This is a genomic window from Flavobacterium kochi (genome assembly GCF_048286715.1).
Classification (GTDB): Bacteria; Bacteroidota; Bacteroidia; order Flavobacteriales; family Flavobacteriaceae; genus Flavobacterium.
Genome location: NZ_JBLVPW010000008.1, coordinates 1 through 57,671, shown reverse-complemented (window position 1 = coordinate 57,671; position 57,671 = coordinate 1). Strand labels below are relative to the sequence as shown.

At 35.7% G+C, this 57,671-nt stretch carries 48 protein-coding genes (1 of these 48 running past the window's edge); 12 read left to right on the top strand and 36 right to left on the bottom strand.

Features of this window, described 5'->3' with window-relative positions; genetic code table 11:
* Positions 1-728 carry the 3' portion of a hypothetical protein gene (locus tag ACNQGH_RS08920; RefSeq protein WP_417955647.1) on the top strand. The gene continues 7 nt to the left of window position 1, outside the view, so 728 of the gene's 735 nt are visible here — the last part of the coding sequence; its start codon lies off the left edge, out of view; its stop codon occupies positions 726-728.
* Positions 725-1,483, top strand: a complete 759-nt coding sequence (locus ACNQGH_RS08915) for a glycosyltransferase (protein ID WP_417955646.1) — start codon at positions 725-727, stop codon at positions 1,481-1,483. Before ACNQGH_RS08920 ends, ACNQGH_RS08915 begins: the two co-directional genes overlap by 4 nt.
* A gap of 65 nt (positions 1,484-1,548) precedes the next feature.
* Here ACNQGH_RS08915 and ACNQGH_RS08910 read toward each other — a convergent pair whose 3' ends face one another.
* The 26 genes from ACNQGH_RS08910 to ACNQGH_RS08785 all read right to left on the bottom strand — a co-directional run bounded on the left by ACNQGH_RS08910 (position 1,549) and on the right by ACNQGH_RS08785 (position 30,701).
* The gene (locus ACNQGH_RS08910) at positions 1,549-2,895 is read right to left on the bottom strand and encodes a hypothetical protein (protein WP_417955645.1); all 1,347 of its coding nucleotides are present in this window, start codon (positions 2,893-2,895) and stop codon (positions 1,549-1,551) included.
* 138 nt (positions 2,896-3,033) lie between these two features.
* Positions 3,034-4,035, bottom strand: coding sequence for a glycosyltransferase family 2 protein (locus tag ACNQGH_RS08905; protein WP_417955644.1), 1,002 nt, complete (start codon positions 4,033-4,035; stop codon positions 3,034-3,036).
* A complete protein-coding gene (locus tag ACNQGH_RS08900) occupies positions 4,032-5,567 on the bottom strand; it encodes a glycosyltransferase family 2 protein (protein ID WP_417955643.1) in 1,536 nt (511 codons plus the stop codon). The genes ACNQGH_RS08905 and ACNQGH_RS08900 overlap by 4 nt, the downstream gene beginning before the upstream one ends.
* 4 nt (positions 5,568-5,571) lie before the next feature.
* Positions 5,572-6,381: an FkbM family methyltransferase gene (locus ACNQGH_RS08895; protein WP_417955642.1), complete on the bottom strand. Its 810-nt coding sequence runs from the start codon at positions 6,379-6,381 to the stop codon at positions 5,572-5,574.
* A complete protein-coding gene (locus tag ACNQGH_RS08890; RefSeq protein ID WP_417955641.1) occupies positions 6,378-7,556 on the bottom strand; it encodes a glycosyltransferase family 4 protein in 1,179 nt (392 codons plus the stop codon). The genes ACNQGH_RS08895 and ACNQGH_RS08890 overlap by 4 nt, the downstream gene beginning before the upstream one ends.
* Before the next feature lie 3 nt (positions 7,557-7,559).
* Complete coding sequence (locus tag ACNQGH_RS08885) at positions 7,560-8,435, bottom strand: hypothetical protein (RefSeq protein WP_417955640.1); 876 nt, start codon at positions 8,433-8,435, stop codon at positions 7,560-7,562.
* A 171-nt stretch (positions 8,436-8,606) separates the two neighbouring features.
* A complete protein-coding gene (locus ACNQGH_RS08880; protein WP_417955639.1) occupies positions 8,607-10,040 on the bottom strand; it encodes an MBOAT family O-acyltransferase in 1,434 nt (477 codons plus the stop codon).
* A 31-nt stretch (positions 10,041-10,071) separates the two neighbouring features.
* Complete coding sequence (locus ACNQGH_RS08875) at positions 10,072-11,160, bottom strand: glycosyltransferase family 4 protein (RefSeq protein ID WP_417955638.1); 1,089 nt, start codon at positions 11,158-11,160, stop codon at positions 10,072-10,074.
* The gene (locus tag ACNQGH_RS08870; protein ID WP_417955637.1) at positions 11,153-12,550 is read right to left on the bottom strand and encodes a hypothetical protein; all 1,398 of its coding nucleotides are present in this window, start codon (positions 12,548-12,550) and stop codon (positions 11,153-11,155) included. The genes ACNQGH_RS08875 and ACNQGH_RS08870 overlap by 8 nt, the downstream gene beginning before the upstream one ends.
* A 77-nt stretch (positions 12,551-12,627) precedes the next feature.
* Positions 12,628-14,373 carry an asparagine synthase (glutamine-hydrolyzing) gene (gene asnB / locus ACNQGH_RS08865; RefSeq protein WP_417955636.1) on the bottom strand — a complete coding sequence of 582 codons (1,746 nt, stop codon included), beginning with the start codon at positions 14,371-14,373 and terminating at the stop codon, positions 12,628-12,630.
* Positions 14,373-15,071 (bottom strand): acylneuraminate cytidylyltransferase family protein, encoded by a 699-nt coding sequence (locus ACNQGH_RS08860; protein ID WP_417955635.1) that lies wholly within the window; start codon positions 15,069-15,071, stop codon positions 14,373-14,375. Before ACNQGH_RS08860 ends, asnB begins: the two co-directional genes overlap by 1 nt.
* On the bottom strand, positions 15,071-16,231 hold the full coding sequence (gene neuC, locus ACNQGH_RS08855) for a UDP-N-acetylglucosamine 2-epimerase (protein WP_417955634.1): 1,161 nt from the start codon (positions 16,229-16,231) through the stop codon (positions 15,071-15,073). The genes ACNQGH_RS08860 and neuC overlap by 1 nt, the downstream gene beginning before the upstream one ends.
* Positions 16,228-17,244 (bottom strand): N-acetylneuraminate synthase family protein, encoded by a 1,017-nt coding sequence (locus ACNQGH_RS08850; protein WP_417955633.1) that lies wholly within the window; start codon positions 17,242-17,244, stop codon positions 16,228-16,230. The genes neuC and ACNQGH_RS08850 overlap by 4 nt, the downstream gene beginning before the upstream one ends.
* Positions 17,245-17,372: 128 nt before the next feature.
* On the bottom strand, positions 17,373-18,680 hold the full coding sequence (locus ACNQGH_RS08845) for a glycosyltransferase family protein (protein ID WP_417955631.1): 1,308 nt from the start codon (positions 18,678-18,680) through the stop codon (positions 17,373-17,375).
* Positions 18,681-18,735: 55 nt separating this feature from the next.
* Entirely contained in the window at positions 18,736-19,998 is a 1,263-nt protein-coding gene (locus ACNQGH_RS08840; protein ID WP_417955629.1) for a glycosyltransferase family protein, read from the bottom strand.
* 4 nt (positions 19,999-20,002) lie between these two features.
* Positions 20,003-21,109, bottom strand: a complete 1,107-nt coding sequence (gene wecB, locus ACNQGH_RS08835; RefSeq protein WP_417955627.1) for a non-hydrolyzing UDP-N-acetylglucosamine 2-epimerase — start codon at positions 21,107-21,109, stop codon at positions 20,003-20,005.
* Positions 21,109-22,041 (bottom strand): glycosyltransferase family 2 protein, encoded by a 933-nt coding sequence (locus ACNQGH_RS08830; protein WP_417955625.1) that lies wholly within the window; start codon positions 22,039-22,041, stop codon positions 21,109-21,111. Before ACNQGH_RS08830 ends, wecB begins: the two co-directional genes overlap by 1 nt.
* Positions 22,038-22,913, bottom strand: a complete 876-nt coding sequence (locus ACNQGH_RS08825) for a beta-1,6-N-acetylglucosaminyltransferase (protein ID WP_417955623.1) — start codon at positions 22,911-22,913, stop codon at positions 22,038-22,040. The genes ACNQGH_RS08830 and ACNQGH_RS08825 overlap by 4 nt, the downstream gene beginning before the upstream one ends.
* A 149-nt stretch (positions 22,914-23,062) precedes the next feature.
* Entirely contained in the window at positions 23,063-24,097 is a 1,035-nt protein-coding gene (locus tag ACNQGH_RS08820) for a glycosyltransferase family 2 protein (protein ID WP_417955621.1), read from the bottom strand.
* Positions 24,082-24,963, bottom strand: a complete 882-nt coding sequence (locus tag ACNQGH_RS08815; protein WP_417955619.1) for an alpha-1,2-fucosyltransferase — start codon at positions 24,961-24,963, stop codon at positions 24,082-24,084. Before ACNQGH_RS08815 ends, ACNQGH_RS08820 begins: the two co-directional genes overlap by 16 nt.
* Positions 24,964-25,166: 203 nt before the next feature.
* Positions 25,167-25,850, bottom strand: coding sequence for an FkbM family methyltransferase (locus ACNQGH_RS08810; protein ID WP_417955617.1), 684 nt, complete (start codon positions 25,848-25,850; stop codon positions 25,167-25,169).
* A gap of 70 nt (positions 25,851-25,920) precedes the next feature.
* On the bottom strand, positions 25,921-26,775 hold the full coding sequence (locus tag ACNQGH_RS08805; RefSeq protein WP_417955616.1) for a glycosyltransferase family 2 protein: 855 nt from the start codon (positions 26,773-26,775) through the stop codon (positions 25,921-25,923).
* Positions 26,765-27,676 (bottom strand): glycosyltransferase, encoded by a 912-nt coding sequence (locus ACNQGH_RS08800; protein ID WP_417955615.1) that lies wholly within the window; start codon positions 27,674-27,676, stop codon positions 26,765-26,767. The genes ACNQGH_RS08805 and ACNQGH_RS08800 overlap by 11 nt, the downstream gene beginning before the upstream one ends.
* A 1-nt stretch (position 27,677) precedes the next feature.
* The gene (locus ACNQGH_RS08795) at positions 27,678-28,505 is read right to left on the bottom strand and encodes a class I SAM-dependent methyltransferase (protein ID WP_417955614.1); all 828 of its coding nucleotides are present in this window, start codon (positions 28,503-28,505) and stop codon (positions 27,678-27,680) included.
* 5 nt (positions 28,506-28,510) lie between these two features.
* On the bottom strand, positions 28,511-29,794 hold the full coding sequence (locus ACNQGH_RS08790; RefSeq protein ID WP_417955613.1) for an ABC transporter ATP-binding protein: 1,284 nt from the start codon (positions 29,792-29,794) through the stop codon (positions 28,511-28,513).
* Positions 29,795-29,831: 37 nt separating this feature from the next.
* Positions 29,832-30,701: an ABC transporter permease gene (locus tag ACNQGH_RS08785; RefSeq protein WP_417955612.1), complete on the bottom strand. Its 870-nt coding sequence runs from the start codon at positions 30,699-30,701 to the stop codon at positions 29,832-29,834.
* A 573-nt stretch (positions 30,702-31,274) separates the two neighbouring features.
* Between ACNQGH_RS08785 and ACNQGH_RS08780 the strand changes: the two genes are divergently transcribed.
* From ACNQGH_RS08780 to ACNQGH_RS08760, 5 genes are all read left to right on the top strand, one after another.
* Complete coding sequence (locus tag ACNQGH_RS08780) at positions 31,275-31,820, top strand: CHC2 zinc finger domain-containing protein (protein WP_417955611.1); 546 nt, start codon at positions 31,275-31,277, stop codon at positions 31,818-31,820.
* 130 nt (positions 31,821-31,950) lie between these two features.
* Positions 31,951-32,343, top strand: a complete 393-nt coding sequence (locus ACNQGH_RS08775; RefSeq protein ID WP_417955610.1) for a plasmid mobilization protein — start codon at positions 31,951-31,953, stop codon at positions 32,341-32,343.
* Positions 32,328-33,617, top strand: a complete 1,290-nt coding sequence (locus ACNQGH_RS08770; protein WP_417955609.1) for a relaxase/mobilization nuclease domain-containing protein — start codon at positions 32,328-32,330, stop codon at positions 33,615-33,617. The genes ACNQGH_RS08775 and ACNQGH_RS08770 overlap by 16 nt, the downstream gene beginning before the upstream one ends.
* A gap of 447 nt (positions 33,618-34,064) precedes the next feature.
* A complete protein-coding gene (locus tag ACNQGH_RS08765) occupies positions 34,065-34,262 on the top strand; it encodes a DUF1016 N-terminal domain-containing protein (protein ID WP_417955608.1) in 198 nt (65 codons plus the stop codon).
* A gap of 50 nt (positions 34,263-34,312) precedes the next feature.
* Positions 34,313-35,209 carry a PDDEXK nuclease domain-containing protein gene (locus tag ACNQGH_RS08760; RefSeq protein ID WP_417955607.1) on the top strand — a complete coding sequence of 299 codons (897 nt, stop codon included), beginning with the start codon at positions 34,313-34,315 and terminating at the stop codon, positions 35,207-35,209.
* A gap of 125 nt (positions 35,210-35,334) precedes the next feature.
* Here ACNQGH_RS08760 and ACNQGH_RS08755 read toward each other — a convergent pair whose 3' ends face one another.
* On the bottom strand, positions 35,335-36,456 hold the full coding sequence (locus tag ACNQGH_RS08755; protein ID WP_417955606.1) for an ATP-binding protein: 1,122 nt from the start codon (positions 36,454-36,456) through the stop codon (positions 35,335-35,337).
* A 374-nt stretch (positions 36,457-36,830) separates the two neighbouring features.
* On the opposite strand from ACNQGH_RS08755, the gene ACNQGH_RS08750 reads away from it, so the two are divergent.
* Entirely contained in the window at positions 36,831-38,792 is a 1,962-nt protein-coding gene (locus ACNQGH_RS08750) for an aconitate hydratase (RefSeq protein WP_417955604.1), read from the top strand.
* Between the two features lie 54 nt (positions 38,793-38,846).
* Here ACNQGH_RS08750 and ACNQGH_RS08745 read toward each other — a convergent pair whose 3' ends face one another.
* On the bottom strand, positions 38,847-39,146 hold the full coding sequence (locus ACNQGH_RS08745; protein WP_417955602.1) for a YciI family protein: 300 nt from the start codon (positions 39,144-39,146) through the stop codon (positions 38,847-38,849).
* Between the two features lie 268 nt (positions 39,147-39,414).
* The gene (locus ACNQGH_RS08740; protein WP_417955600.1) at positions 39,415-39,879 is read right to left on the bottom strand and encodes a VOC family protein; all 465 of its coding nucleotides are present in this window, start codon (positions 39,877-39,879) and stop codon (positions 39,415-39,417) included.
* Positions 39,880-40,614: 735 nt separating this feature from the next.
* Between ACNQGH_RS08740 and ACNQGH_RS08735 the strand changes: the two genes are divergently transcribed.
* Complete coding sequence (locus ACNQGH_RS08735; RefSeq protein WP_417955599.1) at positions 40,615-42,213, top strand: PAS domain S-box protein; 1,599 nt, start codon at positions 40,615-40,617, stop codon at positions 42,211-42,213.
* Between the two features lie 168 nt (positions 42,214-42,381).
* Positions 42,382-42,558 (top strand): histone H1, encoded by a 177-nt coding sequence (locus ACNQGH_RS08730; RefSeq protein ID WP_417955597.1) that lies wholly within the window; start codon positions 42,382-42,384, stop codon positions 42,556-42,558.
* Positions 42,559-42,697: 139 nt separating this feature from the next.
* Here ACNQGH_RS08730 and ACNQGH_RS08725 read toward each other — a convergent pair whose 3' ends face one another.
* Together ACNQGH_RS08725 and ACNQGH_RS08720 are read right to left on the bottom strand one after the other, a co-directional pair.
* On the bottom strand, positions 42,698-44,221 hold the full coding sequence (locus tag ACNQGH_RS08725; protein ID WP_417955596.1) for an ArnT family glycosyltransferase: 1,524 nt from the start codon (positions 44,219-44,221) through the stop codon (positions 42,698-42,700).
* Positions 44,222-44,502: 281 nt separating this feature from the next.
* A complete protein-coding gene (locus ACNQGH_RS08720) occupies positions 44,503-45,018 on the bottom strand; it encodes an NADPH-dependent FMN reductase (protein WP_417955776.1) in 516 nt (171 codons plus the stop codon).
* A gap of 441 nt (positions 45,019-45,459) precedes the next feature.
* Between ACNQGH_RS08720 and ACNQGH_RS08715 the strand changes: the two genes are divergently transcribed.
* The gene (locus tag ACNQGH_RS08715; protein ID WP_417955595.1) at positions 45,460-46,200 is read left to right on the top strand and encodes a tyrosine-protein phosphatase; all 741 of its coding nucleotides are present in this window, start codon (positions 45,460-45,462) and stop codon (positions 46,198-46,200) included.
* A gap of 191 nt (positions 46,201-46,391) precedes the next feature.
* Here ACNQGH_RS08715 and ACNQGH_RS08710 read toward each other — a convergent pair whose 3' ends face one another.
* From ACNQGH_RS08710 to ACNQGH_RS08695, 4 genes are read right to left on the bottom strand one after another with little or no spacing between them, the layout of a single operon-like run.
* The gene (locus ACNQGH_RS08710) at positions 46,392-49,103 is read right to left on the bottom strand and encodes a S9 family peptidase (RefSeq protein WP_417955594.1); all 2,712 of its coding nucleotides are present in this window, start codon (positions 49,101-49,103) and stop codon (positions 46,392-46,394) included.
* 10 nt (positions 49,104-49,113) lie between these two features.
* Positions 49,114-51,822: a prolyl oligopeptidase family serine peptidase gene (locus ACNQGH_RS08705; RefSeq protein ID WP_417955593.1), complete on the bottom strand. Its 2,709-nt coding sequence runs from the start codon at positions 51,820-51,822 to the stop codon at positions 49,114-49,116.
* A gap of 11 nt (positions 51,823-51,833) precedes the next feature.
* Entirely contained in the window at positions 51,834-53,318 is a 1,485-nt protein-coding gene (locus ACNQGH_RS08700) for a RagB/SusD family nutrient uptake outer membrane protein (RefSeq protein WP_417955592.1), read from the bottom strand.
* Between the two features lie 11 nt (positions 53,319-53,329).
* Entirely contained in the window at positions 53,330-56,353 is a 3,024-nt protein-coding gene (locus ACNQGH_RS08695; RefSeq protein ID WP_417955591.1) for a SusC/RagA family TonB-linked outer membrane protein, read from the bottom strand.
* An 820-nt stretch (positions 56,354-57,173) separates the two neighbouring features.
* Here ACNQGH_RS08695 and ACNQGH_RS08690 point away from each other — a divergent pair.
* Positions 57,174-57,452 (top strand): helix-turn-helix domain-containing protein, encoded by a 279-nt coding sequence (locus ACNQGH_RS08690; RefSeq protein ID WP_417955590.1) that lies wholly within the window; start codon positions 57,174-57,176, stop codon positions 57,450-57,452.
* A 35-nt stretch (positions 57,453-57,487) separates the two neighbouring features.
* On the opposite strand, the gene ACNQGH_RS08685 is transcribed toward ACNQGH_RS08690, so the two are convergent.
* Positions 57,488-57,671: hypothetical protein (locus tag ACNQGH_RS08685; protein ID WP_417955589.1), on the bottom strand; the 184-nt coding region annotated here is incomplete at its 5' end.

Genomic DNA, 57,671 nt, shown 5'->3' with positions numbered 1-57,671 from the left:
TAAAGGAAATGTCATCTGGTGTTGACCAAAATACACATTGGTACTATCAAAGTAAAAAACTTCCCCTGTTCAATTATTTTAAAAAATTACCAGATGGAATTAAATATGATATAATTGATATTGGTTCTGGCTCAGGATTTTTTGCTAAAGAACTATTGCATACTTTTCCAGATAAAATTAATAACTGTTATTTAATAGATACCGAATATACTGATAAAGAAATTAATGAGTCATTAGATACAACCCTGGTGAAACAAAATAAAATACCCAATGTGGTTTCAAATTCATTAGTCATTTTAATGGATGTTTTAGAGCATTTGGAGGATGATTTTCAAATGTTAACTGATATAAAAAACAATTCAATGGGCAACACTAACTATTATTTCATAACTGTTCCAGCATTTCAATCGTTATGGTCTGCTCATGATGACTACTTGTGCCATTATCGACGATATACAATAAGCACACTAAAAGAATTATTATTAAAAAGTAAATTCCCGTTCGATTCAATATATTATTTGTACGGAACATTATTTCCATTAGTATGGATTACTAGAAAAATATCTACTTTGTTCCCTTCTAAAGAATTCACTTCAGAAATGAAGCCTATTCATCCGATTTTAAACAAAATATTACTTTCCATTGGCAGCTTTGATGCAAATTATATGGACAAAAACAAATTAGCAGGAGTTTCATGTGTTGCATTTGGAAAATTCACAAATAAATGATAGAAATTAAAAACAGAATATTTCAGATCGGAATTGTTGTTCCCTGTTATAATGAAGCAAATCGAATTCCATTAATTGAATTTGAAAGACATATTAATGAAAATCAAAATTATTTTTTTTGTTTTGTAAACGACGGAAGTACTGATATAACTTTAAAAACAGTACAGACTTTGTCTTGGAAATATCCCGACCGAATAGCTATTGTTGATAACAAAATTAATTTAGGTAAGGCAGAAGCCGTCAGAAGCGGCATTAATTATCTCTTATCTGAAGAAAAATTTGACATACTTGGCTTTTTAGATGCTGATTTATCAACACCATTAGATGAAATAGAAAAGCTTGTTACCCTATTTAATAATGACAAAAAACTTATTGTCTTTGGCTCCAGAATTAAACACGTTGGTGGTTATGTAGAAAGAGAATTTATCAGGTATATTTTAGGGAGAATTTTCGCTACAGTTGTTAGTAGTTGGCTACTAAAAATAGCAGTATACGATACCCAATGCGGGTTCAAATTTTTCAGACCTATTATTGTCAAACCGCTATTTGACGAGACATTCCAATCTAAATGGTTTTTTGATATTGAATTGTTCTGCAGAATTAAAAAAAACTTCCCTAATACTGACATCAATGAAATTGCACAAGAATTTTTTATTACTACATGGAAAAATGAAAAAGGATCAAAAATAAAATTATCAGATTATTTTAACGCCCCTTTAGAATTAATCAAATTAAAATATCATTACAAAGTATAACAACAAAACTGGATCAAGTTATTAATACAATTCAAAAAATTATATTTATCAATTATCAGCCTTTATTATTTTGGGAAGAATGGAAATGAAATTTTATTGATTATTTTTTGAATCCAAGGAATGCTATATAAACCAGCAGCGCTCATTAGATACAAAGCAACTCGCGAAGGAAAAATATATCTCGGTTCCATATACGTTAATCCGTGAAAGATAAGCAAAGAAATAATGATCCCCCAAAAAATCCAATAACGAATTAATTTTTTTTCTCGAAATAAAAATAACAAAGCACCAGTAACAATAATTAAATTAACAGAATTGATCAGCAAAATAAAAATCCAATAGCCAACAGGTCCTTTGAATGGTCCTAAATCAAACTTATTTGGCTGAACACTATTGATGAAATAAACTTGACCGTAAAAACATTTTACAAAAAACTGCCTAATAAATAACCCTGGATGTTCCAACACATCATCAATTAGAAATTTCTTGTAAACTTCAGCATAGGATTGATGGGTATGATCCATAACTGCAGAAAGTGCGGTACCGCTTTTATTCCAGTTCTGATAATCTTTACTGTCCGGTCGGACATCACTTTCCCAGAAACGAAAATCGGTTGGCTCTTCCCTAAATTGAAATCTTCCTTGGTGCGCTACGTAATAAAACAAGGCTTCTTGATTTGCTCCAGATTTAGTTCGCGTTATGATTTTTGCTAGCTGCAAAATGCCTAACCCTAATAATCCAACACAAACAAAGGATACCATCATTTTTTTTCCATAAGATAAAAAGAAAGGTTTATTCTTAAAAAAGGCATAGAAAACAACTAAAAAACCTAGACCTAAAAGCAATACTGTATTAGGCCTATTCAAAATCAGAAACCACATACCCAGTATTAGAAAAACCCAGCCGATTTTTTTTTTAGGTTTATGAAAAGCAATTGACCATCCATAAATAGCTAAAGTTAAAGAAAAAAAGGCGGGAGCTTCTGCCATTATTCCCAAAGAATAATAACAATGTATCGGAAAAAGGAAAAAAAGCACCACACTTAAAAACCCTACCTCTTTAGAAAAAAAAGAAGTTCCAATTCTAAATATCAAAAGTAAACTAATAGTAATACTAATAGACGTAAAAACAACTCCGTAAACCCAAAGCTGGTTATCTGTAGCATCTGCAGGTGCTAATAAATAAGCAGGAGTATAAAACAGTATAGGCCCAGGCGCTTTCGTAATTACAACCTGATCATATGGGATTTTACCTTTAATAAATAAGGCTAAATTCTTAGATTCTTCATGAAAGGTAATATCTCCAAAAGGCTTAGCCTTAAAAGGAAGATTTAAAACGATAAACATCATCAAAGATGAAATCAATACAATGGTCAGATCAACCCTTTTAACAAAAAAATCAATTCTTTTCATTTGTCGTTTTTTATTATCCATTTAGATAGTTTCGTTCTTAAAATTTAGTGCCGAGGGATTAAATTTAGTTTAAATTCATTGTAGGTCATTTATATATTCCACATCTGAGAGTTGTTAATTACCCTTGTTGAATTGTATTTAATTCTTTATTTCAGGTTTACTCACACATAAACTCCACCACCCTATGGTTCTCCCTAAAGTTTCGGTTAAAGCTTCTTTTCTTTTAATTGTCGTAAATACATTACTAAATCTAATCAATATCAGAAGTATCGTTATTGAATTCCATTTTAGTTTTGCTTTTAATGAAGGTTTTGGGTTCTTGGTTCTCCATACGTACCAGCCGTTTCTCACTACCATTTTACCATATTGGTATTGGTTAGGCCGTCCTGATGGGTTATGAAAATGGTTTAATTTAGCTGCCGTATTCAGATATAATTCACCTATTTTGGCAACTCTCAAGGCAAAATCGGTATCCTCATACAAACCATATCCTTCAAAATAGGACGAGAATTGTAACTTTCTAAAAACTTTCGTTCTAAAAGAAGAAACGCCTCCCATCAATTGCTCTACTTTGTAGATTTTACCACTAGGAGGTAAAAAACTAACACTTCTTCCATGAGAGAATAACGGTAAAAATCCTGGGGGACAATCGCTGTCCAACCCTAATCTTTTTCTGAGCAGGAATCGGCTACCATCTTTACGTTTCCAGCCATCAAAAAAATATTCGTCTATTTTTGCTTGATAATTATCTCCCACCCATTCACATTCTGTCTCATTAATAATATAACCACCTACTCCCAAGGCTTTTGGGTAAATTTCATAGGTACTTAGTAATTGTTCCATATAATCACTTTCCAAAACCGTATCATCATCCAAGAAACAAATAACTTCTATATCATTTCCAACTCGCTCAATCCCATAATTTCTTTGTTTGGTCAAACCGCGATGAGCTGATGGAACCAGAAAATAGGACAGATTTTCGAAATTATTTTCTTGCAAAGCAATTTCAGTCTCATGATTCGTTGAACCGTCAATAATCAGGATTTCATCAGGATACACCGTTTGTTTCTGAACCGACTGCAATAATTGCAACAAGGGTTGAGAACGCATGTAAGTACAAATAATTAGCGTAAATTTCATTCTCTTTTTATCAATTCATTAGCCAAAAAAACACTTCTTTCCCATTGTTTTCTATAAGTCATGAAATAACTTATTGGATTTTTTATTGTCTGATATTTATAATATTTAAAAAACAAAGTTGTTTTATAGCCTCGAACTTGTTCTTGCGTATTATTTAAAATTTGATACAACATTATTGTTGGTGAAGGTTTCGGCTGGATAGCATCTTTTTGCCATTGCAACTCAGGTTGTGATCTGAAACCTCCAACAGGAGCCTTCAAATGTAGTATTTCAGGTTCCGGTAAATACAATACATCATGTCCACAATTCCGTAATTGCATCCCAAAATCACCATCTTCACCAAAGCCAAATTCATATCCCTTCTTAAATTTACAATTCTTCAAACTATCAGCAAATACAAAACTGCAGCCGGCACCAAATGTCATCCATTGAAAAATGACATTCTCTTTTTGATGTTTCTCTTTTTGAAAACATTTAACTGAAACCGCTTTAATTCCAAATTTGTTTATATGTTCTAATGCTTTTAAGATAAAATTATTCTCCAACCGGATATCATCATCTGCAAAGAAAACCCACTCGCTTTTTATTTCTTCTAAAGCTATATTCCTGGCATTACAGGCACCTGCCTGATGGGTAAAAATATGTTTTATGGCAAATGGCCAAATTTCATTAGTCAAATAGTCTAAATCCGATTTACTTCCGTCGTTTGGATTTTGCTCCACTATAATAACATTGGTTGGTAAATGGATTTGTGATTTTAAATCCATTAAAACATCGTGCAAATATTTTTTTCTTCCAATGGTTGGAATAATAACATCAATAGTTCTTTTATCAATCACTTTTTTTGAAGATTGCGCTATAATACTGTCCAAGTTAATAGTTATCTTACTCCTATTCTTATAAAAAAGAGAATACATAAAAGGCCCTATTGGAAATCTTCTTTCGTACAACAGTAGATTCAATAACAATAAAAATGTCCATTGCGTTTTATAATGCTGTTTTACAAAACGAAAAAGAATATAGGTATTGGTCCTTGTTGATAGACCACTTGTATTCTGCTTTAAAAGTTTAGGCTCTGAGTAACATAGTAATCCCTTTCGCATTCCCAGTTTAGCCAACGAAGATAAAAAATAATCAAAATCTTTATCATAAGTAACCTCCGATTTTAAAGCCAATAGAACTGAAGAATGAATCCCTCCAACCATGCTACTCATTTGCCAAGTTGGAAAAGTCACTGATTTATTAATCTTTATAAATGGAGATTCTTCGACATAGCCAATACTTTTGTCTAAAAAAAGAGTATCAGACGGATTGTAAGAAAGTAATAATTTATGATGATGAAATAATTTTTCAATTTCTGAAATATTTAACTGCTCCTTTAAACTGATGTGACACCATGCCAAAATACCATCCGGATATTCTTTGGCTAATAACAGTAAAAAGCCAATTATAGATAACTTATTAGCTTTATCTAAATTAAAAGAATTACTTACTGCTACAACTTCACTTCCATTATGATAAATAATTATCATTGAATTAGTTTTTTATTGATGCTCCGGCGAAGGTTATAATTTCATTTTTTCTAAATCGTACTGTTTTAAACGGATAGTTCATTTTTTTGAAAAAAGCTTCCACTTTAATGTAGGTCGGCTCACCGTTTACAATATGATACGATGCAATAGCAAAATTTGGAGAAAGATTTTCTATCGTTTTTATGCATCCCTCTAAGGCTTCAATTTCGGCACCTTCGATATCCATTTTAACAAAATCCAATTTTTTAATGTTGTTATTCAGCACCCAGTCATCAATCCGTATTGCTTGTTTCTTGACACATTTGTCATTGTCAGGAATCCAAACAGCAGAAGATCCCACTGTTCCTGCCTCATAAAAATCAACCAGCTTATTTTCATTCCATAACAACAAATTCTCGATTTTGATGTTTTCTGCCAGTTCCTTATTTAATTGCACATTCTCATTGATTCTCGCAATATTAAACTTATCGGGTTCAAAGGCATAAACAAGTCCATTTTTTCCAGTCAATTTCGAAAACAAAATAGATAAATGTCCACAATTTGCTCCGGCATCCATAATTACATCTTTACTTTTTACTTGATAAAAATGTTGATAATAACTAAAATCGGGAGCTACAAAATATAAGGCTTCGTTAGTTATCAATGACAAATCCTGAAAAATCGTTTTATAAACTGTTTTTTTTTCTTTTTCACGGATTAGCTCATAAGAAGTTTGGCGTGGAGTATTGATGCTATAATAAAATAATTTAACCTTCTCCTTAAAATTGCCTTTTGGAAAAAGAGTACTAATAATTTTTTTTAATTGTTTTTTCATTTCAATTCGGTTAAACTATTATAAAAAGCCAAACTTTGTTGCGACACTATTTCCATGCTAAATTTTTGGACAACCTTTTCTCTTGCTTTTAGTCCAAATTCTTTTTGAATTTCTTTATTTTCAATTAAGGTAATGATTTTATTTGCATAAACAGCATGATCTGTTGGATGTACTAAAAATCCATTTATTCCATCATCAATAATTTCTTTTGCCCAACCTATGTTGGAAGCAACAATTGCTTTTTGCATCGCCATAGCTTCTATCCAGGAGACTGGAAGAGCTTCAGCAAATGTAGGAAAAACACATACTGCTGCTGCATTAATCTGCTTTTTTATATCCGCATAGGGTACACTTCCTAAATAAGTTACATTCGCTCTCGCCTGTTCAGTAAACAGTCCCTTTATCATATCCCAAGTTGAATCATTTCCCGACAGTATATCAGAAACATCCCTACCCACCAAAATTAATTTTGCATCTGATTTTATTTTGATTACCTCATTAAAAATAAAGGGCAATTCCAACAATCCTTTTTTCCGGATTAAACTGCCAAAATAAAGAATAGTATTGTCCTCAGGAGGAAGAGCATTATCAAAACTTAAATTATCGCTATAAACAGGGGCGTCAAATAAATTAGTATTAATGCAATTGGGAATTATCGTGAATTTCTTTTCCAGACCAAAAATGGCATTCGTTTCATCAGCTGTAAATTGACTTACCGAGAGTAAGTAATCTGCTTTTTGCAATGCTCTTTTTTCATGGAATTTGTTTATCCATTTTACCGGACGATGATCCAAATGGCAGAAATAAGTATCCGAACCATTCAGTCGAATAACAACTGGACATTTTTTTGGATCTATAAAAGATGTAATTCCAGTCCAATCAGGAGCTTCGACTAAATCTATTTCTTTTTCCTGATATAAGGTATCGATTATTTTCTGAAGTTTTTTTCGGGTGAGGTACCAAGACAATCCCTTTAGTTTTACATTTTTTATCTGTTGAATGCAAATGCCGTTATCATAAAAAACACTTTCTTCTTTTTGCCCATAGACTAAAACCCGAACGGTGCATCCTTGTTCTAAAAGTCCTAAAGCCAGGTTTTTGATACTGGTACCAATACCACCAGACGAACCGATTTTAGGATGTGGGTATTCGGGAGTTAAAAAAGCAATTTTCATGTTTTATTTTTTAAAGAAATCTTTTAAAATCACCTTTGTAAACAATATAGCTCCTGCATCATTTAGATGCCCACAAGAAGAAAAATACTGATCTCCCTGAACCACATCTTCATAATTGTGTATTTCAGGGTAGATTTTATTTACTTTCTGAAAATAATCCAATCCTTTAGTATTAGAACACATAGGTGTCATAACGGCAATCAATTTGATATTATTGGCTTTGCAAATTTGCTTTATTTCTTCGTAATATTTATTGTGTATCGGCTGTAGATTGGTTAGGTTATTTTTCATATTCCCCTTTTTAGTGCGTAAAGGATAATACCCTAAATGATCCAAAACATTTGATGGTTTATTTCTCGCTGTGCTATACATCTCTCTAAATCCAATTCGAGGCTCAAAAGTAACATACCTATAAAAAGGGATATAATACAATGCCCAAAAATTTTTCTGTTCTGAAAAATGCTTCGCAATTGTTTTAGAATTGTGAATATAAGGTAAAAATTTAGATGCTACGCTCTCTGATTGTTTTTCGTTAGACAAATTCAAATCAGCTTCCAGAATCACATTTTTTATATGATATCCCCGCTCAATCATTAATTTCAATAATAAAGATGCTTCAAATAAATGACCACCACTCATCCCATAATTAAACGTTTTTAATCCTTTCTCTTCAAATAGGGACGATACGAAATGATTATTCGCTCTAGACGAACCTAAAATTACCACATCATAATCTCTCGCTTTTGAATTGTAAACATAGGAGATTTTATTTCGACTGGAAGATTGTTTATACACTTGTGTATAGATCACATCCAACACCCCCAAAATCAAAAAGGTAACTAGTAATAATTTTGCGGTAAAAAGTAAAAAATACTTCATTTTTAAATTTCTATTATTATCGTTTGCTCTGAAAGCAGTCTATTTTACAAAAACAGTATAACCAATAATCTAACTCGCCGGAAACAAAGCCGAAGGACTCGATTTGAAAAGCGTATTGCATTACCATTCTCTATTAAGCCAAGATTCTCTTTTATGAATCTAAACTTCTCATTAAAATTGAAAATAGATAAATTCTTTATAATCAGAATAAGTACCCAAAGCGATAATAGCCATGATACATAACGCCATTTTTAACCAACTGCATCTTCCTGAAATAGGTTCTATTTGATTCCTGCTATTCCATTCAACGAGAATGAAAGCAAGAATCAACACTATGATTTCGTAACTGTATCGTTCATTTTCCAAGTATTGTACTTGAAAATTTCGGTCAGTAAAAATACGCTCTATATAGTCAAACGCATCACCTATCGATTTTGCCCTAAAAAAAACCCACGCCAAGCAGCATAAAGCAAAAGTAACAAACATATTTCCTAATACTTTAAGGGAACTAAAATTCCATTCCAGCTGAACGGTTTCGATATTAGACCGATTTTTATCTCGTAGTAATAAAGGTAAAAAATAAAGTGCATTGATAAATCCCCAGGCTATAAAGGTCCAGTTAGCACCATGCCAAAAACCACTCAATAAAAAAATAACAAATACATTACGAACTTGTTTTAATTTACTCCCTTTACTGCCTCCCAACGGAATATAAACATAATCCCGAAACCAAGAAGACAAGGAAATGTGCCAGCGACGCCAAAACTCAGCTATATCTCTGGAAAAATAAGGATAATTAAAATTTCGTAACAAATCCAATCCGAATAATTTGGACATTCCTAACGCCATATCGGAATAACCCGAAAAGTCGCCATAAATCTGGAAAGCAAAATAAAAAACGCCCAACAACAGCGACAAGGAATTCATCGAAGTGTAATGATCAAAAATGGCATTGGCATACGTAGCACAGGTATCGGCAATCACCACTTTCTTTACTAATCCCCAGGTGATTTGATAAACCCCTTCTTTGGCTTTTTCAAAATCAAAGGTTCTTTTTACCTTTACTTGTGGCAGTAAATGCGTAGCTCGTTCAATAGGCCCTGCCACTAAAAGAGGAAAATAGCTAACAAACAGAGAATAGTCTACAAAATTGTATTCGGCTTCAATTCTCTTTAAATAAATATCAATCACATAAGACAGCCCGTGAAATGTATAAAAAGAGATACCGACAGGAAGAATAACATTTAATAATAACGGGCTCGTTTGTAATCCAAAACCGTTAACTAATTCCGAAAAAGACGAAGCAAAGAAATTATAGTATTTAAAAATGCCTAAAAACCCCAGATTCATAGAAATACTCAACCAAAACCAAAATTTTCGGGCAGTTTCAGTCTTAGCCTTTTCGATTCGAATACCGGTATAATAATCCAAAAAAGTGGAGAAAACCAACAGAAACAAAAACCGCCAATCCCAGCAGGAATAAAAATAATAGCTCGCGATAATGAGGATTGCATTTTGAGTGCTCTTCGTTTTATTAAACACAAACCAATACAACAAGAATACGATAGGCAGAAAAACAGCAAAGGATAATGAATTAAAAAACATAGACTATTTTAGCTAATTTAAGAATGTAAAATTAAGGTTTATTATCCAATACCAATGCCAAATGATTGGCTACCATTTTTGTCAATGAAAAACAATTCTCGACGGCTACTCTTGTATTTGATTCAATTTTTTTATGACCTAAATAAACCTCCTCAAGAATATCTTTCAACCCATAAATATCTTTGGCTTTGAAAATATAGCCATTTTCCTCATCCTTAATTACTTCTTCATTACCTCCAACATTTGTTGTTATTACAGGAACATTTGCTGCGAGGCTCTCGAGGATCGACAAACTGAAACACTCCATGTGGGTAGGCTGTAACATATAATCATAATTCGAAAACAATTGTTTCAAGTTGGGTCTACTACCCATAAAAGTGAAACAGTTTTGCAAATTAAATTGTTTTATGCTTTCAATCAAATCGTTTTTATAAGGCCCATCGCCGTAAAGATCTATTTTTATTTCATTTTTTATTTCAAAAGGAAGAAGCGAAACAGCAACAATCAAATCTTGAATTCCTTTGGATTCCCTTAAATGCGATGCCACCAAAAAAAGAGGACTTACAATGTTGCGATGGTTTCTTTCAATAATACCTTCGATTACAACGCCATTATAAATAGTTCTAGTTTTCTTGTGTAAATGATTTCCAAAATCTTTTAAAATTTCATCTACGGTATAATGGGAAACCCCGACAAAAACATCAATATATCTTGAAAACAAAATCCCTTTGATTCTTTTCTCTATTTTCTTTTTCAAAGGATAACCATTTAACGGTCGTGGATTGTGGTCTATTGCAATAATTTCAGCCTTAGAAAACTGCTTTATTTTATAAAAAGAAGGTGTGCACAGTTCTAAGAAATGAGTCATAATGTGGGAATAGTCCGTTTTATTTTGATTACAAAAATCAATAAAAAATTTCTCTACATTATAATTACAGTCATAAATTGCCAGGTCAACATACTCTCCATGATGGGATACATTCGGAAAAAACCAGTCTATTTGTACCTCATTCTCTTTGCATTGTTTGTCAAATAGCCAAAAAAAGTAGTCCATACCGCCCACTCGTTCGGGTAGCAGTTCATAATTGCAGAGTACGGCTATTTTTTTGAACTCACTCATTCCATTGAGATAAAGTCGTGGCGATTCGGGTACTTGTACCAGATAAATCTTCACTTATTTGTAAATCAATCATTGCTTTTCTTTGCGAAGTTCTTTCTTTTGGATTCTCCAAAGCTTTATTAATTTGGTCAATTAATTCGGTTGCATTTTTAGCTACGGTTACGGATTGATTATCGATCACTTTTTTAAAATGGTCAAAGTTTAAAAATCGTTGGTCGTTATACAAACCATTTTCCATATTACCAAAAACGGTGTTGATTACGGGTTTGTCAAACAAAAAGAAATCTAAACTCATCGTCGAACACATATTAATGTTCAAATCCACATGCTCCAACAACGAACGTAAATCTTTAATATCTTCTTCACTGGGAACACGCTGCGACCACCTTTCTGCATGATTTTCCCGAGTCAAAATCCATTTAGGAACATTCCAAATTATTTCAGGAAATTCATTCTTAACAGCTTTAAATCGGACCTCGTCTTCGGCAGGAGAAGTTCTCACAATGAATTGCACATCAGTGGAAATAATTTTATTCCGAATAGCATTGGCTATCGCTTGGATTACAATTGGATCATTTTGTCCAATGGAAACATCGGCACAACTAAAACAAATGATTTTTTTATTTACATCCAAACGAAATTTACAGTAAAAATCCTCCGTCGTAGTTTCATATTTTTCCATTACATAAGGTTCGAATTGAGGAGTTCCAACGACTTTTACATTTTTCTCTTCCACATTTGGATAAAAATACAACAATTCGGATTTCATTAAATCACTCCACACCATGAAATAATCAAAACTACCAAGCATTCTACCTTTAGAAGCCAAATTGTCCCAACTAAAAATAAAAGTACTGACTGGTATTTTTAATTGAATGACTGCGTATAAAAAAGGAGCCAAATACGAAGGTCTTTGATGAGTAAAAAAGACATGTGTTGGCTGGTCCTCTTGGAGCAATTGTATATAGGATTTTGTTTTTTTATTTTTGGAAAAGGACAGGAATTGCAATTTTTCGGCAAACAAAATACTTTTATCGGAATGAATAAAACGGGTAAAAAAATAAATGACTTTGATTAATAGGGATCGCGCTGAATTGTTTTTGGGATACCCTGTAATCAGATTGTCTTTCATACCATAAAAAGAATGGTGTTTTTGCAGATGGGCTACTTCTTTCCACTTTCTAAAAAACCAAGTTCCTTTTCCTTCGAGGAAAACTTCAAGTTCTTTGATTGCAATCTTTGATTGTGGAATAGTCTGAAAAGCACTTATAGGTAAGCCTGAATAGATGGTTATGGAATCAAATTGCTGAGCAGCTTCTGTAATGAAATCACTCATAACAAAATTTCTGTAACCGACGCCATCCGTAATAACTATTGCTAGTTTTTTCATTTGTTAATTTATTTTCTTTCTAATTTATTTTTCAAATATCATTTTTTATTATAATTGTAAAACAAATTTGAATTAAACTAATTATCAATCATTTCTAACATTTCACACAAACTGATACACTGCCAAATATGAAAACTCGATTGGATATTTCCTTCAAAATACAGCTGCAGTTCTTTTTCAAAAGCTAATTTATCAAACCAAACAGCATATTTCGAATTCTGAATAGTTTCAAAACATTGGCTTACCCATTCCTTCAAATCTTCTGCAAGCCATTCTCGTTGTGGAGTCTGCAACGCTCTTTTAGGAGCAAAAACCAAATCATCTGCCAAATATTCCGCGGCTATTTCTCGCAACATAAATTTAGAAACCCCATTTTTTATTTTAAAATCCAGTGGTAAAGAAAAGGCAAATTCTACCAATCTATAATCCAGAAAAGGCTCCCTTAATTCAGTGGAAAACATCATGGAAATTCGATCATTAAACCGCAATGCCCTTGGAGTTTTGGTAAAAAACAAATCACGGTATTGTTTATTTAATATTTCATCTTCAAACGGCTTAGGATAGGCCGGTTTCTCTGCTTTGGATAAAAAAGTATCCGAAAGCATATTGCATCTAAATGGCGAATCTGTGACTCCTTGAACGATAGCGTCATTTTCTTGCATATAATAGTCATAACCGGCCCATTGCTCGTCCATACCTTGACCGTCGAGCAGTACTAATACATTATCCTTTCGGGCCTGTTCAAATATTTTCGCATATGCCAATGTAGGAATACCTCCGTAAGGCTCATCTTGTTGCCATTCCATTTTTTTTGCAAAATCAGGAACAGTATCAGCTTGGAGCAACACTTTAGTTAAAGGATTAGTGGTATTGGCAATCATCATTTCTACCCAAGGTAATTCATCATACTTTGGATTGTCTGTGTAAAAAGTGTAGGCATTAATACTTGCGTTAGACTTTCTTTTTATCGTATGTGTAGCATCATTTTTTTCGTTCTCATTTACCATCGCTAATAAAACAGAACTATCCAGCCCTCCGCTAATATTAAAACCAACAGCTACATCTGCCCGGAAACGCAACTGAATACTATCTTTCAAGAGCGCTAAATACTGTTCTTTAGCTTCAGTATAACTTCGTTTTTCAGGTTGTTTGGCGACTTCATCTTCAAAAAAATACCATCTATTGATCGAAAGTTCCTGATCGCAATACTCTAAAAAATGACCCCCAGGCAATTGCGCTATACCATCCCAAAAAGTATCTTCAAGATTCCCATAGGAACCAAATGCAAAATAAGAGGCCCACACTTTTTCATTTGGGAGTTTGGGAATTCCTGCAGCATGCAGTGCTTTTATTTCAGAGGAAAAATAAAAATTATCTTCTTTTGAACAATAAAAAAAAGGCTTTACGCCAAAACGATCGCGGGCAGCAAATATCTTTTTATCTTGACTGTCCCAAATGGCAAATGAAAACATTCCATTAAATTTTTGCAGACATGCCGCACCATAAATGATATAAGCGGCTAATAAAACTTCTGTATCTGATTCGGTTTGAAAAGAATAATGCGCCTGTAATTCAGATTTCAATTCAATGTAGTTATAGATTTCACCATTAAAAACCAGACTATAGCGACCAGAAGTATCCAAAAATGGCTGGTTGGACTGAGGAGACAAATCAATAATAGCCAATCGATTATGACCTAAAGTGGCATAACCTTCATCAAAATATCGACCAGTATAGTCCGGGCCTCGATGCTGCTGGCTCGCCAACATTACATCCAACTCAGAAGCCTCAAAATGGTCAATTATACCCGCTATACCACACATTATTTTTTATTTTTTCTAATCATTTCCTCCGCTATATCCCAATCAGCCACTGTATCAATATTGACATAGGATTCAGAATCCGATTCAATAAAAGCAGTCGTTTTACCATATAGGGAATGATCATGTAACAGGACTCCCGTTTTAGTAATATAAATACTTCCATCTCTATGATAGGAAACTGGAAGTTCCTGTCGCCTGCTGATAATCTGTTCTTCCCCTGTAGCTATTTTTAAATTTCCCTCAGCATTAACTTCAAAAGCCCAATGCGGATTGTATTCATGCGGTATCTGCCGAACGGAAATCAGAGAATCACAATCACTTTTTATAAATTTTTCAATAGCAGCATTCAAAAACTCGACGGTTCTAAATGGGCTTGTCACTTGTAGCAGGCATACCGCATCAAATAAAACAGTATGAGCTTGATACCATTCCAAAGCATGAAGAATCACGTCAATACTAGGGGTCGCATCTTGCGCTAATGCGTCAGGTCTGACAAAAGGAACCGAAATTCCTAATTCTTTAGCTATCGCTATAATGGAGTCATCATCACTCGACAAAATAACTTCCGATAAATAGTGTGATTGCAAGGCGATTTCCGAAGTATATCCAATCAACGGTTTCCCTCCTAAATATTTAATATTTTTCCCAGGAATACCTTTAGAGCCACCACGAGCTGGTATTAAGCCTAAAACTCGCATTAGTAAGTAATCGTTTTATGAAACTGCAACGGTAATTGTAACAATAAATGAGCGATTTGTTCACCTGCCTTCCCTTTTCCATAAATAGAAGAAGAAACTACTTTTCCTCTTGTTATGGAATCTAAAATGGCAACTTCAATTTTCTCCTGAAAATAGTCAACATCAATACTGTTCCCTCCGCGGTCTCTTTTATTTTGACGTGAACCGATATTAACTACAGGAACTCCTAAAAAAGCACATTCCCGGATTCCTACACTGGAATTTCCAATCAAACAAGAGCTGTGTTGCAGTAACTGGAGAAAATCTTTTCCTTCCATATTTTTAAAAAAATGAACATTCGGTAAGTGATGTTGTTCTCTGAAAGCACGAATTCCCGTTGATGTACCATCTGCTCCTGCATCAACATTAGGCCAAAACCAAAGCGTGGGCTTATTCAATTTATGAATCGCTTCAAGTGTGGCTTCGATATGCTTACGGGAATCTTGATATTCTGTGGTCACCGGATGTTGCATCACTACTAAATAGCCTTCCGATAAATCAGGCTTTGCTCCCACACCTCCGTATTTTTCGTAAGGATTAAAAGAAAGCGAGGTGCTTTGTAAAACACTAGTCGCTAAATCAATAGAAGGACATCCTGTATTGAACACCATTGCTGGCTCTTCTCCTAATCGGATCACCCGTTCTTTAGCATTTTCTGAAGCCACAAAATGATAATCCGCTAATTTGGTAATTGCATGACGTACTTTTTCATCAATATTACCGGTCACTTCTCCTCCTTGAATGTGTGCCAAAGGAATATTCATATAAGAAGCTGCAATAGCAGTAGCCATTGTTTCAAATCGATCAGCAACCGTCACGACAATATCTGGTTTTAAATTATCAAAAACAGTAGACAACTCTAAGATGCCAATCCCGGTTGTTTTGGCAGCAGCAGTCAAATTCTCTCCTTCCAAAACATTAAAAACCTTGGCTGCAATAGTAAAACCATCTTGCTCTATATAGTTTACAGCAGAACCATATCTATCTAAAAGGGCCGACGAGGCAACGATCAATTGTAACTCTAAATCAGGATGCTGATGTATCGCTGATAAAACCGTTTTAACGCGACTGTAAGAAGGACGTGCTGTAACAACTACAGCTATTTTTCGCTTTTTGTTCATGTTAAATCATCTTCATTTAAAAAATCCCATTGCTTCATATCGGCTTTAAGCGACCTGCCTATAATATCTTGATATTTACTTGCTAAAATACCAAATCCTTTTGGTTTTTTGGCTTCTAAATCCTCAAAAGAAAGAATATGATTTTTCGATAAATCCTTGTTAATGGCCAATGATTTTTCAAATATTTGTTTCAATGGCGCGATATAGGCAATATCATTCTTATCTATTGGGTGAGCCAGTGCTGTGGCTACGGTACGAACGGCCTGAACCAAATCCTTTACTTCTGACATCGTTAAGGAAGCTTTAGCATCAGGACCAAAAAGTTGTCGGTCAAAGACCACATGAAATTCCAGAATACTGGCACCTAAAGCGGTTGCAGCAATGCACGCCTCTTTTTTGGCTGAGTGATCCGAAAAACCTACTGTCACTTCATATCGTTTTTTTAATTCTTGAATCACATTCAACCCATATTGTTCAGGTTGTGTGGGATAAGCAGTGGTACATTGTAAAATAGAAAAAGGAACATTTCTTTCTTTTAAAAAAGCGACAGTTTCATCTAATTCAGTATATGAACTCATACCAGAAGAGACAATCACTGGTTTACCGGTTTGGGCAATTTTTTCTAAAATCAAAAAATTATTGACTTCACCCGAACCTATCTTATAGCATTTTACATCCATTTCTTCCAACCAGTCAACCGCCAAATTACTAAAAGGGGAGCATATAAAATCAAGCCCTACCGAATCACAATGTTGTTTTATATCTTTCCATTGGGCTAAAGAAAAACCCATTCGCCTCCAATAATCATAACGAGTTTCATCCTCCAACGAGAATTTCACCCGAAAGGGTTCGTGTTCACTACTTTCTGCCTCTGCAATGTGCATTTGAAACTTTACAGCATCAACGCCAGTTAGTGCAATCGCATCGATATAGGAATACAACATACCCAAACTTCCTTCGTGTGCTTGGCCAATTTCGGCAATCATATAAGGGGACGATTTTTCTGACAACATATTCAAATTCTTACTTAATACAAACAAAAATACTTATTATTATGGTCACCGTTAACGGATGGGACAAATTAATAAAAAAACGCACACAACAAGTGAACTCTACTAAACATTTTCTTTTTGTTTTTTAATTAAGGCCAATTACATTTTTTTGGAGTAACTGGTTCCATTTGACTCTTTCCTTCCTGCCACAAAAACCTATCCAATGCATATTGTGCAATTTCAATAGTGGTTTTTGCAATATTTTCCTCTGAAATTTTTTCCATTACATTTTTTCTTTTTTCATCAAATTCGGAAAGCCATATCCTGTCTTCTAAGTTTCTAACGAGATTACATAATTTATCCGAAATATCGTTTTCAACATTTTGATAAGATGAAATGCCTCCGTATTCCTTAACTACCTTATCCATCACCGAATTTTGATAAGTAACTCCAAAAATTGGCAATCCCTGCGATATCGCTTCAACTAATTTTCCTTTTAAAAGATCTTTATGGCTTATCGAGTCAATTACAAACATACAATCGGCATTGATTGTTATTTCCAATACTTTATCTCTGTATAGCTTGGTATAAATTTTTGCATTTGGAATATTTTTATTAATCCATTGTAATGAAAAATCATCGTATTGGGAAAGTATAAAAATAAATTCGACTTTTTCCATTTCCTTTGACGATGAAAATTTATCCAACTCGATTCCAAAAGAATCCGTAAATGCACTTTTATAAAATGTTCCTGTGTATACAAATTTCAATTTACCTTTAACCTGTTTATTGCAGTTGTAGATTTCATCTTGTTTGCGCATGGCATGGGGGATTACGAAACATCTTTTCATATCTAAACTATACTTATTAGCCACTAAATCGGATAATCTTTGGGAGGGAAATGTCCAGCATTGGGCTTTATCTCTTGTATTAATCAGTATTTTTTCTTCGTAAGAATAGCCTTCTAAATTATTCAGAAATGGATCATTGATATTTATTATGAACGGAATTCTTTTTTGATTCCAAACTTCCAAAATTGGCAAAATGGAAAAAGTCGGAAGGATTCTTGACCAAAAGATTGAGTTTTCGAGAATCTTGGTAATTTTTAAAATTTTTTTTGTTTGTATTTTAACCCAAATAATCTGATATAATGAACTTTCTTTTGGTAAATTTAAAATCTTTAAACTTATTTTATTCAATATTCGATACAAAAATCCTGCTGCGCTATTTTTAGATAATTTAGACCAATAATACACTGCTTTTAGTACATTATTATCCACATTAGTCAACTGTTTGCCTTTTATTATATCGATACTTTTTTCAGATGATAAAAGCCCCATGTTGCCATGTTTTTCAGATAAAATATCAAACCAATTTCTGTTAACAATACCTTCACTTGATCTAACATGTGGATAAACACTATGTGAACAGACAACAATTGTATAAGTATTTTCCATTAATATTTATTTATTTTTTGAAATCATTAATTGTTATTACTTTTGTAAATTATTATTACTTTTGTAAATTATTAATCGCTTTTTTCAAATAATCAGCTGACAAATATTCCTCTAAATCACTTCTATTCAAAAGCAAATTATCGGGATCCTCTTTCCATAATTGATATAATTTTTCAATCAAGGCAGCAATTTTCTGCACCTCGTCCACTTCAGCCCAATAGAGATAATTATTACCTAACAACCTTCTAGTTTCGCTGTGATGGGGTGCCAGTGAAATAATAATTTTGTTAGCTGCTACACAGTGAGGGAACTTCGCTGGAAGAAAAGGACTGATTTCTGATTTTGATTCCAAAATCACATTGACAGACGCATTTTTTTGCAGATTATAAACAATATCAAAAGGGACATTTCCATTATAAATATAAATTTCCGGATTATTGTTCTGGTGCTCTTTGAGCATTTTTGCATAATAAGAAGCACTACCCAATAAAATTAGTTTCGCGTCAATTCGCGCTTCCGGATTAGCAATCAAAAACAATCTAAATCCTTCAATCAACCCTTCGGGAGAACGTTGCTTCATCAAGTTTCCGGCGTGCAATAAATTGAATTTTAAAGCATCAAAATAGTCTAAAAAAACAGGTTTTTGCCCCAAAGATTCAGTACTATATTTTGCGTTTTGATGCGGAATAATAATCCCTGTTTTTATAAAATTTGGATAATAACTCGCCATCCATTCCAACAACAATTTGCTTGGAAATGCACTATATCGTGCTTTTTCAGAAACCTGTGTAAAAAAAGCTTCTCTATATTTATAACCCGCTTCTACCCAAGCGTAAGGTCTTGGATAGTAATGAGACGGATACGGATCATGCACGTAAGCCATCCATTTATCATGCAATTCAGGTAATTTCAAGATGGAATAATGTGGTCTAAAACTTCCACCTTTGCTCAAGGTGAGTAGCAAATCTGGTTCGAAAGTCGAATTTTTTAATGCTTTAATAATACTATTGGTATCATTGAAAAAAGTAAACGAAAAACCGAACAGCTGTTCAAAAAATGGCGCAATATTAATGGTAAAATTTCGTTGTAAAATTCGTTGCAAACGGCTTAAAAAATACAACGGACTGTATTTTATTTCGGAAATGGGAAAGCAATTAACACCCGTTAATTGAATATTTTTTTGCGTATAATGATAAACAAGCACCTCATAACCTGCTTCAGCCAAATTATGGATTAAGGCGACATTGGCTTTGGACCCACTGCTATCTTCAATGTTTATGGAATCGACTATAACTAATATTTTTGATATTTTTTTCAAAAGATTAGAGTTTATTGGATAAATAATCTAAAATTCGTCTTGAAGCGCCTCCATTCCCATATGGGTTCGCTCGTTTTTCAAAACCATTGAAATCATCTAAAATTGATTTAATAGTATTTATTATTTTATTTTTATCTGTTCCCACTAATATCGAAAATCCAGCTGCTATTCCTTCAGGTCTCTCGGAAATGGTTCGTGTAACCAAAACAGGTTTCCCCAGTGAGGGTGCTTCTTCTTGAATACCACCCGAATCAGACACTATCATATAGGACTGTTGCATTAACCAAACAAAAGCCGGATAAGAAGCTGGTGGAATTAGATGTATATTTTTTTTATTAGATAATAGTCTATATACAATATCTTTCACATTGGGATTCAGATGTACGGGATAAACAATAGTGACGTCCTCTCTTTCAGAGATCATCAACAATGCTTCGCAAAGATTCTGGAATCCTTTTCCAAAATTTTCCCTGCGATGTCCTGTTACCAAAACTATTTTTTTGTTGAGTGGAATATTTTTTTTTAAATACTCTATTTCAGGATGTGTATAATTTTCTCTCTCTATTTTATTGATAGCCCAAAACAAGGAATCGATAACCGTATTACCTGTTTCAATAATGATATTTTGGGAAATCCCCTCCTTCAATAAATTTTGGGTGGCTTGTGGTGTTGGTGTAAAATGAATATCGGCGATTCTGCTCGTGATTTGTCGGTTGATTTCTTCCGGAAATGGGGCTAGCTTATTGTAAGTACGTAATCCTGCTTCCACATGACCTACTGGAATTCCTATATGAAAAGCAGCCAAGGCCACTATGGAAGAAGTTGAAGTATCCCCATGAACCAAAACTAAATCAGGTTTAGCATCGGCAAATACTACATCTACTTGAAATAGTATATTCGCACTTAAACTATTTAAGGTCTGATTGGGCTGCATCAAATCCAAATCATAATCTGGTACAATCCCAAAGAAATCCAATACCTGATCCAGCATCTCGCGATGCTGAGCCGTCACACAAACTTTTACAGAAAAATTACTTTTTCGGAGTTCGTGATACAGCGACGCCATTTTGATAGCCTCTGGACGTGTGCCAAAAACGATTAGGATTTTCATTAATTAAATCTTTTTAATTGCTTTTTCATTTTATAAAGTGGCAAACGTAAAGGCAATGTACCATAGAAAAATTGCCATTTTAATTTTTCAAATTTAGACAATTCCAAGATATCTAAAATAGATTTAAATAAATGATATTCCACCAAATCTTTTGACAGGATTATGAAATAGCGTAGCAAAATATCCGAAAGTAATTGCTTTCTTTTCAGATTTTCAATCACCAGTAAAATTGCTTTTGAATATGATGCTCTACGAATCGCATTATTACTATAAAACTCTCCCGTATTAGAATTAGGATGTTTCCTATTGTAATATAAAACATTGCTAATTACTATTCCTTTGAAATTTTCTGAAATGATTCTACTATAACATTCCCATTCTTCAGCGTATAATAGAGTTTCATTAAATCGTATCTTATCAAAACATTGTTTTTTCCATAATACGGTACAGGAAGCTAAGCCAATTTTTTGAGTCACTATTTTTTCAATGTCCCCTTTAGTCAGCGATTTTACTATTGTAATTGGATTGTTTTTAATGATAGGGGGTTGCTCTTCAAAAGATAACTTTTGATAGTGGCAAAAATCAACACCCACTAATTCAACAGCTTCCACACTTGTTTTCAAATTTTCAGGATGTACCACATCATCATCATCAAAAAAAAGAATACAATCTCCTTTGGCTAGATCCAAACCATAATTGCGACAACCCGGTAAACCTTTTATATAGCTATCGGGACGTTTCAAAAACTGAAACCGATTTTCTTGTTCTAGAATCGGAGCTATAACTTCCATTGTATTATCGGCCCCTCCATCATCAATAATCAAACATTCCCAGCTTTTATAAGACTGTAGTCGTATCGACTCTAAAGTTTCTACAATAAAATGTGCTCTATTGTACGTTGCCATTATGATTGTTACTTTTGGCGGAATCATTTTAGCACTAATTTAATTTTATTAATCAATCCGATGGAATATGGATATTCAAACCTACGGGCAAAAAGAGCTTCTGTTTGTACCAGTTTTTCATAATCTGTATCATCTAAAATCGCTGGATTATTACCATTTCTTGCAGCCCAATCAATATATCTTAAATCATTATTGTCAACTTTGCCGGCAAAGTTGGAATTCATGATTACTGTTTGAAAATAAAACTCCTCAGAACACAAGGTATATTTGAGCCTATTCAGTACATATTTGTTTTTTTTGGTATACGTAATAACATAACTCACACAATCCCTGCTCAGACTCCACCACGTTGACCCTCCATAAAGTTTAGGCATTCTTGAAGAGATAAGTCTTTTAAACCCTATTCTTTTTTGAATTTCGACAAAACGTTTAATTATTACGTTTTCCCTCGGAGTTTTTGCATTCCATATATCATAGAAATTATAATATTCAATCCGATCCATATTCTCATTATCTGCACAACCGATCTTAGGAATTGTACAATAATTCATATATTCAACATTATTGTTTTTAAAAAATTCAATAAAGTAAGATCTATTTTTTATTGGAAAATCATGTCCACTGATCAAATGAAAATATTTATTTTCAGGATTCCTGAGACCTTGTTCTGTCAAATAAAGTATACTTTTCAAATGATTAAATCCTCCCCAGTTGACATTATATTTTTGAGAAACCAGTTTTACGATATCGTGTTTTCGCAAATTATCCAGTTCCATCTTTGAAATTTTGCTTTTTTTATCTATATGAATATACAACTCGAAATTAGTATCAAAGAAATTGATAATTTCCCTTAGATGATGGTAATTTTTATAAGCGGTAATTAAAATGGCTTGTTTCATCTATTTTATTTCTTCAATGTTTTTCTTATAAAAATAGCATTTAATTTGTAATACAAATCAAGGTTAAAAAAATTAACTGTTTATTCTAATTTCTAGGTGCGGATAAAGTTAGTAAATCCAATTTTTAAAATTCACATGATACAAACGCTCTACATTTTCCAAAAGATCATGGACTTAACTGCTAATTTAATCTCTTGGATAGTTGTTAATCTAACATTCCACTCCTTTTTAGTCTTTAGATATTCCAAATAGACTGACGGTGAATATTTGTTTTGCCTTAAAAAACATTTTCTTAAAACATCTGCTTCAAAATCGTTTAAAAATTGTGTAAAACCAATTGGTTCAAAAAAACAATCTGCATTAGATATCAATAATTTTTCATGTACCTGCTTGAATATTTTGATTTCACCAAAATCTATTGTTATCTTTTTTTTAAAACATTTTTCCAAAATTTCTCTCTCGCAGTAATCCAGAATAATATCTAAATTATTTAATAATTGAAGTTTTATTTCGATTGCCCTTTTTTCCTGATCTTCAACTCTTTTATGTGAAACAGAAGTACTATGAATTCTATATTTCAATAAGACTTCTTGCAAATTGTGTAATTTACCAACGGAAAGCAATCGAACCCACATAGCATAATCCTCTGAAGGCTCTTTTGATGCGTCATAAATAATCGAAAATTCATCCAGTATTTTTTTTCTAATCAGTACCGACGGATGTGCTATGCAATTTGATTTTAACAAAGCTAACTTAATGGCATTATGGCTTTCTGGAATTACAGTCTGCTTATTCTCTCCCAGTATTTCATAAGAAGTTCCACACACGACTACCTCAGGATTCGCATCCAAGTAGGCCACTTGTCTGGCAAATCGTTCTGGCAAACTGATGTCGTCTCCATCCATACGGGCAATGTATTTACCTTTTGCTACTTGCAATCCCATATTTAAACTGTTTGTATATCCCGTGTTTAATGGTTTTTCTATTAGTTGAATGCGAGAATCCTTGTAGGATTTTATAATAGAAACTGTTTCATCTGTAGAAGCATCATCTAGTATTAAAAACTCAAAGTCCGTACAACTTTGATTCAAAATACTATCTATAGCCGCATTAACATACAATTCGCAATTGTATACTGGCATCAATACCGTAATTTTTGGTGTTGCATTTATAAACGAATCCATTCTGAAGGTATTAAATCTTTAGTGCTTTTTTCAGCTTCCGCAAACCACTTCTCTGGCGCAATTACTATTTTTTCAGGATTTTCATTTAACCAAGCTGCCCACCAACTGAAAGAACTATTGGCTATTATATTATGACTGCACGAACTCATTAACAGCATGTCTTTCCAGCTATTTTCTCCAATATTATGGTCAACAACTATTTTCGAATAAGGTAAAGTTTCAAACTGTTCTTTTACCCAATCACTGTCATCGGAAAAGAAAACCAATGTAAAATCTTTGTTTCTAGAAGTTAGCAATGATATGGCATTAAAATAATAGCCTAAACTGCAATTTCCATGAAATTGCTGGGTTACTTTATCATTAACATAGTCACCTCTCCTGATGTGGATTGAAATTGTTGTTGTGCCTTTGATGCCAGACAATATTTTTTTATTAACCTTATCTAAGGTATCGATAGGAAAAGCAAATATTTTGTTTATAAAGTCTTCATGTCCAACAAAGTACTTATAACTCTGAAAATACCCTTTGATATAGACTGGCGTTTTAATTAGTAACCCCGTTTTATGGAAATCAAAAGAGAATTCATTATAAATTTTAGGAAAATTAAAGCCAAAATCCCGTTTAAGTTTATTTATAATAGACAATTGATTAAAAAAAAGAATATCTGTCACCATTGCTTCATTATAGGAATTATCAAAAATGCCAAGTTCAAAATTTCTGGGTGTATGCCCTTCTGTTTTTTCTGTCAAATCAAAAAAACTTTTTTCTATTTTAATTATTGCATTATTTTTTTTTGCAAGAATACTTGCAAAAGCATATTGAAACATTTGGTTCCCTAGACCACCCTTCAATTTTATAATTATCATTTTCTTTCTTCTACTGTATTGACACATAATTTCGGTGGGAATAGATTCATGAACAGATAAAAAAATGCTTCATTAAGAATATTAACTTTTATTTATTCTTTGGAATTATTATGAATAAAGCGATTCCATTTTCCCTTTTCAAAACAATTTAATAATTTTCAAATTTGCTAGCTCTCATCATCTCTAAAAACTATCCTTATTTTTTATTTTAATTTCCAATTTTCCCACACAAATTCGTATTGATATGTTATTTCATGAGTTATGGAAAGGTCTTTTTGAATTTTATTCATCCGTTCTTTTGCATTTTCAAATAAAAAATCGTGAAACTGAACTTGAATATTTTTAAAAATACTTATACAGCCATTGTCAATTAGTGATTCTAGAAGATCATATTCTCCCCCTTCAATATTAATTTTTATCAAATCAATTTGATTAATATTATTAAATTTAATAAAATCAACTATCGATTTCAATTGAATCGTTTCCTTATTTTCACCTTGCAAATAAACTGATGAAGAATTATCTGAGATAATGATTTGAATTTCCTGATCTTTACTCGCCAATCCAAAATTAAAAGGCATTACTTTTTCGTTCTTCAAAAATTTATCTTTAATAATCAAGAAAAAGTCTCTGACAGGCTCAAATATATAAACATTAGCATTGTATTTACAAAGAATTTCAGAGGCAAATTCTCCTTTGTAACCTCCAACATCAAAGACAATCGAATCAGTATTCAAATCATAATTTAATCTAAGTGTTTTGTCTCCTTTTACAGCAAACCAAGGTTTTACTCTATTATATTGCAATATATCGTCATTATTAATAATAGTACTTTTTTTATCGTACTTGATAAGAATTTTTATTGCTTTTTTTATTCTTGAAATCATGTATAGTTATATCATTAATTAGTCGAATTGCATAGTCTTTAATCATCTGTTCAAAGAATAATTACTTAGATTATCCTTTCCTGTATTTATTAAAAATTGTAAAACCGAAAAAAGTTTTGCAAAAAACATCAAGAACAAACTTTTCGCTTTTTAATTGATAATCCGTCTCTTTTATGTTTTGATCCAAATTATTTACAACCGCTATATAACTGCCAAACTTTTTTTCATACAATAAATAATGCTTCCTGCAAATCACTGATATCATTTGCCCTTCTTTATTAGTATCATCAAAAAGAACTGCATTCCTTGATTTTTCTTTTATCCTATAAAAAAAACCTAGGTAATCTATCTTTTTTACTTTTGGTATTTCATACAAAGACAAAATGCTTATCCAAAATTCCCAGTCTTCCAGACCATATTTCATTTCCTCGTCGTACCCATTTACAGCTAAAAAGTCAACTTTTCTAAAAATTGCTGAGGAGTAAATACAATTATGTAATAAAAATTTATTGAATTCAAAATCGGCCAGGTTCCAAATCTTGTTTTCCGCTCCAAAAAGATATGCATTTGCATAAACCAAACACACCGATTTGTCATTATTAAACTCCTTAATACCTAAACTTATATAGTCACTTCCTAATTTATCGTCTGCATCCAATGGAAGAATAAACTCACCTGTCGCCTGTTTGACACCATAATTACGAGCACCACAAATTCCTGTATTTTCTTGAAACAAATAACTGAAGCGATTGTCCTTTGCTACCCATCTTTTTGCAACTTCTTCAGTTTTGTCTAAGCTTCCATCATTCACGATAATACATTCCCAATTTACATAGGTTTGATCTAACACGGATTGAATTGATTCGTCTAGGTATTCAGCCTGATTGAAACAAGGAACAATTATAGAAACTTTATTAGAATTCATGTCTTTTTAAAATATTGTTTAAAAATCTTTTGATAAACTTTCTAAACGAATTGATGTCAGGATACTTTAAATACAATAAAAACAAAAAAGACCAATCCGAGAAGCTTATATCTCCAACTTTTTTAATTTCATTTTCATATCGCCTCATTAATATCTCACGTTGTTTTTTATTATAAAAGTCCAGTCTAGTTGAAACTATAAATTTATTAAATGCAATGGCCGATGCTCTCTTTGAAATATCATTATCAACTTTACCTGAAATACTTAGCCTTGAAATTCTGACAAACACCACACTTTCATTTATGGTAAAAATGGGTTTTTTATCAGAAAAATCTAACCAAGCCCTATCGTCACTATGCCAAGCCAAAAGATAGTCAAAAAATCCATACTTTAAATATGATGCTCTGGAAAAAACATATTCAGACAATGAACTCCTTGTTAAGTATTGGAATTTTCTATAAAAAGAATCAGTTGCATTTTCCCAAACAGGATGAATAAAAATTTCTGAAACACTTTTTGATTCTTCAAGTATCCATTTTGTTGCAAATCTAATTAACTCTGATTTTTGATTAAAAACTACATAGTTTTTATACCAAGAAGCTATTACAGAATTATCTAATATGTCATCATCACCCAGAATCATAATCCATTCTTCATTGTTGGTAAGTGCAATACAACGTTCCCAATGTTTTACCAAAGATGTCCCTCCAAGATTACTTTCAAATCTATGATATAGAAAATCAAATTTCCCCTCATATCTTTCTAATAAATTCCTTGGATTTTGTGGACTGGCATCATCCCCTATATATACTTTAAATCGCTTGTCGGCTTGATCAGCTAATGATAGCAATGTCGCCTCGAAGAACGTTAATTTATAATATGGGACTACAATAGCAAGCATTTTATTTAAATATTTTTTTTAAAATCTTAAATGGCAACAAAACTAAATGTCCCAATTTGTATGAGTTACTAGAATAAACTTTACTATTAAATTCATTCATTTGATTATTAAAGTGGGTATTAATAATTTGGCTGCCATCAAAAACCGTTAATTTTTGCTTTTCAAAAACATCTTCTGAAGCAATAGCTATAAGATATAATGGACTTATAATTATATCCATAATTTCTTTATAATTTCCTGAAAAAACCTGTAAATCATTATGTTCTCTCTCGTCTTGTATAAGTGAGTTTCCATTACTATACTTTTGAGTTAGTAATTGTATTTCGCTAAAATTTTTAGATATTAAATCTGTAAATTCCTGTTTGTAAAGCTCTTTAATATGGAATTCATTGTTGAAATTTCTTTCGTCGGAGTAATATAACTTATCGGGTGTAGAAATAATCAGCAAACCTTTGGGTTTTAAAACTCTTTTTATCTCAGCCATCATTTCATCGTGCTTGTCATGATGTTCGATAGTCTCAAAACTAACAACTACGTCCACACTTCTATCTTCCAGAGGAATCTGACTAGCACTACCCGTTATAAATTCAAGATTTTCTTTTTTATATTTTAATTTTGCTTCTTTAATAATCGTATTATCAATATCTACACCATAAACAAATGACGCTACATGACTCATTATATTACTTCCATAACCTTCTCCACTTGCTATATCTAAAACTATTTTATTCTTAATATAATTTAAAACAATTGCGTATCTGTGTAAATGATCAATAGTATCTCTACTTTGAACAAACGTTTCTAAACGTTCTCCTGTCCATTTTTTCATAAATATTAATTCCAATTTAATAATGGGCGAACTATTCCAGGAAACCTCCCTGAATAATTCCCTCTAACTGTATTCCCTCCTAATTCATCAACAATATTAAACCCAACTATTTCCATTTCATGAAATTCTACATGAAATGGATTATAAGTCATAATTGCAAAACTACAAGTGTAGGCACCTTCAGCTAAAAAATTTCCAGGAATAGTAATCGTTTTAGAATAAATACCTTTTAATAAAGCTGATCGTAAAGTCAAAGAATCTTTGTCATGTGAACTTAAAACATGAATATTATGATTGTTAAACAAATTAAAACCATGAGTAAACAATCGATTTTCATTTGTAATTTCATAAGTAAACTCAATCTTTATTTCGTCGATGATAGAATGATTAACCGTAATTTCTTTCTTTTTATTTAAAACTTTAACCTCTAACAATCTAACAAAATCAGAAGTTGGCGCTTGTGATATTGACCATTTTCTATATGCCTTGTTAATTGAATCATTTAAATATTCATCAATAGCATCTTCTATTCCTCCTTCAAATTTCACCTCGCCATTCTCCAGAACAATTCCTCTGGTACATAAACTCTTCACAGCTGCCATATTATGACTCACAAACAAAACCGTCCTTCCTCCTTTCTGAGAAATATCCTGCATCTTACCAATAGCTTTTTTCTGAAATTCAGCATCGCCAACGGCGAGAACCTCATCTATAATCAAAATTTCAGGCTCGAGGAATGCTGCCACAGCAAAGGCCAACCGTACAGTCATCCCGCTACTATATCTTTTCACAGGAGTATCTATATAACGTTCGCATCCCGAAAAATCTATAATTTCATTTATTTTAGACGTAATTTCTTTTTTAGTCATTCCCAGAATTGCACCATTCAAATACACATTTTCACGACCAGTCATTTCACCATTAAAACCGGTCCCTACTTCTAGCAAAGAGGCTATACGACCTCCAAACTTAACATTGCCAGTAGTAGGTGCAGTAACGCGGGATAGTATTTTGAGTAATGTCGATTTCCCGGCTCCATTCTTCCCAATAATGCCTAATACTTCGCCACGTTCTACCTCAAAATTAATATTCTGAAGTGCCCAAACATAATCACTTTCACCTTTACTGGTTCGATCGTTAGTATCCCCTATTTTTAAATACGGATTTTCTTTTCCGCGCACTTGATGCCACCAACGGTTTAAGTCATGACTCAATGTGCCTGTACCTACTTTGCCCAAGCGGTATTGTTTGGAAATATTTTCAACTTTTAATATAATATCTTTTTTCAATTATCAGTGATAAGTTGTGAATAATGTAATCTGCAATCTAAACAGTATCTATAAAACTCTTCTCTGTCTTATTAAAAACTAACAGTCCTACAAAAAACACGATTACCGTTACGAAGAACATATAGCTTAAACCCACTATCGAAATATGCCCTACATTCAATAACATATATCGAGTAGTTTCTATTACATAAGCCAACGGATTATATGCTATTAGCCAGCCATAATTAGGAAGTTTTTCTTTTATTAATGCCATAGGATACATTACGGCCGAAACATACATCAATAATTGTGCACCAAAACTGACAAGGTAACTTAAATCCCTGTATTTAGTAACCAAGGACGAAATAAACATTCCCAGTCCCAATCCTAAAATCCCCATCAAGGCAACTAACAAAGGAAAAAACAGAGTGGCTCCATTTAAACTAATACCTGCCCCTTGAAAGTAATAATAAATAAAAAAAGCAATGAAAATAAAAAATTGAATCCCAAATTTTAACAAATTAGATATAACAATGGAGAGCGGCATAATGATACGAGGAAAATATACTTTTCCAAAAATAGCTGCATTTCTTTTGAAGGTGTCCGAGGTATCATTGAGACAGGCCGTAAAATAATTCCAAACCGTTATTCCTGCCAAGTTAAACAAAAACGGTGGTACTGTTCCTGTATCAATACCTGCCACGCTGTTAAAAATGATGGTAAAGGTAATAGCGGTAAACAAGGGCTGTATTAAGTACCAAAGTGGTCCCAAGACCGTTTGTTTGTATACGGTAACTACATCTCTTTTTACAAAAAGCATCAGCAAATCACGGTATTGCCAAGCCTCTTTAAGGTTTAACGAAAAGAATTTGTTTTTGGGTGTTATCTCAAACAGCCAAGTGGCATCTGTATGTTCGGGTTGGCTCATTGGTTTATGCTAAAATACTAACGTTGATTTTGTCTTCTCGAGTGCAATCGAGCGCACTTTTCTTTTATTCGTTAAATTCTATCATTATAAAGCAAATATAAATAATTTGCCCTTGGTATTGCATTAAAAATCACTTGGCCGATTAATTCTTTTTCGAATTAGCTTTTATTGATGATGGTCATTTGCAGGAATTAGCAACAGGATTTTTCGACCAAGAAAAAAAATTATTAGCTCTTATTATGGTTGAAAATAAATAAAATATCAAATGGATGTGTTTTTTAAATGAAGTCTGTCTCTTAAAAAGCTGACATTAGTGCTAACGATACAATAAATTTTTCACAAAAGAACCTTGCCCGATTTAAGGGAAACGATATTAATTGTTTTATCGATTATAATGCTCTTGATTTTTTTAGAGTTAGATACACCTATTCAATATACAGAATTGAAATAAACCAAATAGAAAAGATATCCCGAATGCATCCTGGTCAAAATATGAGCAGGATTGGACAGTTCGATAACCTTTTATATATTCGTAGGGAATAGCTGAAATAGGAACCTGATAAAATGACTGTTATGAATTTCACAAACCATACAATAACACTGGTACAAGTTAAGGTGATTAGCTATTTGTCTACTCTAGGTTTTAAGCCTTCTAAAATCAGAGGGCAGGATTTCTGGTTCTTCTCCCCTTTCAGGGAAGAAAGAACACCCTCTTTCAAAGTCAACCAACAGCTTAATTGTTGGTACGATCACGGAATCGGAAAAGGCGGTACCCTAATTGATTTTGGAGTACACTATTACAACTGCACCCCTGGTGAATTATTACAAAATTTAAGTGGCACTTTTTTACTTCAACAGCCAATAATTCTACAAGCTGAAGACATTGGTAAACAGGAGCCTAAAATTAAAATTCTGAAAGCAGTTGCACTGGCTTCCTCGCCCCTTTTGCGCTACCTCGAACACAGAATAATTCCAATTGAAATTGCACAACATTATTGCTCTGAAGAGAAAAAGGTATTTAGTGCGAAAATTAAAACAACAATCCATTCCATAAAGACTACAAGTGATAACCAAAGAATTTTAAACTATAGAAAGATGCAAAATTCGGAAAAACATTAAAATTAACTAAAATAGGACTACGTTCCTACAATCAACAGCTGTTCGGTGATCGCTGGCTGGTCACCCGGAATTCGTGAGCAGTTACACTGAAATGATAAAAAGAGTTTGAAATCAATGAAAATGAAAAATTATGAAAAAAGAGAATTCAGTCAGATCACGTCAAATCGGGGTGCGTGTTACACCAGAAGAATATGCAAAAATTAAGCATCAGTCGAAAGCCACCACTTGCCATAGCCTAAGCGAATATGCACAAAAAAAACTTTTAGACAAACCCATTACAACCAATTATAGAAATCAGTCACTGGATGATTTTATGGAGGAAACGATAGAGCTTCGCAATGAGCTTATTACCATTGGGAATAATCTCAATCAGCTTATAAAAAAACTAAACAACCTGCAACATCTTCCCGAATTCAGGGACTGGATTATACGTTACGAACTGGAGAAAACAATTCTTTTCAACAAGATGGAAGACATCAAAAAACACATTCAAAAAATTGCAGAGCAATGGTTACAATCCTAAATACAGGCTACTCGATCCGTAGCATTTTAAACTACAATGAGAACAAAGTGAAAGCGGGTATAGCGGCGTGCATCGGTGCTGCAAACTATCCTGTGGATGTTGATAAAATGAGTGCGATCATAAAGCTAAACCGCTTCAAAAAACGGATTGAATTAAACGAAAACGTAAAGCGCAACAGCGTTCATATTTCGGTGAACTTTTCCCCATCAGAAAACCATTCTAAGGAAAAACTAATGGCTATTGCGGATATCTATATGAAGAAAATAGGTTTCGGAAAACAGCCTTATTTAGTGTACCAGCATTATGATGCGGGACACCCCCACCTGCACTTAGTTTCAATAAATATCGAGAGAGACGGCAAGCGGATTGACTTAAACCTTCACGGCATAAAAAAATCAGAGCCGGCAAGAAAAGAAATCGAAGAACTTTTTGGACTTGTTAAAGCGGAAGGACAAAAAAAGGCAGCGGAATTTCATTTGCAGCCTGTTGCGATCAGCAAAGTGCATTACGGCCGGATGGAATCAAAGAAAGCCATAACCGATGTTTTGAATGTGGTGCTGAACCAGTACAAGTATGCGAGCCTTCCCGAACTTAATGCAGTGCTAAAACAATACAATATCATGGCCAATCGCGGTGGTCAGAATTCAAAAATGTTTTTAGCTAAAGGACTAATGTATCAAATACTGGACGAACAGGGCAAGCCAATTGGGATTCCAATAAAAGCAAGTGATTTTTTCAACAAACCAACTTTAAAATTTTTAGAAGAAAAATTTAAGGACAATGAAGTCAGAAGAATACCTGACAAAACACGACTAAAAAATGGCATTGATAGGGCCCTGCTAAGACAGAAAGGAATGACTGTGAACGAATTGGTTAAAACGCTGGAAAAAGAAGGAATTAACACTTTTTTTAAGAAAAATGGAGCCGGTTTGCCTGATGAAATTATCTATGTAGACCATGTCTCCAAATGTGTTTTTAATGGGAGTGCACTGGGCATCCAGTACAGTGCCCAGGCCATTCAAGAGCGTTGTGGATTAAGTATAGTAAGTGGACAAAAAACAACAGGAGCTGTTAGTGAAAAATCACATGAACTCACCGCTCAAAAGGCTACTATGGAAATGGATAAAACTACTGCCGGTGATGCCAATAAATCTATTGAATCAAATACTGTAATTGCAAAAGTAGTCGATGTGCGTATCCAATTCGAACAGACTGCCACATACGTTCCAAACCAACTGAAGGGTAAGCGAAAAGGACAATCTTATAATCAATAAAACGGGAAGTTATGACTATGCACACGGGAGAAAACGAACAGGCATTGAGAAAAATAAAACTTAAAAATACCTCATTAATTTAAAGAATTGTTATCAAAAGAAAATAAACCATTCGTCATTTGAATGGTTTATTATTACAAAAATAGTAAGTGAGACAATTTGATTATTTGTAATTGATTTTTAATACATTTGAAAAAAAATTAGCTCCAAATCTGTGCTAAGCCAAGCAAAACTAAGGGACTACACGTTACTTAGTACCGGGTCTATACGCTTAATGCGACATTTTGCCTGTGAGTTACGATTTATCCAAAACTATTCAAAAACTTACGTCTTATGAGATTTCAATAAATGATTTGGATTATCCAGAAGGAGCACTTTTTTATTGGAATCCAAGATGGCAACCCAAGATGAATAAATATAATTTTGAATATATTAGAGTTTTATACTATGGAAAATGAAATAGAAATATACAAAGGTTTATTGTCCGATATAAAAAATAGAGTCCGTCAAGGGCAACTAAAAGTCAATCTTGCTGCCAATGCCGAATTGTTGCTAACCTATTGGGACATTGGTCGAATGATTCATATCCAACAACAGCAAAAGGGTTGGGGAAAAGGCGTTATCCCTAAATTGCTATTGATTTAAAAAATGAACTAGCTGAAGTAAAAGGATTTTCCGAAAGGAATTTAAGGACGATGGTTTATTTTTATATTGAATATTCCAATTTTTCAATTTGGCAACTACCCGTTGCCAAATTAGAAAGTCAATCAATTAGGCAACTGCCCGTTGCCGAATTAGAAAATGATATAATTACGCAGCTACCCGTTTCGCAATTAGAAGCAACTAAACAACAGCTGATTAAAAAAATTGGCTGGACACATCACATCATTTTAATTCAAAAAATAAAAGACCTGCCCATACGCTATTGGTATATGCACCAAATCTTGGAACAAGGCTGGAGCCGTGATACTTTGGTGGCACAAATCAAAAGCAAGATTCACGAACGGCAAGGCGCATTAGTCCATAATTTTGACAATACGCTTACCAATGCCCACTCACTTTGGGCAAAGCAAACCTTTAAAGATCCTTATATTTTTGATTTTATAACACTCGCTACCGAGTTTTCTGAAAGAGAATTAGAGTTGGAACTCGTCAAACACGTCGAGAAATTTCTGTTAGAATTAGGTGCCGGTTTTGCCTTTGTGGGACGACAATACAAACTGGTAGTCAGCGACAAAGATTTTCAGCTCGACCTCTTATTTTATCACCTAAAAATGCGTTGCTTTGTAGTTATCGATTTATTAAAAAAGGGCGATTTTATGCCCGAATATGCAGGCAAAATGAATTTTTATTGCTCCGCAATCGATGACATATTAAAACATGAAACTGACAAACCCACCATAGGACTGATTTTATGCAAAGGTAAAGACAAAATTTTTGCCGAATATGCATTGCGTGACATGAATAAGCCCATTGGTGTTTCAGAATACGAACTCACACAAATGTTGCCCGACAACCTGAAGTCGAGTTTACCAAGTATTGAAGCCATAGAAAAAGAATTTTTTGAACCCAACAACGAAAATAAAACCTAATCTAACATACTTGTCACACGACTGCTACAAACCTTCCGACATAGAATGGTTGGAAGAAATTTCAGCGCATAGGAAAATTTACTCACTCTAAACTTCATTTATGGAACAATTAATATGGAGGGAACCTACAATAAAAAATCTTCTATATTATCCCTATGCACAATCTGAAATTGACTTTCTTTATAAGTTTCCAAAAATAATTTAGGCGTTTTATATTTTGCATTCGGATTCCATTTCAACTCATAGGCCGTTAATTGACCGTCTGACTCCTCAATATAATCAATTTCTTTTTGCTCTTTGGTACGCCAATACCAGGAATTAACCCATTTTCCCGAATAATGCAGCTTCTTCATTCGCTCAGACAAAACAAAATTTTCCCATAAGGCTCCTATATCTTGTCGGAGTTCTAAATTATTAAAATTAGCAATCAAGGCATTCCGAATTCCATTATCATAAAAATAAATTTTTCTACTACTTTTAAGTTCATTCCGCAAATTCCTGCTAAAAGACCCTAAACGAAACACAATAAAGGTTTGCTCTAATAAAACGATATACTTTTCTACAGTTTTAGCATCTAATCCGCAAAGTTGGGACAGTTCGTTATAAGATACCTGTGAGCCTACCTGAAAAGCCAATCCTTGTAAAAGTTTAAGAAGCCCTTCCGGTTTTTTAATATGACCCAGTAAAAGGATATCTTTATACAAATAACTATCTGACAATTGTTTAAGAATATCTTTCTTCATACCTGAATTATTAACAACATCAGGATAGTACCCATATACCATTCGGTGTGGTATCATTCGTTTTTCTTCAAGCAAACCATGATGACTCACCATTTCGCCAAAGGAAATAGGATACATTTTATATTCCCATTTGCGTCCCGTTAACGGTTCGTTAACGGGATTAGCCAATTCAAAAGAAGAACTTCCAGTAGCAACTAATTGTACTTCCGGAATTTGATCTGTAATCAATTTCATTCGCAATCCTATATCATGAATACGTTGCGCTTCATCAATTATTATTATTTTTTTATTCCCAAAAATAGCTTTTAAACGGGTAGCTGAACTATTTGCAAATAAGGATTGCACATCCATTTCGTCTCCGTTTAACCATAATACATCTTCTGTATCTGCAAATAATGCTTTTAACAGGGTTGTTTTACCTACTTGTCTTGCTCCCAATAATACAATCGCTTTACCAGTATTTAAGCGGCTTTTCAAAACTTTTTCAAGTGTTCTTACTACCATAATCTTTTGAATTAAAACACAAAATACAACTTTTACGGATTACAATCCCGATATTCTATAACTTTTACGGATTACATTCCTGATATTCTATAACTTTTAGGGATTTAGAACTAAAAATAACTCCAAAATCTAAAAAAAGCACTAGCCAAATCACATTTTATAAAACCCTAATTAAGCAAAAAACAGGAAGGGAGCGTTAATATAGAATTAATGATGAATGGATCAAAAGACAGTTACAATAGCACACTATTATAAAAAGGAATAAATATAATTTAACGTAAGTTAAAAATGAGTAACTTTAATATGCTCTAAAATAACACACAAAACATTCATTTTAAAACAGATACCTTACGCAAAACAAATTTGAAATAATCATGAGCAATCAAAACATTAGTCAAAAATTAATTAGCAGTCATCTTCTGTCTGGTGAAATGAAGCCGGGAAGCGAGATTGGATTAAAGATAGATCACGTACTGCAACAAGACGCCACTGGAACCTTAATTATGTTAGAATTAGAGGCATTTCAATTAGAAAGAGCCAAAGCAGAAGTCGCTGTTCAATATGTCGATCATAATCTGCTCCAGACTGATTACAAAAACATGGATGATCACCTTTTTCTGCAATCAGCCGCCGCCCGATTCGGATATTGGTTTAGTAGACCGGGGAATGGAATTAGTCACGCGGTGCACATGGAACGATTTGGCAAACCCGGCAGCACGCTGTTAGGTTCCGACAGTCATACTTGCGCAGGTGGTGGTATTGGAATGCTTGCCATCGGTACTGGCGGCTTGGATGTTGCCCTTGCTGCTGCCGGCGAACCCTATTTTGTAAAGATGCCAAAGATAATGGGTATTAAACTCATCGGTAAATTACCGGATTGGGTCAGTGCAAAAGATGTGGTTTTAGAAATGTTAAGACGGTATGATGTCAATGGCGGACGTGGCTATATTTTAGAATATTATGGCCCCGGACTCCAATACCTCAGCGCCTGGGACCGACACGTAATTGCCAACATGGGTGCCGAGATGGGAGCCACTTCTTCGGTATTCCCCTCTGATGAAATCACAAAAGATTTTCTTCGAAAAGAAGGACGGGAAGAGCAATGGATAGCACTGAAAGCAGATGAAGGAGCTACTTATGATCATGATGAAGAAATTAATTTATCTGAATTAGAACCTTTAATAGCAATTCCCAGTAGTCCTGGCAATGTAGTCCCGGTCAGAGAGGTGAGTGGTAAACCAGTATCGCAGGTAGTATTAGGCTCCTCAGCCAATCCAGGGCTGCGTGATTTCTGGATCGTTTCCCAAATAGTAAAAGGACAATTTTCATCTCCGGATGTTTCCTTTGATGTCAATCCTTCGACGCGTCAGATATTGCAAAATCTGACAGAAATGGGTGCGCTTGCTTCCTTGATTGCTGCTGGTGCCCGCGTTCATCAATCAGGTTGCATGGGTTGTATTGGCATGGGGCAGGCACCTGCCACCAACAGCATAAGTCTGCGTACGATGCCACGTAATTTCCCAGGACGCTCCGGAACACTTGATGACCAAGTATACCTTTGCAGCCCGGAAACGGCTGCCGCTGCTGCACTCACCGGAAAGATTACGGATCCAAGAGATCTGGAAAAACAATTCAATATTACGTATCCAGAATGGAAAGAACCAGAGACCATTAAAGTGAATCAGCAAATGCTGATTCCTCCCAATGGAAAATCGGTTGAATTGATCAAAGGCCCGAATATTAAAACACTTCCCGAGTTTGGAGAACTTCCGGACGAATTGGAAATCCCCATTCTTCTAAAAATGGGAGATGACATTTCTACAGATGAAATATTAAAGGCCGGCGCAGATGTATTGCCATTGCGCTCCAATATTCCTGAAATCAGCAAATATTCGTACTATGTGATTGACCAGCACTTTTACGATCGGGCCATAGAAAACCAAAACAAATACAATGGTTTTTGTGTGGTAGCAGGAGAAAATTACGCGCAGGGCTCCAGCAGAGAGCATGCAGCACTGGCCCCGAGATATTTAGGCCAACTATTTACAATTTCAAAATCGTATGCCCGAATCGGCTGGCAGAACCTGATTAACTTTGGTATTATCCCTTTCGAATTCCAAAATAAAGATGATTTTGACAAACTGGAACAGGGTGATGTACTAAGAATTGAAGGATTGAGATCAGCAATAAAAAACAGAAACGTTTTGAATGCGAAAGTAATTGGAAAGCAAATGGAAATCCCGCTTGTCTTAAACATAAGTGACCGGCAAATCGAACTGATCTTAAAAGGGGGAGCTATAAATTATGTAAAGGCTAAGAAACATTTCAACAAGTAAATAAAATATCGTCAGTATCACTAAAAGCGTAATACTGACGACAAATTCATATATTTATTTTTCAGCTAAAAATGTAGCTGAATTTGTATCCGCATCAATAGTCAGGACACCGCGAACTTCAACGCTTCCACCATACAAAAGGTTAGGGCACGATTTTGCCATTGCTACCGCTTCATCAAGCGAGTTGGCTTTTACAACAAGATATCCACCCACGATCTCTTTTACTTCTGCATAAGGACCATCTATGCTAACATTGTTTGGTTTTAAGGTTTTTCCCTCTGAATTTAATCGGTTTGTCCCGCTATACTTTCCTTGCGCAACAACCTCGCCTATCCAATTTTGCCATTGGGTCATTACCCTGCATTTGTTCGGCAGAAGGCATTTGGCCTCATTCCATTTTTTCATTCCTGAAAATCATCATAAATTCTTTCATTTTTTTGCTGTTTTAAATGGGTTAAAAAGAGATAACAATTGAGTTTCTAAAATTGGACAGTTTGTCTAAAATATTTTTTCACTGGTTTAAAGTAAATAATTGTACTTGAGAAAAACAATAGCTAATCATCAGTGCCCGAGTCTAGTGGTTCATTTTCTTTCGTTCGTTTGCGCTACTATCAATTAATGATTATTTTACTGAAAACATTTTGTCTGATCGTTTTTGCATTTCCTCAAAACTCATATCTTCTTTGTGTGTTGTTATCATCCATTTATACCCAAATGGGTCCATCACATGTCCCACGCGGTCTCCATAAAACATGTCTTCAATTGGCATTACCATGGTTGCCCCTGCATCAATCGCTTTCTGAAATGCTTTGTCTACATCTTTTACATACAATCCAAAGGACATTGGGTTTCCTCCAATAGTTAAAGGGCCTTTATTTCCCCATTCAAGGTTTTCATCTGCCATCATGAGTAATGAACCTTCGATCATTATTTCTGCGTGACCAATTAGTCCATTTGGCATAAGTAATCTGCCTCGTTCCGTTGCACCGAATGCTTTTTTATAAAAGTCAATTGCTTCACTGCATCCTTTGATTGTAATATAGGCATTCAATGGGTATGCTCCTGGATAAATGTACGATGTTTCCATATTTTCTAATTTTTAAGTGTTTTAATTTTTGTTTGTTCAAGCTTGTTCCGTGTTGGTCTAAAAAAACTATAATCAACTAATTATCAATATTATTACAAATTTAACGAATCCAAAATCCAATTAATAAATGACTTTAAAAGTACAAAAAAAACTTTAAAATAAGTCTAAAACCTAAATCCGTTCTACCGTTATTATTTTCAACCAACAATATATTTTTCCCTTTCATATAAAGTAATTCTATGTCTACAATTCCCTCTCCTGGTCTAATAATCTATAAACCCGATTTCCCGTTCTTTCTGAAAGTTGAACAGTCGCTAAAGTAGCTGCTCCAAGTTTTTTCTGATATGGAATAAGCACTGATGAGATAGAACCACAAACAGGGCGGATTAAAAAAAAATATCTATTACTACTATTTAATGACAACTTAATGTTAATTTTATCGATTATCAATACTTTTCTGTAATAAAACACCTATATTTATTGTGTTATTGTTGTTGATTTTCATCATAAACAACTGATAAAATTAAATTTTGTTTACAACTTTTACGGTTTCTTAGTTTGTTGCGTCGGTCAAAATAATAGTCAGAGTGATTCGATTAGCAACGCAATTAAAATTCCTAAATTGAGTTATTAATAACATCTAAATCCATATCAGAATTAGAAGCTCTTGGGCAACATTCAATAACAGAAAATAGTACAGTAAAAAACAAAGGAATGATCATCATATATTAAATCATGAACAATACCGCCAACAATAAAAACGATACTAAATCGCTGAAAAAAATCAATCGGCTGCTCACGCTGACTAATAAAATAAATAATTTAATAATACGAATTCAGCCCCACAATAAACTGTTTGAAGAGGTTTGTGAAATTACAACTACGTATGGCAACTTTAGAATGTGCTGGATCAGTTTAATAAAGGAAGAAGCTAAAACTGTCTATCCTGTTTGTTGGAATGGATTTGAAGACGGATATCTGACAGTAATAAAAAATGCAACGGAAAACAATCCCTTTGAAAATGAACCTTCCGCTCAAGCCATTATAGAAGAAAAAACAGTAGTTTGTAATGATATCGCAGCTGATCTTTCAATTGGGGCTTGGCGCCATGAAGCGTTACAACGGGGATATTTTTCATCTATTGCAGTACCAATTAAAGTTCGAGGAAAAACTATAGGTGTATTTAATTTATACTCAAATAAAGTCAACTTTTTTTCAACTCAGGAAGAAGTGCAACTGTACGAGAATATAACTGAGAATATTGCATTTTCACTGGAAGCAACTCTTAAAGAAGAGGAACGAAATCAAGCGGAGCAAAAATTAAAAGGCAGTGAACATGAATTGAAATTACTGTTAAACAATACCGCTCAAGGCATCTACGGAGTAGATTTAGATGGGAATTTTACATTTGCCAATGCGGCAAGTTTAAGAATGTTAGGATATGAAAGAGAAGAAGATTTACTGGGAAAACATGCTCATACGCTGGTTCATCACACTCGGGCTGACGGCTCACCGTATCCTACAGAAGAATGTTGTATTTACAAAGCACTTTATGATTCAAATGGGGCCCATGTTTTAGACGAAGTTTTTTGGCACAGTAGCGGAATTTCATTTCCCGTAGAATACTGGTCCTTTTCTATTATAAAAGAGGGTACTATCATTGGCACTGTAGCAACTTTTTATGATATCACAGAACGCAATCGAGCTGAAGAAGCAATACTGCAAAGCAATGAAAGATATAATTTAGTGGCCAAAGCCACTAATGATGCTATTTGGGACTGGAATATTACTACCGGGGAAATAATTCGAACTCCGGAAGGCTTTAAAACATTATTCGGATATGATCTTGAAAATATAAATAGCAATTATTTAAATTGGACAAAACTAATTCACCCCGAAGACTTTATTAGAATAAAGGAATCATTAGACATCGTATTTAACAATCCGGATGATTTTTATTGGGAACAAGATTTTAGGTTTTTAAAAGCTGACGGCCAATATGCTTTTGTGAACGATAAGGGTTTAATTATACGTGATAAGGATGGGAAGGCTGTACGCTTAATAGGCGCAATGCAGGATATTACAGAGCATGTAAAACACATAAATGCAATCGAGGATCAGAATAAAAAGCTAAGAGAAATAGCCTGGATTCAATCGCATATCGTCCGGGCACCTTTATCAAGAATGATGGGAATAGTAGATGAATTAAAAGCAACAGAATTAAACAGCGCAGAATTTAAAGAATGGGTAAATCATTTTGTGAATTCCAGTACCGAATTAGATTCAATTATTCACGATATTTCGAGTAAAACGGAGGCCATGGATTTAAGTTAGTCAAAATTTTATGCCCCCAGATTTACTTTCTTCAAAGAGACCATAGTGTTCTTTTGAACTACGTCCACAACTATTCTTGAAAAAATAACAATAATTTTAACAGTAAATTAGTTATATATAATCAGCAAACTTTTATTTTTACACCCTAATTTAATATATAGTATTATTATGAAAGATTTATTCGCAAAAATCACAGCCGAAATCGAGACATTCAAAACAGAATCTGAATTACACATCGAAAAAGGAAACAAAGCAGCAGGAACAAGAGCACGTAAATCCACTTTGGATCTAGAGAAACTATTAAAGGAGTTTAGAAAAGTTTCTGTAGAAGAATCTAAAAAATAAATTCATTTAATAGTATTGAGTGCTCTAATCACTCAATAGGAAGCAAACAACCTCGTTTAAAAGACTTAAACGAGGTTGTTTTATTTTTGTTTTGTTCCGATTTAAATTTTGGTTGAAGTAAAGACAAGAGTTACCTGCATTAGCGATAGTTTTTCTCATCCTCAATTTCTTTTTTTAATCTTTGATTAATATCCATTTTTGCCTTTTCAAAAACAAAAATGGTAGTTCCAAATTCTCTGGCAAACGTATTTGTTATCGATGCTGCCCTATATGATTTATTAAAAAAAGGACCTGTTTCTTTTAATTCATTGTTTTCACTTTCAAATGTTTTTACCCGAATTAAATTCACGTATTTTTTATCCAGTGGAAACCAATCAATATAATCTGCACTGAAAGAAAGAGCAGTAACATTTTTATTTTTTTTATAATAATTGATTGCTCCAGCTTGGCCGTAGTTGTCACAAAGAATAAGCGTCTGCTCACCGACAGGTAGCGTTCTGTCAATCGAGTCTATCTTATGTGCCAATTCTTTCCAACCCAACATATCTGCATAATCTTGCGGCAATGCATGGTCTTTACCATCTTCCCAACGCAGTAAACCATACTTTTTATAAGGCTCAGAATGATTTACAATATAGTTTGGACTTTTATTGGGAAACATAATTTTGTACATCGGTATGAAAAAAAACACAGGAATTGTGATGGCTATTGTCTGCAAATATTTTTTCCAATCCAATTTTAAAATACTTTCCAGATAAACGGCACCAAAGGCAATGTAAATAGGATACAAACCCATAGCATAATAACTTTTTGCTTTTAAATAGATAAAAATCAATAGCGTAAAACACAATGTCCAAAAGAAAAATTTATATTTTTTGAATGCCGGATAAAACAGTAAAGCGTATAAACCTGCAAAAATCACAAACAAAGACCCAATATAGAAGAATAATTGATCTTTTAGAAAATCCCAACGGTTTACATTCACCAACTGTGTTTCTGATAATTGTTGCATATGATGGTAAACAGGGAAGTTGTTGTTGTACTGCCATAGTAGGTTTGGTAAAATGAGCAATACGAACAATACGATCGACATATAGAAATGTTTATCCATAAAAACGGATCGCTTGGTCAATAAAAGAGCTGGAAAAAGTCCAGCTAACAAAAAGACAATAGTATACTTATTCAAAAAGCCAAAAGCTAAAACCACCATACCTATATAAAACCATTTGGGATTTTCAGTATTAGCATATTTAATTAAAATAAAACAAAAGGTGGTCCAACAAAGAGCATCTAATGAATTGGGCTGGTACAATCCGTTCAATCGTAAAAGAGCTGAAAATAATACACAAGTCGCTCCCAATACCAAGGCAAAGATGTCGCCTCTCAATTCCTCGATGGCTTTCCAAACCACAACTAGTGTCAACGCACCAAACAATGCTGGAAAAAACCGAATCCAAAATAAAGAATTACCCAAAAAAAAGATGATACTGGAAATCCAGGAAGTGACAGGCGGAACCGATATATAACCCCAAGCTAAATGATGTGCCTGATCAAGATGTAAAAATTCGTCTCTTTGCAATTCATACTCTGGACTTATTAAAACATATTGCAATACGAACTTTACAATTATAAATCCTAGTAAGACTATTGATTTTCTTGTCATTGAATTCTCTGGTCTCTGTTAAAATTAGCATTAGGTTCCCCAAGCTTTAAGCAGGTAGAAAGTTTTTACTTCACTTTCTGTTTTCATCCAAGTCAAATATACAAAAGAAAGTTTCAGTTTAGCTTTAAAGCCCCGCTTTCCCAAAACCCAAAATTTCCTTAGAGAATCATCATACTTCGCCGATTTTATAGCAAACAGAACGTATCTGTTTTAAAATCTTCGTCGCTATTTTATAGAGTAGCCTCATCAATTCTTAAAATAGTTGCTTAACAGTTCTAATCTTAGTGGCTATTATTTTCTATAAGAGCTTTAAATCGTTCTATGAATTTCGCCAAATTTTCTACTGCCATTGTATCAATTATTTGCCCCTGTTTGTCGATTTTTCCTTTAATCCCTGGTATAAGAAGAGTCGTTTCATCTGTAAATTTTGCCATTACAGTTTTCATTATCAGTTGTAATTCTTCATGTCCTTTTTGTCCACTTGCAGAAGCTGTAATAAGCCCACTTGGCTTTTCTGAAAACACAGTTGTCGAAATACACCATTCAATAGCATTTTTAAGCCCACTTGGGATGCTAAATACATATTCAGGAGTACAAATAATTATCCCGTCTGCTTTTTCAATCGCATTTCTAAATTTAACAATTGCTTTTGGCGGCTTGTCCGTTGAAAGCTCTGGATCAAAGTGGGGAAGTGATTTTAATGCGTCAAAAATTATCACATTAAATTCATTACCTATCAAATTTGCGATAGTTTCAACAAGTTTTAGGTTTGTGGAATTTGAACTTGCACTTCCAATTATTGCAAATATGTTTTTCTTTTTTTCGTCATAGTTCTTTTTTCATAGCAACAAAATCTTTTCCACCTAATAAAATTCGTTGTAATTATTATCAACAATTCCTATAGGAAGAGTAGCCACTGTATTAGTATTCCCTACTATTCTTGTCCAGTTTGCCCCGGAATACTCACCATTCTACACCTCAAATATAGAAAATATAAGATTGCCTCTTTTAGCATGAAATCAAAAACTCCGTTTTTTGATAAACATTAATTTCAAATTGATCAGTATTCGTATGGCTATGAAATAAAAAAAAGGTCTTTTAGACTGCACAAGAAAACAACAGCACAACCCTTATTACCTACCCCCTCTACTTAAACCATAATCTGATTCAAATTTGATCCAAATCTGAACGCAACGCTGATAACGCAACACTCAATACTTTTCTTTATCTTAGCTCTTATGTTTTCACTATTCAAATCAAAACCCGTACTTAAGGATTTAATTCCGGACAACCATATCGATATTCACTCGCATCTTTTGCCGGGTATCGATGATGGTGCCAGAACTTTTGAAGACACCCTACGACTAACCAAGGCACTTCAAGGTTTTGGAATTTCGCAGTTTATTACCACCCCACACATTATTCAGTATGTCTGGGACAATAGCTATGAACAAATTCTATCCAATGCCACAACAACGGTATCGGAACTAAAGAAACTAGAGATTGCTGTCCCTTTTAAAGCCGCTGCTGAGTATATGATGGACGATCAGTTTGTGAGACTTCTTCAATCTCATGATTTATTGACGCTTAAAGACAATTATGTATTGGTAGAAATGTCATATAGCAATGCTCCCATTCAGTTGTATTCCATATTATTTGACTTGCAGGTGGCAGGATATGTTCCCGTTTTAGCACATCCGGAACGCTATTTATTTTACCATCATAATTTTAATGAGTATCTAAAACTAAAAAGAGCTGGTTGTTTGTTTCAGTTAAATTTATTATCGGTTGTTGGATATTACGGTCCGGAAATTGCAAAAATTGCTGAGCAATTGCTACAAAAAGGATTGTACAACTATGTAGGCTCTGACGTGCATCACAACAATCATATTGCATCTTTTCACCAAAGAGTAAAGCTAAAAGACATAACACCGCTGAAAGAGGCCATTGACAACAATCAGTTTTTTAAATTTGGATAAAATAGAGTGTGTTTTATGCTCACTTCGATTGTAGCCCTGGTGCAGGTCCAGCTTGTCTCAGTTCCAGCTTCACAGCGTTTGCTAAAGAATCTCCAAATTCTTGGACATTACAATGCACCGTAACAATTAGATGAGCCTGTTTTTCAATGAAAAGCAATGCAGTTCCCCAAAAAGGAACTGCATTGTTATTTTTAGTTTTTGGATAACTGGTTTAACTTCACTTCATTTTGACCATCGGGGAGCATCCAGGTAGCTAACTTCTCATCCTTGAGATAGTAGGCAAACCAATCCTCCATTCGATGGGTAAGATCTTTTTGATTCAGCGGGTTAACCAGGTCATGTCCTTCCTGTGGATACACTAACAGTATATGTCTTTTTTGTAATCTTCTCAGGGCCACATACAATTCTGTACTTTGATAATAAGCAATCTGACGGTCTTCTGATCCATTCCAGCCCAACAAGGGTGTGTTGATCTTTGCCGCCTGTAAAACAGGTGAATTTCGGTCGTAGCTCTGCTGATCTTCAAACAGTGTTTTTTTTATTCGTAGTTGGTGGTTTTCGAAACGCCAAATATCTGGTTTTCCTACATTTAAACCCGGATATAGATACGTGCTGGTCAAATCAGTCCAGGCAGCACCTGCAATAGCGGCCACAAACATACTCGTTTGAGTAATAATAAAATCGGTCTCATATCCTCCAAAAGAATGTCCAATCAAACCTATTTTCTTAAGGTCTATGTTAGCCGTTGCCAAAGCGGCGGTAGTGGCTGCCGTAACACAATCCGCTGCAGAAATTCCAGGATTTCCAATTGTATAGGCAATATCGGGACTTAATACAAAATAACCCTGGCTTGTCAGATTAGTGATATTGAATCCATCTCTCATGAATTCTGAGGGATTAGTATACTCATAGAGATATTTTGAAAGGCGCTCGTAAATATGAACGATCATTGGATATTTTTTTTCGGGCTGATAGTTCGCGGGATAGTGAAGTATTCCTTTGAGCGGTTTGCCCTGGGCATTTACATAATCAATAAGACGCGCAGTGCCCCAATGGTATTGTTGCTGTTGTGGATTGCTCTGGTAAAACATTTTTGCCGTGCCTTCATTTGCGTTTTTTAGCATAAGGGCAGGAGATTGATCAAACTTTTGTTGCATATATAAATAGACTGTAGCTTTTGGTGCTTTTAGCATCGCGTTAATTCCTGCCTTTTCATAGACTAAAGGTTGCAGCCCTTTAAAGCGCTGCCATACATAATAACCGGACTGACTAAAATCATCAGCCATGGCTTCTAGTAATAATGGGCTGTCCAAGTCAATAGTGCCACTGGTAAAACCACCGTAATTACCTTGTCGTTTTTGCAGTTCATTTTGTTCACTGATCCGAAACACCAAATGATTTTCCCTGCCGTTAGTAAGCCGTGTTGCTTTAGAGCCGTCCGGAGCCATTTCCCAGATATCATGGGAATCGTAAAGAATAAATGACTTGTCGTCTTTCGTCCATCCCGGATTGCCATAAGCGGGGGCAACATCCCCCTTGTCATGATCTATATTGTCCAAAGGCACATGTAATTTTGCAGAAATAGCTACATGAGAATCCCTGGCAATATCATATACCCACCAGTTTTTGTCTTTAAAATAAGAAATATAGCGCCCACCCGGGGACATTAGGATATCGCTTTCATAAAAATGCTTTTGTAACACTAATTTTTTCAGGCCTGTTGTCATATCTGTTATATAATAATCCCTGTCGCTATTCATTTTGAACTGGGGTTCATAGGCAAGAAGATCAGAGGTAACGGCATGGGTTTGGGTACCATTTAACATCACTTCGGTAAACGTAGCATCGCTAAGTTGTGCAATGCGATCCGTTTGTGGCCACCAGACATAAGTATGGGGAAAAAGATCGCGGGGTCCAATTATGTTGCGTTCCAGATACGGGCTTTTGTCTTCCGTTTTCCATATTTGTACCGCCAAGGGATCAACCGGCGTGTCGGAGACTTCTTTTTGTATCCCGAAAATGACTCTTTTGCAGTCTTTAGAAATAGTAATGCCAATCCAGGGACTAATGGCTATATTCATGGCCGAAGGAATGTTTTTGTTTGCCTGGGCATCCAAAGTATACAGGTGCAGATTGGTCAAACTATAAAACAGCAACTGGTTTTTTAACGGCACATCCGCTTTGGCCTGGGTGACCGGTTCTTTTAAAAAAGCAATCGCTTTTCCCTCTGCCTGCCACATGGGATTGGTGAAACGGCAGTCTGTTGTATCGATGATTGCAACAGTCTTAATGCCCTCTTCTTCTAAAAACAAAAGACCGGCTGAAGACTGTTTTTTTGAAGCGGTAAAATAAACCAGGGCATTTCCGTCAGGGTTTAGCAACCATTTGTTCACGTTATTGATGGTATACAATTTGTTGCTTTTCAGGTCCCGAACAATCATATTGGGCTGCCCAGCTGCTGTAGTAAGCAACAGAACCAGGTATTTCCCATTGGAAGAAAAGGCATAGCGTTTTACATTGGGAATTTCCTCCACGTTATTGGTACTTAAATTTCGCAATCGCAGTGTGTTTTCGATTGTTTGACAGGCGAACCATCGCTCTGCGTTAAAAGCATCATTATATGCTTTGGGATAAGCATAGGTGGCCTTTCCACTGGTGCTTTTAAGGAACAGGGTATCTGCACCGCTTTCATAACTGAGCGAGTAACTGGTCCACTTTCCCTTCTCCGAGATTTTATGCGCCGAAAGCGTGCTCCACAAGTGATAGTCTGCAGCGGTAAGTTGCTTTTTTTGTTGAACCTGCCCCATAACGGGGCAGGCAGCTAACAAAATAAACAAAAAACCAAAAGATCGGAGCAAATACAAAAATAAAAGCCGTACTGGGGCAATGTTATACTGTTTCATAGGGTTGTTTTTAATTTTTAGACAGTTGCTTTAACTTCACTTCGTTTTGACCGTCAGGGAGCATCCAGGGAGCCAACTTCTCATCCTTCAGATAATAGCCAAACCAATCCTCCATTCGGTGGGTAAGATCTTTTTGGTTCACCGGATTCGTCAGATCATGCCCTTCGTTTGGATACACCAGCAGGATGTGCCTTTTTTGCAATCTTCGCAGCGCCACATACAATTCCGTACTTTGATAGTACGGCACCTGATGGTCTTCCGTTCCGTTCCATGCCAGTAAGGGAGTGTTAATCTTTGCCGCCTGCAAAACAGGTGAATTGCGATCATAACCCTCTTGATCTTCAAATAATGATTTTTTCATGCGCATTTGCTGGGATTCGAAACGCCAGACATCTGGTTTACCTGGGCTCAGGCCTGAATAAAGATAAGTGCTGGTCATATCAGTAATGGCAGCCCCAGCAATAGCGGCAGCAAACATATCCGTTTGGGTAATAATAAAGTCGGTTTCATAACCTCCAAAGGAATGTCCGATCAAACCTATTTTTTTTGGATCTATGCTAGCCGTCGCTAAAGCGGCGGTAGTGGCTGCCGTAACACAATCCGTCGCAGAAATCCCCGGATTGCCAATTGTATAGGTAATATCAGGACTTAATACAAAATAGCCCTGACTGGTCAGATTGGTTATATTGAATCCATCTCTAATGTATTCTGTGGGATTGCTATAGTCGAATAAATGGTGTGTAACACGCTCGTAAATATGCACGATCATCGGGTATTTTTTATCAGCCTGATAATTAGCAGGATAGTGAAGCATTCCTTTGAGCGGTTTGCCCTGGGCATTTACATAATCAATAAGCCGCGCGGTGCCCCAATGGTACTGGTGCTGCTGTGGATTACTTTCGAATACCAGCGTTGATTTGCCCTGGTTCCCATTTTTTAACATCAGTGCCGGTGCACTGTCAAACTTTTGTCGCACGTATTGATAGACTGTAGCTTTTGGTGCTTTTAACATCCTGTTAATTCCTGCCCCCTCATAGATTAAAGGCTGCAGGCCTTTAAAGCGCTGCCATACATAATAACCGGATTGACTAAAATCATCTACCTTGGCTTCTAGTAATAAGGGGCTGTCCAAATCAATAAGACCACTGGTAAAACCACTGTAATTACCTTGTCGTTTTTGCAGTTCATTCTGTTCGCTGATCCTAAATACCATATGATTTTCCCTGCCATTAGTAAGCCGTGTTGCTTTAGAGCCATCGGGAGCCATTTCCCAGATATCATGGGAATCATAGAAAATAAATGACTTGTCGTCAGCGGTCCATCCCGGATTGCCATAGGCCTGAGCAACTTCACTAATATCATGATGAATATTGTCTAAAGGTGTTGTTATTGAAGCGGTGACCTTTTTGTGTATGTCTTTCAAAATATCATATACCCACCAGTGTCTGTCTTTAAAATAAGAAATATAGCGCCCACCCGGGGACATTAAGATATCGCTTTCAAAAAAATGCTTTTGTATTACTAATTTTTTCTTCCCTGTTTCCATGGAGGTTATATAATAATCCCTGTCGCTATTCATTTTGAACTGGGGCTCGTAGGCCAGAAAATCGGAGGTTACAGCATGGGTTTGGGTACCATTTAACATCACCTCGGTAAACGTAGCATCGCTAAGTTGTGCAATGCGATCCGTTTGTGGCCACCAGACATAAGTATGGGGAAAAAGATCGCGGGGTCCAAGTATATTGCGTTCCGCATAGGTACTCTTGTCTTCCGTTTTCCATATTTGTACCGCCAATGGATCAACCGGGGCGTCGGAGATTTCTTTTTGTATCCCAAAAATGACTCTTTTGCAGTCTTTAGAAATGGTAATGCCAATCCACGGACTAACGGCTATATTCATAACCGAGGGTATGTTTTTATTTGCTTGGGCATCCAAAGTATACAGCTGCTTCTCGGCCAAAGTATAAAACAATAACTGGTTTTTTAATGGTACATCCGTTTTGGCAGCAATCGGTTCTTTTAAAAAAGCAATTGCTTTTCCCTCTGCCTGCCACATGGGATTGGTAAACCGGCAGTCTGTTGTATCGATGATTGCAGCAGTCTTAATACCCTCTTCTTCTAAAAATAAAAGACCGGCTGAAGACTGTTTTTTTGAAACGGTAAAATAAACCAGGGCATTTCCAGCAGGGTTCATCAGCCATTTGTTCACGTTATTGATGGCAAGTAATTTGTTGCTTCCGAGATCACGGACAATCATATTGGGCTGCCCAGCTGCGGTGCTAAGCAACAGAACCAGGTATTTCCCATTGGAAGAAAAGGCATAGCGTTTTACATTGGGAATTTCTTCTACGCTGTTGGTACTTAAATTTCGCAATTGCAGTGTGTTTTCGGTTGTCTGACAGGCGAACCATCGCTCTGCGTTAAAAGCATCATTGTATCCTTTGGGACAGGCATAGGTAGCTTTTCCACTGGTACTTTTGAGGAAAAGGGTATCTGCACCGCTTTCATAACTGAGCGAGTAACTGGTCCATTTTCCCTTATCCGAGATTTTATGGGCCGAAAGCGTACTCCACAAGTGATAGTCTGCAGCGGTAAGTTGCTTTTTTTGTTTAACCTGCCCCATAACGGGGCAGGCAGCTAACAAAATAAATAAAAAACCGAAAGATCGGAGGAAATACAAAAATAAAAAAGGTGTCGGGGCAGTGTGATACTGTTTCATGTGATATAGATTTAATAACCCGGGTTTTGCGGACCTAAATTAGGATTGAGTAAAATTTCTGAAGCGGGAATGGGCAGCAGGCTGTCCTTTGCATCCCAGCCTAGTTTTAGGGGAGCCAATACCGCATCAATGGTATTGGTTCTTTTCAAATCAAAAAAACGGTGCCCCAGTTCGGTAAAGAATTCAAAGCGCCTTTCCTGCAGGACCGCCGCTATAATTTGCTCAGCGGTAGTGGCGGGCGTATCGCCAAGCCCGGCCCTGGACCGCACTTTATTCAAATCTTCCCGGGCACCAATCAGGTCTCCCTGATGTGCCCTGGCCTCTGCACGGATCAGGTACATTTCTGCCAGTCGAAAAAGGATTGAATATTCCACCGAACTTGCTGTAAATTCGGATTCCTTATACTTATTGGGATAATACCAGGCGGACAAACCCGAAGTCACTGTGCCAATCCAATGGCTTTTTCGCAGGTCATTGGCCTCAAAGGAAGCCACAAAGGCATCGCTTAATGCCGATAAGGGAGGAGGACCCAAAGTGAAAATAAATGTAATGGCTTCTTCCGTATTTTTACCCTCTAAACCGGGGGCTAGTTGCCAGATGGTCGCGGTACTTTCTTTAAGAAATTCCAGATCCAAAAGGTCGTTCCAAGAATATAAATCGGTGTTGTCCAGTACTGCCGAGGCCTGGTTCGAAGCTTCCTGCCAGGCGCCTGTGTAGAGATTCAATCGGGCCAGTAAGGCCTGAGCAGTTGCTTTATTGGGGCGTACCCTTTCATCTGTACTGTAGTCCTGCGGAAGTAAACTAATCGCCTGGTTTAAATCATTTTTGATCAAGGCATATACCTCGTTTACCGGTTTTTTCGATACTACACTATTCAGCTTGTAATTTGTCGAGGTGACATAGGGAATCGCGCCATAGAGATTGACCAGATAAAAGTGAAGCAACGCCCTTACAAACACCGCCTCGCCCATAAACTCATTTTTAGTAGCCTGGGGTAAGGTTGTTGATTGTTGTACCCCTTGCAGTACCGCATTGGCGGCATAAATCTGGTTGTAGCTGCTGTTCCACAAATCAGCCAAGCCATGATCCGAAGCAAGCAGGGTATTGTTATAAAAATCCAGTGAGTTATTTAAGGGATTGCCAAAATAAGTGAGTTCATCGGTGTAGTTGCCTAGCTGGTGGGACAGTCCCGACGGGGTTCCGCTTAACAATCCATTCTCCCGAATTTTGGCATAGACAGCCACCATGGCCGCATTGGCTGTGGCCTTATCCTCAAAAACCGCCGGAGCTGTCAGCTGCGAATCAGGAAGCGCTACGTCTACAAAATTGTCGCAGGCCACTGGCACAAGACTTGCAAATCCTACCAATACAAGCAGTGCTGCTTTAAATAGTATCCCGTTACAATCCCAAAAGGGCATGCGTCCGTAAGCAGTAGGAGTACTGTTAATAGAAGTGCTGTTAATAGGAGCGCTGTTAGAAGTGTTATTTTTTTTCATTTTCTTAAAAGTTAAAAGGTTAGCTGTACTCCGGTGGTCAACACTTTCAAAGGCGGTAAATATCCCACGGCCTTAAATTCAGGATCGGCTCCTTTGTACCGGGTAAAAGTCAGCAGGTTCTGCCCCTGAACCGATAGCCGGCACTGCACACTTTTCAACCATTTTTCGGGTATCGTATAGGATAATGAAATGTTTTTCAGGCGGATATAAGAAGCATCGGTAATGGCAGCATCACTCATCGTATAATTGAAATAGGCCTGAACCCTATTGGAATTGGTTCCGGAGGTATAGCCCTGATAGGTAGCCAGATCTCCCGCTGTCCGCCAGTGATTGGCCACATCGGCCAGTTGGTTGGATCTGGTGCCGGGAACCCCAAACATACTCACGGCATTCCAATTCTGCTGCTTGACAAACTGGAACAGGAAGTCCAATTGCAATTCTTTGTATTGGAGTTGATTTTGAATCCCTCCGTAATACTCAGGATTGAGATCTTTTACCGTCTGTTTGTCATCGGCAGGGGTGATTTTACCGTCCTGGTTCACATCTTCAAAGCGGTAGATGCCCGTTTGTGGATTGACGTCTGTCAGGTGATACACCTTTTGGATGTTCAAAGCCTTTCCAATGACAAACTGACCGCTGTAGGTGGAGCTTTCCAAATCCGCAAAGGACAGCAGTTTGTTACGGGCCACAGTGAGGTTCAGGCTGGTAGTCCAGCTAAAGGAAGCCTTTTGGAAATTAACGGTCCGCAGCGTCAATTCCACGCCGCTGTTTTGGACAGTGGCATTCAGGTTCGCCTGTACGGAGGTGAAGCCGGTGGTTGCCGGCAGAGGAGTGCCAACCAACTGATTGGAAGAGCGGTTGCGGTACCAGGCAGCGGTGAAAAACAATCGGTCACGGAGCAAACCGGTTTCTAATGCGATTTCTAGTTTTTTGTTGGATTCCCAGCCAAAATCAGGATTGAAGAGTCGCGTGGGGTCTAAACCAATAGTTCCCTGATAACTGATCCCGGAAGAAGCATAGGTATCCAGATACTGGTAATCGCCAATTTGATCATTACCGCTGGTACCATAGCTGGCCCGGAGCTTTCCAAAACTTAAAAAGCTATTAGGATCCAGCAAAGCTTCTTTGGAGAAGAGCCACGCCCCGCCAATGGCGCCAAAATTGGAAAATTGATTTCCTGGTCCGAAGCGGCTCGAACCGTCCCTGCGTCCGGTAAGGTTCAGGATATACCTGCCCTGCCAATTGAAATTAGCACGGCCAAAAAAAGCCTGATAGCGATAGACACTTTCCATGGCACTCAGTACAGCAATGGTTGAAGTGGAGGCCAAGTTATAGATCAGACTGTTACTGGAGAACCCGGTTCCCTGCTGCACCAGTTGGTTGCCTTTTTGCTGCTGGAACGTACTTCCTAACAGCACTTCTATTTTTGCATTGCCCAATCCTTTTCGCCAGTTCAACTGCGGTTCCACTATCCAGGACTGCCGCTGGGTATGATCGATATAAATCGTTGATGATTCACTGCCAAAGCCAAAGGCAGGATTGTATATGGTGGATGGGGAGGTACTGGTTTCCACATGATGTAAATCGGTAAATCCAAAACTGGATTTTAGTTCCAGTCCATCCATCAGCTGATAGGAAATCAATGTATTGGCGATAAGGTCATTGGTTTTGGCTTTGAACTTTCCTTCCAGATTCCGAAGCGGGTTATTGAAAAACTTCCAGTTTAAGTTGCCTTGATCATCATAAAGTGTAGGAGCATTGGGTGCAATGGTTCTTGCTTCCCGGGTGAAGTCAATGGAGGGCTGGTCATTATCCTGCAGGGTGTAGCCACCGGAAAAAGTAAGCCTGAATTTTTTATTTTCAGATTCATGATTCAGATTCAGCAGCACCCCCTTTTTATGGTAACTGAAATCACCCGGCAGCACTGTGGTTTGCTTTGAATAATTTCCGTTCATCAGGAACTGCGTTTGCGCATTGCCCCCGGAAACTGAAGCGCCAGCACTGGTAAAATCAGCTGTCCCGCCGATCAAAATTTTTTGCCAGTTGGTATACCTGCTCCCGTCCCATTTGCCATTGAGGTCGTACGCATTGGAAGGATACACGCTGATACCGTCATTGGCATAGGCTTCTTTTCGCATTTGCACATATTGCTGAGTGTTCATCAAATCCATGTACCGGGTGATTTGACCGAGTCCACACGAAAAGTTGGCGGTAAACTTTGCCTTGCCCTCTTTGCCTTTTTTAGTGGTAATCAATACCACACCATTGGCCCCTCTGGAACCATAAATGGCCGTAGCATCTGCGTCTTTGAGCACTTCAATACTTTCAACGGACTCGGGATTGATACTGTTCAGCGGACTTGACGCTTTGGAAAGCACGAAAGAAGTAATGCTGTTTCCGATGGCTTCCGAGGAATAGGGTACACCGTCTATGATGTATAATGGGTCATTTCCAACAGTTCGTAAACTGTTTTGTCCACGTATTTGTATTGAAAATCCTCCGCCTGCAATACCAGTTTCCTGTGTGATGTTCACGCCGGCCATGCTACCCTGCATCGCAGCCAATACATTAGTGACGGGTTGTTTCTCGATGGCAGCCGCCGAAATTTTAGCGATGCTTCCTGTGCGTTCGCTTTCTCTGACAGAATAGTAACCTGCATTTATTTTGACCTCCTGCAGCGCCGTGGCGTCTTCCTGCATCCGAATATTTAGTATGGAGCGACCGTCAACAGGAACTGTCAGCGTCTTAAAGTCCATATACCTGAAAATAAGAATGTCGGTGGAGGACGCTGTTATGGTAAATTTACCATCGAAGTCAGAGACTACAGTTTTTGATTGACCCTTTATGGTAATGGTAACCCCAGGTAGGGGACTGGTGCCATCGGTGATGGTGCCACTGATTTGGCTTTGCTGTGGTAAGGACTGCAGTTGCCTCAGTGTGGTTTTTGCTGGAGCTGGGGTGTAGCTAAGGGAGAACCCGATAAGAATCAGGTACCAAAAAGCCGAACCACCCTTGTAAAATGAAAAATTTTTCATAATATTGGAATAGTTAAATGAAACGTTAGTTTTGTTAGCGCTGGTCCTCTAGTTCAGCTTGCCGGCATGTTAGAGGGCCTTTTTTTGTGATTTGCCATGAAGGCGCTAAGTCTTTATTTTGTCATAGGCGAGGGGGGTATGGTTAGTTTATAGTTGTTAGGTAAGAATAAATAACCTGCACCTTTATTAACAAATTCAAATTAAATTAACTAGGTGTTCAAAGTACCTTTTCGGTGCAGGTGTTTTATAGTTATGAATAACTTATATCATAGGCGGTTTTTAAAGTTTTCGGGCATCGTTTTTAGTTTCGTTTAGGCATAAGTGTTTACTACCAGCTAAGAAAATGCTTTTTTCTTGATGGGATTGATGCAGTTTACTGGTTGAAACCACTGTTAACGCTAAGCGTTACGTGTTTTAGGTGCGTAGTGCATTTTACTCATAGGCATGCTGATTTTAGCGGGTTGAACTGCTGCGAGACTATGAAAAATGAAGAAGCGGTGCTAAGAATGTAAGAGAGTATTGAGCCAAAAGAATAAAAAAATGGCGCAGAACTCAGCTTATATCGCTTTCAAGGTACTGGTATACCCTACGCACGAATAAGTGAGCCCACGCCATGGACGTGAGCATCTTACTTATCATCTCGAGCGTTTAAAAATTACCAGTTTTTGAAAACGAGATTCAAAGCGAATGCTTCAAATATTTTATATGAAGAATCGCAAAAATAATATTAATTCTAATAGAATGTGGGCATAAAGATAAAAAATAAAATGACAAATACGTCATTGTGTGAAAATATTTTTCTGATTCAATTTGAAATACTATGGAACAGATAAAAAATCAAAGATTACTAACTGCAGTAAAGCAAGTTTTAAAAGAACTTCGTGCGAAAACTGGATTGACTCAAGAGCAAGTAGCAAACAATATAAAAGCGAATAAAGATTTGTCAATTCATATTGGCCGGAATGAAACAGGAAATCAGAATATGACTGTCAGTACTCTCTATGAATTGTGTGAATATTATAAAATCTCAGTATCTGAGTTTTTTAAACGAGTTGAAGAAGTTGACAAAGTATTAAAAATAACAGATATAAATACGTAAGATGCTGAGATGCAGACTTACTGTGCATTCCGCAATCACCTGTCCAGTTTAAACCGGAATTCAAATACATACAAAAAGTAGAACCAAATAGCTAACTTTACTATTGCAGCGGTAAAACCTAGCACCTCAATGGTGAATACTATCCCTGCCGGAATTCTGGTTGAAATGTATAAACCCCAACTATATTGAGTAGTCGGGGCTTTGAAGAACCAATTGGTG

Excerpts from the sequence above, each read along its gene's own strand:
- asnB (WP_417955636.1), bottom strand. The coding sequence starts at position 14,373 with ATGTGTGGTATAGCGGGTATAATTGACCATTTTGAGGCTTCTGAGTTG.
- ACNQGH_RS08900 (WP_417955643.1), bottom strand. The coding sequence starts at position 5,567 with ATGATAATTATTTATCATAATGGAAGTGAAGTTGTAGCAGTAAGTAAT.
- ACNQGH_RS08845 (WP_417955631.1), bottom strand. The coding sequence starts at position 18,680 with ATGGAAAATACTTATACAATTGTTGTCTGTTCACATAGTGTTTATCCA.
- ACNQGH_RS08880 (WP_417955639.1), bottom strand. The coding sequence starts at position 10,040 with ATGTTTTTTAATTCATTATCCTTTGCTGTTTTTCTGCCTATCGTATTC.
- ACNQGH_RS08775 (WP_417955610.1), top strand. The coding sequence starts at position 31,951 with ATGAAAAAAGAGAATTCAGTCAGATCACGTCAAATCGGGGTGCGTGTT.
- wecB (WP_417955627.1), bottom strand. The coding sequence starts at position 21,109 with ATGAAAATCCTAATCGTTTTTGGCACACGTCCAGAGGCTATCAAAATG.
- ACNQGH_RS08760 (WP_417955607.1), top strand. The coding sequence starts at position 34,313 with ATGGTTTATTTTTATATTGAATATTCCAATTTTTCAATTTGGCAACTA.
- ACNQGH_RS08700 (WP_417955592.1), bottom strand. The coding sequence starts at position 53,318 with ATGAAAAAAAATAACACTTCTAACAGCGCTCCTATTAACAGCACTTCT.
- ACNQGH_RS08695 (WP_417955591.1), bottom strand. The coding sequence starts at position 56,353 with ATGAAAAATTTTTCATTTTACAAGGGTGGTTCGGCTTTTTGGTACCTG.
- ACNQGH_RS08735 (WP_417955599.1), top strand. The coding sequence starts at position 40,615 with ATGAACAATACCGCCAACAATAAAAACGATACTAAATCGCTGAAAAAA.
- ACNQGH_RS08795 (WP_417955614.1), bottom strand. The coding sequence starts at position 28,505 with ATGAAAAAATGGACAGGAGAACGTTTAGAAACGTTTGTTCAAAGTAGA.
- ACNQGH_RS08780 (WP_417955611.1), top strand. The coding sequence starts at position 31,275 with ATGAATTTCACAAACCATACAATAACACTGGTACAAGTTAAGGTGATT.
- ACNQGH_RS08860 (WP_417955635.1), bottom strand. The coding sequence starts at position 15,071 with ATGCGAGTTTTAGGCTTAATACCAGCTCGTGGTGGCTCTAAAGGTATT.
- ACNQGH_RS08755 (WP_417955606.1), bottom strand. The coding sequence starts at position 36,456 with ATGGTAGTAAGAACACTTGAAAAAGTTTTGAAAAGCCGCTTAAATACT.
- ACNQGH_RS08850 (WP_417955633.1), bottom strand. The coding sequence starts at position 17,244 with ATGTTGTCAGAAAAATCGTCCCCTTATATGATTGCCGAAATTGGCCAA.
- ACNQGH_RS08820 (WP_417955621.1), bottom strand. The coding sequence starts at position 24,097 with ATGGATTCGTTTATAAATGCAACACCAAAAATTACGGTATTGATGCCA.
- ACNQGH_RS08825 (WP_417955623.1), bottom strand. The coding sequence starts at position 22,913 with ATGAAACAAGCCATTTTAATTACCGCTTATAAAAATTACCATCATCTA.
- ACNQGH_RS08800 (WP_417955615.1), bottom strand. The coding sequence starts at position 27,676 with ATGCTTGCTATTGTAGTCCCATATTATAAATTAACGTTCTTCGAGGCG.
- ACNQGH_RS08715 (WP_417955595.1), top strand. The coding sequence starts at position 45,460 with ATGTTTTCACTATTCAAATCAAAACCCGTACTTAAGGATTTAATTCCG.
- ACNQGH_RS08915 (WP_417955646.1), top strand. The coding sequence starts at position 725 with ATGATAGAAATTAAAAACAGAATATTTCAGATCGGAATTGTTGTTCCC.
- ACNQGH_RS08805 (WP_417955616.1), bottom strand. The coding sequence starts at position 26,775 with ATGAATTCTAATAAAGTTTCTATAATTGTTCCTTGTTTCAATCAGGCT.
- ACNQGH_RS08810 (WP_417955617.1), bottom strand. The coding sequence starts at position 25,850 with ATGATTTCAAGAATAAAAAAAGCAATAAAAATTCTTATCAAGTACGAT.
- ACNQGH_RS08705 (WP_417955593.1), bottom strand. The coding sequence starts at position 51,822 with ATGAAACAGTATCACACTGCCCCGACACCTTTTTTATTTTTGTATTTC.
- ACNQGH_RS08830 (WP_417955625.1), bottom strand. The coding sequence starts at position 22,041 with ATGATTCCGCCAAAAGTAACAATCATAATGGCAACGTACAATAGAGCA.
- ACNQGH_RS08870 (WP_417955637.1), bottom strand. The coding sequence starts at position 12,550 with ATGAAAAAACTAGCAATAGTTATTACGGATGGCGTCGGTTACAGAAAT.
- ACNQGH_RS08710 (WP_417955594.1), bottom strand. The coding sequence starts at position 49,103 with ATGAAACAGTATAACATTGCCCCAGTACGGCTTTTATTTTTGTATTTG.
- ACNQGH_RS08905 (WP_417955644.1), bottom strand. The coding sequence starts at position 4,035 with ATGAAATTTACGCTAATTATTTGTACTTACATGCGTTCTCAACCCTTG.
- ACNQGH_RS08690 (WP_417955590.1), top strand. The coding sequence starts at position 57,174 with ATGGAACAGATAAAAAATCAAAGATTACTAACTGCAGTAAAGCAAGTT.
- ACNQGH_RS08910 (WP_417955645.1), bottom strand. The coding sequence starts at position 2,895 with ATGAAAAGAATTGATTTTTTTGTTAAAAGGGTTGATCTGACCATTGTA.
- ACNQGH_RS08740 (WP_417955600.1), bottom strand. The coding sequence starts at position 39,879 with ATGGAAACATCGTACATTTATCCAGGAGCATACCCATTGAATGCCTAT.
- ACNQGH_RS08750 (WP_417955604.1), top strand. The coding sequence starts at position 36,831 with ATGAGCAATCAAAACATTAGTCAAAAATTAATTAGCAGTCATCTTCTG.
- ACNQGH_RS08885 (WP_417955640.1), bottom strand. The coding sequence starts at position 8,435 with ATGAAGTATTTTTTACTTTTTACCGCAAAATTATTACTAGTTACCTTT.
- ACNQGH_RS08745 (WP_417955602.1), bottom strand. The coding sequence starts at position 39,146 with ATGACCCAATGGCAAAATTGGATAGGCGAGGTTGTTGCGCAAGGAAAG.
- ACNQGH_RS08815 (WP_417955619.1), bottom strand. The coding sequence starts at position 24,963 with ATGATAATTATAAAATTGAAGGGTGGTCTAGGGAACCAAATGTTTCAA.
- ACNQGH_RS08770 (WP_417955609.1), top strand. The coding sequence starts at position 32,328 with ATGGTTACAATCCTAAATACAGGCTACTCGATCCGTAGCATTTTAAAC.
- ACNQGH_RS08785 (WP_417955612.1), bottom strand. The coding sequence starts at position 30,701 with ATGAGCCAACCCGAACATACAGATGCCACTTGGCTGTTTGAGATAACA.
- ACNQGH_RS08895 (WP_417955642.1), bottom strand. The coding sequence starts at position 6,381 with ATGAAAAAACAATTAAAAAAAATTATTAGTACTCTTTTTCCAAAAGGC.
- ACNQGH_RS08725 (WP_417955596.1), bottom strand. The coding sequence starts at position 44,221 with ATGACAAGAAAATCAATAGTCTTACTAGGATTTATAATTGTAAAGTTC.
- ACNQGH_RS08765 (WP_417955608.1), top strand. The coding sequence starts at position 34,065 with ATGGAAAATGAAATAGAAATATACAAAGGTTTATTGTCCGATATAAAA.
- ACNQGH_RS08875 (WP_417955638.1), bottom strand. The coding sequence starts at position 11,160 with ATGAGTGAGTTCAAAAAAATAGCCGTACTCTGCAATTATGAACTGCTA.
- neuC (WP_417955634.1), bottom strand. The coding sequence starts at position 16,231 with ATGAACAAAAAGCGAAAAATAGCTGTAGTTGTTACAGCACGTCCTTCT.
- ACNQGH_RS08890 (WP_417955641.1), bottom strand. The coding sequence starts at position 7,556 with ATGAAAATTGCTTTTTTAACTCCCGAATACCCACATCCTAAAATCGGT.
- ACNQGH_RS08730 (WP_417955597.1), top strand. The coding sequence starts at position 42,382 with ATGAAAGATTTATTCGCAAAAATCACAGCCGAAATCGAGACATTCAAA.